The organism is Shewanella sp. BJSY2023SW007, assembly GCF_047314525.1.
Lineage (GTDB): Bacteria > Pseudomonadota > Gammaproteobacteria > Enterobacterales > Shewanellaceae > Shewanella > Shewanella chilikensis.
Window position 1 is genome coordinate 1 of the sequence record NZ_JBKORL010000008.1, and the last position, 57,671, is coordinate 57,671.

Sequence of the window (57,671 nt, forward strand, 5' to 3'; positions counted from 1 at the left end):
TGGATATCTTTCGACCTCAGCGTACTCAAATCCCCTACCGGTGCTTGAATACAGACAGAAAGAAGATTAAGTGATTGTTTTACAGTGGGTGGCTTGATATTTTCTTTGATGAGTATTTCAAAGCCTAGTCAAGGCTGTGCGAAACATCAAAAAGATTTGGCTGTCCTGTATCTTGTTTCAAAAGATTTGGCTGCCCTGTATCTTGTTAAAACCATAAAAGCCTGTCTTGGTTATTTTTTACAAAATAATTGGCTGAATTTTGATAGTTTTCCAACAAAAAGCGCCGCTCACCTGTAAGACTAAGGCAAGCGGCGCTTTTTGTTGGGCTATTTCCCCCCGAGCTATTTCATCCTAGCCATGTCACAGGGCTATTTCACCTGAGGCACCCGCACAGGATCGGCGGGTTGTGGCAGCTTCACCGGCGCGGCAGATTTCAGCTCATCCAAGGCAATAGCGATGGCCTTTTCCAACTGAGGATCTATGCCTTTGGCTGTGTCTTTGGTCCACTGCTCAACTTCCACATCCGGTGCCACACCTTCGTTCTCTACCCGCCACTGGCCGTCGATACTGAAGAAACCGCTACGCGGCGCCGTGATATGGCCGCCATCCATCAGGGAAGGAACGCCCCAGATGCCAACCAGGCCACCCCAGGTGCGTTTACCCACCAGCTTGCCCACTTGGTAATAGCGGAACATATAAGGGAGCATGTCGCCGCCCGAGCCGGAGACTTCGTTGATCAGCATCACCTTGGGCCCCCAGATACCACTGCCCGGGCTGGTCATGGGGTGATCGCCGGCCATCTGGTTATTGAAGTAGCCGTTACGCTCGCGGCGCAGCACATCTATGATGTACTCGGCAATGTAACCGCCGTGGTTGAAACGCTCATCTATGATCACCCCCTGGCGCTGATTCTGGGCGAAGAAGTAGCGATTGAAGTAACTGAAACCGTTCTCGCCCGTGTCCGGAACCCAAACATAGGCCAATTTGCCGCCGGAAGCTTCATCCACCCGTTTGCGGTTATCCTCGACCCAGGCGTTACGTCTCAGCGCCTGTTCGCTGGCCGTTGGCACCACTGTCACCTCAAAGGCTTTTTTGTCGCTGCCATCCGGACTGATGCTGAGACGGGTCTGTTTGCCGAGAGTCCCCTGGAAGGCCTGATAGAAGTTGGCCTTGTTATCCAGAGGTTTGCCGTTGACTGCCAGCAGATACTGGCCCGCCTTGACCTGGGGATAGAGAGCCAGCGGCGCGCTGCCTTGGTCCGCCGGATACCAGTTTTCGCCGCGATAGATGCGGCTGAAACGGTAACCCTTGTCGGTCGCCTCAACATCGGCGCCGAGCAGACCGGTGCGGTTGTCGGCAATTTCCGGCAGATCGCCATCATTGGTAAAGGAGTGGCCCACAGAGATTTCGGCGCCCATGTTATCGAGCAGATAGGTCATGTCAGCGCCGTGACGCACATGGGCGACCAGTGGCTGGAACTCCTTGTATACCGCATCCCAATCGGCACCGTGCAGATTACTGACATAGAAGTAATCGCGCTGGAAGCGCCAGGCTTCGCGGAAGATTTGCTGCCATTCGGCCTTGGGAACGATACGGGCCGTCAGCTTGACGTTGAGCGTCTTGGCATCATCCCCCATGGGCGCAGCGCCGGCAAATTGCTGCCAGTTATCGCCGATTTTTACCAGCAGGCTCTCGCCGTCGTGGCTCAGATGATACTCATCCACATCACCGGCCAGGGTATCGGCCTTACGTTCCACAGTGCTGTACTTGCGAAGCTCTGTGGTTTCATCCAAGTCCTGCATATAGAACAGCTCACCTGGCTTACCGGCGCTCAGGCTGTGAATTTTACCGCTCTCACCCAGAGGCAGCACCCGCTGCGCTATACCGTTGAGATCGATTCGCACCGCAGGTGGCGCATCTGAGCCTTTAGCTTCCTCTTCAGTACCGCTGCCCTCTTCCTCATCGCTCTTTGGCAGCATGGGCGCCTCGGTGCGGGTATTGAGCAGCATGGTATAGAGGCCGTAAGTCGGGGTGAAGGCAACCGAGGTCATATCCAACCAGGCGGCGTGAGGGCCATAGTCGGTACTGGCGGCAAAATAGAGCTTGTCGCCGGCGCTGTCCCACACTGGGTAACGCACATCGGCCATGCCCTGGGTAATTCTGTTACTCTGATTATTGCGGGTATCGAACAGGTAGAGGCTGCGGAAGAAGCTGTCATCCTGCTTGCTGTAGGCCAGATAACGGCTGTCAGGCGACCAGCTGGGGGCCATTTCCCAGTCGGGATTCACTACCGGCTGGCTGTCGATAACCTGCGCCTTGCCCTTGGACAAGTCTGCCAGCCAAAGTTGCTGGCGCTGATCGCTGAACACCAGCTGTTTATCATCGGGCGACCAGATAAGCCCGCTATAGAAGCCCTTTTCGGCCAGTTTGATCTCTTGCTGCGGCTTGCCGAGTTGATCGGCTATCACCAGTCGATATTCGCCGCTCTTGTCGGAGAACCAGGCCAGCTGTTTGCCGCCGTTGGACCAGGCGGCGCCCACTTCGCGGCTGTCTGAGCTTTCAGTAAGATTACGGGCATCGCCGTGCTCCACGGGCACGGTATATACATCGCCGCGGGCCACAAACAAGGCGCGCTTACCGGTAGGCGAAATGGCCGCCGACTCTATCTGCTTTTCGACCTCTTCAAAGCGTGGCCGCACCCAGGGGAAATCGGCATGCAGGCTGATGGCCAGTACCTCGCCCTTGTCGTTTGCATTAGCGTTGGCATTGGTGTTAGCCAGCGTTTTTTTCACCAGCTCACCGCGGTATTCGTATACCAGAGTGTCGTTATCCAGGGTAAAGCCTTTGACATCGGCATCCTGGTAATGAGTCACCTGTTCCGGCTCGCCGCCCTTGGCCGCTACCCGAAAGATATTGGTGACCTGTGAGCGGTTGGAGAGGAAATAGATATAGTCGCCGTGCCACTGGGGCTCGAGATCCTGGGTGTTGTCCCAGGGCAGATCTTTTTCCTCCAGGCTATCGAGCGAAATCAACCTGAGCGGCTGATTCTGGCCGCCGCGATAGTTACGCCAACCCGGGTCCCAAAGACCGGCGCGCCGGTAAACCAGCTGCTTGCCATCGGCAGAGAAACTGCCGTCAACGGCGCGGTTCATGGGTAAAGGCTTGGGATTTCCGCCCTCTATGGACAGGGTAAACAGCTGCTGCCAGCCTCTCGGGGCATTGGCCCTGCCGGAGCGCAGCAATACCGACTTGCTGTCCGGGCTCCAGCCCACCAGCTGATCCACATCCGGGTGGAAGGTCAGGCGTTTGGGCTCGCCACCGGCAATCGGCAGCAGGTAGATATCCTGATTGCCCTCATAGTCGCCGGTAAAGGCCACCCACTTGCCGTCCGGCGACAGCTTGGGTTGCATCTCCTGGCCCTGGAAACTGGTGAGGCGCACCGCCTCGCCGCCCTTGAGCGACACTTTCCAGATATCCTTGGCGTAGGCAAATACCAGAGTATCACCGCGAAGATCCGGCTCCCGCAGGAGTTTGGCCTCGGCAGCCAGCAAATTGGGGCTGCCGAGCGCAAGGGCCGTCAGCCAAAAGAGTTTATTGAGCTTCATTCCTGTTCCTTGTATTTGAATACCAGCAAACCTGTGGGGATCCCCCGCCAAAACCGCAACTTAACCAGCGCCATAGCAGAGCTACCCCTGTAACATAACCAGTGGTAAAAAAATACGCAAAAAAGGTTTTGTTTCAACTCATTGCAATACGCCATTCCGGGCGAATGAGACAAAAATCCCCGGCCTTAAGCAGACCTTAATCTGAGCCGGCCAGAATAATTCCTATCCACCAACCGGGCCATGAATTCAACGCCCGCTTTTTCAGGCTTTTTATTTCGCAGATCTCAGCTGCGACTCTGTCTCAACTCGCACTATGTCACAGGAAACACAATGCCCATTGCAAGCCACCCGCTGAGCTTTCAACACTGGTTCAAACATCATCTGCTGTTGCCGTTATCGGTAGGACTTGGCGTGCTTATCTTGCTGCACATCACTAATGCCGACCTGTTGCTGGCACAGTGGATGTTGGCATTTGAGGGCACCAACACGGCCTGGCCCTGGCGCCATGCCTTTGTCGCAGACAAACTGCTGCACACAGGAGGGCGGGATCTGGTGGTGCTGGCGGCAGCTGTGTTGCTGTCGACCCTGGTATTGAGCAATTTCAAAGCCTCAATGAAGCGCTGGCGCCGGCCCTTGCTGATGTTGTTTATAAGCGCCCTGGCAACCGTGCTTTGGGTGCGTATCGGCAAGAGCATGACCAATGTCGCCTGTCCCTGGGATCTCAGTCTATTTGGTGGCCAAAAGCCTTATCTGCCCTTCCCCATGAGCCTGAGCGTTGACACTGAATTGGGCCAGTGTTTTCCCGGCGGCCACTCCAGCGGCGCCTTTGCCTGGATGGGGCTTTATTATCTGGCGTTGGTCTTGAAGCCAAAATGGCGCTTTAAGTTACTCGGCGCGGTATTGCTGATAGGCGCTGTGTTCAGTCTGTGTCAGGAGTTTCGCGGCGCCCACTTTTTATCCCACGATATCGCCAGCGCCCTTATCGGTTGGACCATGGCGACCTTGAGTTATGGCCTGGCTTATCGCCCCTGGCGAGTGGAAGGATACGCCGGGGTTCCGGCGCAAGCACAGACACCGATACAGACACAGGCACAGGCAGAAATAACCCCATAAAATACCGGGCCTGATTTATCGGCTATTAATCAGGCCCCGTTTCCATAGGCTATTTCACTGAACTTGTGAATTACGCCTTCTTCACCAGGCTTGAGATCAAAGCTCTGAGCGCCGCCGGTTTAATCATCTTGGCCATATAGTGGTAACCGCGGCGCTCGACATCCTCCACCAGATCCTTGCGGGTGTTGGCGGTGATCAAAATGCCGGGCAGATGTTGCCCATACAGCGCCCTGAGCTCATCCATGGCATCGACGCCGTTTTGGCCCTTATCCAGATGATAATCCGCCAGCATGATATCCGGCGCCACCCCTTTGAGCCCCAGCTTGATCCTGGCATCACTCAGATCCCGGGCGCAGATCACCTCGCACTGCCAGCGACTCAACAGGCTTTCGAGCCCGGCAAGGATAGCCTCTTCGTTGTCGATACACAGCACCTTGACCCCGGCGAGCGGCTGCAACACAGAAGAAATGGCCTTGGGCTGCGGCACGCTGACAGTGGCCCCAAGCGGCACCCGAATGGCAAATACAGAGCCCTTGCCCTGCACCGAAGATACGCGGATATCATGCTCCAGCACCTTGCTTATTCTGTCGGCTATCGCCAGACCAAGCCCCAGGCCGTTGACACTGTTTGAATGGGGGTTATCCAGGCGCTTGAACTCGTGAAATATCTCCCTAAGCTGCCCGGCTTCGATGCCGCAGCCGGTATCCAGCACTTGCACCTCAAGCTCGCTGCCGCGGCGGCGACAGCCCATCAGCACCCGTCCGCCCTTGGCATAACGATAGGCGTTGGTGAGAAAGTTCTGCAGCACCCGCCGCAGCAGTGAAGGGTCTGAATTGACCGTCAGGCTACAGGGCATCATGGCAAAATGGATCTGGCAGTCTTTGGCCATGGCCTCAAACTCCACCGCCAGGGTGTTGAGTACTTCGGAGATGGCAAAGTCGCGCCGTTTTACCTCCACCATGCCGGAATCCAGCTTGGAGATATCCAAAAGATCGGTCAGCAGTTCACCGGCGGTTTTCAGTGAGCTGTTGACATGGGAGAGGGTCAGCCGCCCTTCCCTGTCAAGCCCAGGATACTGACTCAAAGAGGCGGTAAACAACCGGGCCGCATTGAGCGGCTGCATTAAGTCATGCCCCACCGCCGCCAGGAAACGGCTCTTGGAAGCGTTGGCCATCTCCTCCTGAGCCTTGGCTTCGAGCAGCTTGCTGTTGAGCAGCGCCAGCTCATAGGTGCGCTCCTTGACTCTGGCCTCCAGGGTTTCGTTGACCTGCTCCAGCGCCTGTTGCTGCTCGCGATATTGGGTAATGTCGGTAAAGGTCATCACAAAGCCGCCGTCCGGCATGGGATTGCCCTGAATTTTGATCACCTTGCCATCGCGCCTGCGCCGCTCTGAGCTGTGGGCTGTGCCGTTACGCATATGCTGTACCCGGCGCTCGACATGCTCATTCACATCCCCCGGGCCGCAGTAGCCACGTGAGGCATTGAAACGTATCACCTCACTGATGGGCATTCCCGGTTGCAGGAAATCCTCCGGATAGTTGTAAAGCTCTGCATAGCGGTAGTTCCAGGCCACCAGGTTGAGATCTTTGTCGACCACGCTCATACCCTCGTAGGCGTGTTCTATCGCGGCGCGCAGCATGTCCTGACTGAGAATAATCTTCGACGAGGCCTCATCCACCAGGCTGAAGACTTCATCGAGGGCCAGATCCCGCCCCTGCAACACTGAGTCCATCACCAAAGAGGCGCTGGAAGCCCCCAGCACCCCGGCCAGCATGTGCTCGGTATGGGCAATAAGCTCGGCCGGTGCCGTCTTGTGCCAGCTGTCGCTGCGCACCGCATCGGCAGAAAAACGCGAAAAACTCTCATAGGCCCGGGTCGGGCTGACAAAGCGGCTCGCCAGGATCAACAAGTCCTGCTGACTGATGGGGCCCGTCTTACGATTGCCTGTGTTTTTGAGTTCACCCGGGGTGACAAAGGCGCTGGCCTGAATACGCTCCACCAAGCCGGCGCGCAGCCAGATAGAGCCGCCGATATAGCCAATCAGGTTGGCGCCGAGTGCCAACAGGGTATCGTTGACATTGGGCTTCAGCGCCTTTAACAGTTCAAACTGACCTGCCAGCACGCCTTCCCAGACGCCCGAGCCCTTGAGCAGCAAAAAGCCCCACAGACCAAAGCCCGCCGCCATGCCGAGAAACACCCCGGCGCGATTGCCGTGTTTCCAGTAGAGCCCGCCCACCAAGGCCGGTGCCAACTGGGCAAAGGCGCCGAAAGACAGCATGCCCAGGTTGGACAGAGAATCGCTGCTGTCAAAGCTCAGGTAACTGAAGTACCCGAAAGCCAGGATCAGCGCGATGGAGAGACGTCTGGCATAGAGCAGTTGTTGGGAAAACTGGCTGAAGTTCTTGCGGCGGATCTGCCCGGTACGCAAGAGTACCGGCACCAGCCACTCGTTACTTATCATCACGCTGATGGTCACCACAGCCACTATCACCATGCCAGTGGCGGCCGAGAGGGTTCCCAGCAGCGCCACTATCGCCAGCCAAGGTGCGTCCAGCGCCAGCGGCAGATTGATCACATAGGTATCGGCAGAGACACTGTCGCCGAGCAGCACCTTGCCCGCCAGTGCCAGCGGCCCGACAAACAGGCCGAACAGGCCGATATAGAGAGGGAACAACCAGCGCGCCTTGGACAGAGTCTGCTCGCCTTCAGCCTCGACCACCATGACGTGAAACTGTCGCGGCATACAGAGAAAAGCCGCCATGCCGACTATCAGCTCGGGCATCAGCGCTTCAAGCCTTAGATTGGGATTGACTATTACCCCCTTGGCGCTGGCCTGGTTCCAGAGGTCGCCAAAGCCGCCGAACACCCCGAAGACCACTATGCCGCCCACCAACACAAAGGCGGCCAGTTTCACCAAGGATTCAAAGGCGATAGCCAGCATCATCCCCGGGTTATGCTCGGTGGCATCCAGTTTGCGGGTGCCGAAGAGGATGGCAAAGATGGCCAGCAGCACGGCAATGATAAGCGCGACTTTGGCGCCATCGAGCGGATCATCCGGGCTTTGGAACAGGCTTAGGCTGAATACCATGGCTTTCAGCTGCAACGCGATATAGGGCATGATGCCAAACAGGGCAATGAGTGTGATGATCACCGCCAGCGGCTGCGACTTGCCATAGCGGGCGGCGATAAAGTCGGCCACCGAGGTGATATTTTGCGCCTTGGACACCACCACCATTTTGCGCAACATGCCAAAGCCCAGGGTAAAGATGATGATGGGGCCGATAAAGATATGCAGATAGGACCAAAAGTCATTGGCCGACTGGCCAACCGTGCCGAGAAAGCTCCAGGAAGAGCAATATACCGCCAGGCTGAGGGCGTAGATCCATTTCTGTAACCTGCGGGTGACACCACTGAACCAACGCTCCGCGCCCCAGGCAAGCAGGAACAGCAAACAGACATAACAGACGGCGATCACCGCCACAAAAAGGGTCAAATTCATAGGGTTCTCTTTATTGTCGCCGTATCCGTCGGCAACTGTTGTTATCCCGGCTAGATTACACCAGCCAATGGCTTTGATGAACCGCTGCGGCGATTTGCATCTTATTCGGCGTCCATTGGGGGGCAAAAAACCTTTATTGGATGCCAATCTAAACCCGCGCAAACCTTAAAAAACCACGCTGGCTCAAGCACTTCAAGCTGTGCGTTTTAAACGCAATAACCGATTAATAAATAACATTTTTTCATCACTAGACCAATGTCTAATAGAGACAGCACAGCCAAGCAACCCATACTTTGGCTCACGTATGATAAAAACAAGGGGAAGCCCAATGAGTACTCAGTCTCTTTATAAAGTGCCCGCAGCGATTGCGGCCAATGCACTGGTAAATGATGAAAAATATAAGAAAATGTACCAGGAGTCCGTGGTTAACCCCGAAGGTTTCTGGCGTGAACATGGCAAGCGTATCGACTGGATCAAGCCCTATTCCAAGGTCAAGAAAACCTCATTTGACGATCACAACCTATCAATCAACTGGTTCTACGACGGCACGCTGAATGCCTCAGCCAACTGCCTCGACCGCCATCTGGAAAAACTGGGCGATCAGACCGCCATCATCTGGGAAGGCGATGATGCCAAAGATCAACGCACCCTGAGCTACAGCCAGCTGCACACAGAAGTGTGCAAATTTGCCAACGCCCTCAAGAGCCAGGGCGTGCGCCGCGGCGACGTGGTGACCATGTATATGCCCATGGTGCCGGAAGCCGCCATCGCCATGCTGGCCTGTGCCCGCATCGGCGCCGTACATTCCGTGGTATTCGGTGGTTTTTCCCCGGATTCCATCGCTTCACGCATCATAGATGGCCGCTCCAAGGTGATTTTGACTGCAGACGAAGGCCTGCGCGGCGGCCGGGCTATCCCGCTCAAGCGCAATATCGACGAGGCGCTCTCCCATGCGGATGTCAACACGGTTGAGAAGGTGATAGTGCTCAAACGCACCGGCAATGATATCAACTGGGTCAATGGCCGTGATGTCTGGTGGGAATCGCTGACCGAAACCGCTTCCGAGCATTGCGAAGTGGAAGAGATGGGCGCCGAAGATCCGCTATTCCTACTCTACACCTCAGGCTCCACCGGTAACCCCAAGGGAGTGCTGCACACCACAGGCGGCTACATGGTATATGCCTCCATGACCCACGAATATGTGTTCGATTACAAGCAGGGCGAAGTCTACTGGTGCACCGCCGATGTGGGCTGGATCACCGGCCACAGCTATATGATTTACGGCCCGCTGGCCAATGGTGCCACAGTGCTTATCCACGAAGGTGTGCCCAACTACCCAAGCCCTGCCCGCCTGGGCGAGATGATTGACCGCCATCAGGTAAACATACTCTACACGGCGCCTACGCTTATCCGAGCCCTGATGGCTGAAGGCAAGGAGCAGTTTGACCAGTTTGACGGCAGCTCGCTGCGGATCATGGGCTCTGTGGGCGAACCCATCAACCCTGAGGCCTGGCGTTGGTATCACGAGGTGATTGGTCATGAACATTGCCCGATTGTCGATACCTGGTGGCAAACCGAAACCGGCGGCATTCTAATCAGCCCGCTGCCCGGCGCCACGGATACCAAACCTGGCTCGGCCACCCGCCCCTTCTTCGGGGTGCAACCTGCGCTGGTCGACAACATGGGCAATATTCTGGAAGGCGCTACCGAGGGCAACCTGGTGATGCTGGATTCCTGGCCGGGGCAGATGCGCACAATTTACGGTGATCATGAGCGCTTTGCCCTAACCTACTTCAAAACCTTCCGCGGCATGTATTTTACCGGTGACGGTGCCCGCCGTGATGAAGATGGCTACTACTGGATCACCGGCCGGGTCGATGACGTGATTAACGTCTCCGGTCACCGTCTGGGTACCGCCGAGATTGAAAGTGCACTGGTGGCGCACGATCTGGTGGCCGAGGCCGCCGTTGTAGGTTATCCCCATGACATCAAGGGCCAGGGGATCTACGCCTATGTCACACTGACCAAGGGCATAGAAGCCACCGAAGAGCTAAGACAACAGCTGAGACAATGGGTGCGCAAAGAGATTGGCGCCCTGGCGACCCCGGATCTTATCCAGTTTGCCGGCGGCCTGCCCAAGACCCGCTCCGGCAAGATCATGCGCCGCTTCCTGCGCAAAATTGCGGCCAACGAGATTACCAACCTTGGAGATGCATCAACTCTGGCCGACCCAGCCGTGATTGATACTCTGATTGAGTCGCGGCTCAACCGTACAGAGTAAAAGCGTACTTCCTCCTCATTGCCCCTCCTGGAGGGGCATTTTTTTTACTTTCAGCTTAAATCCCCTGGAGCGGCTTAAACGGTTTACCTATGTAAGCTGCCCCTACATTTCAATTATCTCTCCTGTTGCCCCCGAAGCATTAACATGTGAAGAATGACTTTTCACATGTTATCAATGGCATGAATAGCGAATTAGTGTTTGGCAAGCTAGACGCAACAATCAGCAACTAAATCGGTCATAGCCCGTTTATGCCGTTGATGAACCTCTATGGCCGGAATTTATAATGAAGGAAAACCATGTCATTTATTACAGCCCCTAAACCTTTGAGGCAGATTTCGCCATTGCCTGGATATTTAGGGCCAGAGTAAAAAAGCAAGCCACCCTGAGGTGGCTTGGCTAAGAGTATAAATAGGAATCATAAATTGGGAGTCACAGCTCCCGGTCGCAACAAGGGTTAGAGCACGTATTTGGCCGAGAAGGTGACCCGGTTAAGCTCACCATCTGTGCCATTTTCCCGCTCGTTCTTGGCATACATATACTCTACCCCAAAGGTCAGTGCCTTCACCGGCGAGTAAAGCAGGTTGATATAACCTGAATAGGATTCCTTGTTAGCCGTGCCTCCGGTCAGAGACACGTCGTTATCGGCGCTGAAAGCGGACAAGGTAAGGCTTGAACGCCACTGCTCGTTCCACCAATGACGATAAGACACAAAGCCTGAGTAGGATTCTATCGCCTGCAGATCGTTATTGTTGTCCAGTACCGCGCCATTGGCAAAGTTCAGCGCCACATAGCGGCCCAGGCCTTCGCCATAGGTGGCGGTGAAACGGATATCATCTCGGCCCACAGGGATGATCCCGGCCACGCTGGCGCCATAGCCGAGCTCAGTGCTGTCTATATCCTGATTAGCGATACGAGTCTCCAGTTCGAGCTGCCTCAGCATCCCCATCACAGAAAAACTGGCGCCACCTGAAGTTTTGAAGTTATAACGGGCGATAAGATCCGGCATCACCCCGTTGCCGCTAGTGATCCGGCTGCCGCCGCCATAGGGGGTAATGGTGGTTTCCGGGTTTTCGATGGCGATTTGAAAGCCACCATTGCTGTATCTCAACTGCGCCTGACGGGCAAAGGGCGTACCTTCGGTGGCGCCAACAAAGTCGAGGTTTTCCGGCAGTGCTCCCGGGTTCATAAAGGTGGTCCAGGTCTGGCCTATGGTCCAGTTGTCATAGCTGATAAAGGCGTGACGAATGCGCGGTGAATAGCTGTTGGATACCCGCTCATCACCATCAGTATGCGTCATGAAGTCCAGCTCGATAAAACCGGTGAGAGTATGGCCGTCGAGATCTGTTACCGTCTTGAAGTTAAAACGGGTTTCCCGAGCCTGGAAGTCGGTCACCTGATTGCCGTTGCCATCTACTCCATAGATGGCGCCGGGCACGTAAAACTGACGTGAGACGTTGTTGGAGTCGGGTGCACCATTGCCGTAATCACTGAACATGATATCGGCCTTAAGATAGCCGCCAAACTCCACGTCAGTTTTGTCCAATACCGATGCCTGAGCCGTCCCCAAACCGCCCAGTGCCAGAAGGGTTGCAGCGCACACCCCTGTGAGTCTTGCTTGTTTCATCTTGGATTGTCTCCTTGTTGTTATGCCAATCCACCCGGCAAAACGCACAACAGCCGAGACAGATTGAGCTAGCAAGAAGCACTATCCGATGTTTAACAGAATTGAAACATTGGCAATAGGTCTATGAGACAAAAGTAGAAAAGCTATAGCTAAATTAGCTTGGTTATTTATGTTGCTTGGAGATATCAGACTTAATATTTTTGCAGAAGATATTCTGGATGGTGGGTCGTGAAGGATTCGAACCTTCGACCAATTGGTTAAAAGCCAACTGCTCTACCGACTGAGCTAACGACCCATACAGATGGAGCATTCAGTGGTGGGTCGTGAAGGATTCGAACCTTCGACCAATTGGTTAAAAGCCAACTGCTCTACCGACTGAGCTAACGACCCACTGAATGTTGTGGTCTATCTTTCCTGATGGTGGGTCGTGAAGGATTCGAACCTTCGACCAATTGGTTAAAAGCCAACTGCTCTACCGACTGAGCTAACGACCCGCAGGAAGATCTACCTTGTTGCAGCACGCTGAGAAATGGTGGGTCGTGAAGGATTCGAACCTTCGACCAATTGGTTAAAAGCCAACTGCTCTACCGACTGAGCTAACGACCCATTTGGGTGTCACCCTATTCTCAGGCAAGTGGTGGGTCGTGAAGGATTCGAACCTTCGACCAATTGGTTAAAAGCCAACTGCTCTACCGACTGAGCTAACGACCCACGGATATACTGCCAGATTGTTTGATTTGAATTGCGATGGTGGGTCGTGAAGGATTCGAACCTTCGACCAATTGGTTAAAAGCCAACTGCTCTACCGACTGAGCTAACGACCCGACATAACTGCCGAGGCAGACCGCAATAAATCAGTGGTGGGTCGTGAAGGATTCGAACCTTCGACCAATTGGTTAAAAGCCAACTGCTCTACCGACTGAGCTAACGACCCACTAAAAAGGTTTACGAAACATGAAGTTGGTGGGTCGTGAAGGATTCGAACCTTCGACCAATTGGTTAAAAGCCAACTGCTCTACCGACTGAGCTAACGACCCATTCAAGTTTCGCCCCAGCAGGCAGTGCCGTGCTGAGGGCGCCTATAATACCGCTTTGTGATTCTCATGCAAGTGTAAATTCCCGATTTTTTGTCGTTTGCATGAAAAACAAACTGGGCGGATGTTTTTTAGTTAAATCATGGTTTAATTGCCGCCAGTTGCTGCTGTGCAATCCTTGCTGCAGCGCTGTTTGCGTACTGTTTCACCACTTGCTGATAGTAGTTCTTCGCCGCCGTTTTATCGCCGGTTTTCTCGGCGATCAGCCCAAGTTTAACCAGACTGTCGGCCCGCTTACCCGATTCCTTGAAGTTATCGACCACATTGGCAAAAGCAGTTTTGGCGTCGGCAAATTCATTCTTATTATAGAGCAGTTGCCCGAGCCAATAGTTGGCGTTATCGGCAAAGCCCGAATTGGGATACTGCTTGATAAAGTCACGAAATGCCGGAATTGCAGCGTCGTACTGGCGCTCTTTCAGTACCAGATCGACCGCCCTTTGATAGCTGTCGGTCTCGGACAAAGAGGAGCTGGCCACCACATTGGATGAAGTTTGACTGATGGCGGGCGCCGCCGGTTTGCTCTGCAAGTTGGCGATTTCGTCATAGAGCTGGCGCTGACGCTGCAACATCTGGTTGATCTGATAGTTCTGTTGTTCGGTCAAGCCTCTGAGTTCCAGCACCTCTTGTTGCAGAGTATCCATTCTGCGCATGGTCTCAAATTCAGCTTGCTGACGAGCCTTAATGATCCGCTCAAGGCGGGCGATGCGATCCTCACTGGAACCGCCGCCAATGTCTTCAACGGGCGCTGGGGCCGCATAAGCGACCCCAGTTCCCAGAAGCATGGCCGTGATAATAACGGCTTTCTTCATTCTTCAATATCCCTCTAATGCCGGGATCAGTACACCAGCACAGCGCGACGGTTCTTGGCAAAACCTTCGTCTGTGTGGCTCATATCCAGCGGCTTCTCTTCACCATAGCTGACAATGCTCATCTGGCTTGGCAGTACGCCCATACCCTGCAGGTACTTGGCTACAGCCTTGGCGCGGCGCTCACCCAAAGCTATGTTGTACTCTGGAGTACCACGCTCGTCGGCGTGGCCTTCAATTAACACGCGTACGTTAGGATGTTCAACCAGATAAGTGCCGTGGGCTTCCAGAATTTCAGCAAATTCTGTTTGCACTTCACTGCGGTCAAAATCAAAGTAGATGATGTGTTCTTTACGCAGTTCCTGGAACTTGAGGCGCTGCTGCTCTTCCGGGCTCAAAACCGGATTGGCACCACCGATTTCCACACCGCCGGCACCACTGCCGTACTCGCTACCGGAAGTTGTCGAACCGCTGGCGTCCGTTTCTGATTCTGAAGTTGAGCTACAGGCACCCAGAGCCAGTAATGGCGCAGCGATTACGATTGCCTTAAACAACTTGTTGAGATCCATCATGTTATCCTTCTGAAATATAAGTTATAGAAACGGTGACCAAGCGGGTGATTTCACCTCGCCCTGCCCCACAGGCAACCGCGCCTTGAAACGGCCATCGACAGATACCGCTGCCAGCACCTGCTTGCCGTTATAGGTAGTGCCATAAATTACCATGGTGCCGTTAGGGGCCACACTAGGTGATTCATCGAGCCGGGTTGAAGTCAAAACCTGCATAAAACGCGTCTGCAGATCCATACGGGCAATATTGTATTTGCCGTTGGTTCTGTTGACGAAAATCATACTGCGGCCATCAGGGGTCACAGTTCCCCCCAGGTTCCACTCACCTTCGAATGTCAGGCGAGTCACCTTGCCTGAGGCCAACTCTACCTGATATAGCTGGGGCCTGCCACCCCGCTCGGAAGTGAACAGCAGCGACTTGCCATCGGGGAACCAAGTGGCTTCAGTATCAATGGCATAGTGGTTGGTGATCCGCTTGAGCGCACCTGTGGCAATCTCTACTACATAGACCTCAGGTTGACCGTCGCGGGACAGAGTCAGCGCCAACTTGCTGCCATCGGGCGAGAAGCTTGGCGAGCCGTTGATGCCGGGGAAGCTGGTAACCTTGGTGCGGCTCTGGCTATAGATATCCTGGACAAACACTTCGGCCTTTTTGTTTTCAAAACTGACATAGGCCAGCTTGCGCCCGTCCGGAGACCAGGCAGGAGACATCAAAGGCTCAGGCGAGCGCAGCAGCATCTGTTCGTTGTAGCCGTCGTAGTCGGCAATCATCAGGCGGTAGGGATTCTTCTCCTGGTGATTCACCACCACATAGGCGATGCGAGTCAAAAAGGCACCGCGGATCCCGGTCAGTTTCTCATAAACTATATCGCTGATCCTGTGACCATACTGGCGAAACTGCGCTTCGCTGATAACGGTTTCGCGGCTATCCAGCAAGAGCTCGCTGCGGGACTGAGGGCCACCGGACTGCATCTGCGCCTTGACCAAGTCCACCAAATCAAAGCTCACCAGATACTTACCGGCGCCATAGGGTTTCACATAGCCCATCACCACAGCTTCGGCAGAGACATTTTTCCAGGCTGCGGCATTGAACTCGTCCATCTTGCTGATGGCGCGCTGGCCCAATGACAATTCATCCAGAGGCTTGAAGGTACCGCTGCGGGTCAAATCAGACATCACTACATCCGAAATCGACTCGGGAGCAGGCCCGGCGCCCTGCCAAACAAATGGCACCACGGCGATGGGACGCGCGGCGTCCACCCCTTCGGTGATCACTATATCCAGTGCCGCCTTCGCCGGTAGCACCAGCACGGCCAGCAAACAGATAAGACTCTTGGCAATTCGTTTCATGGGGCTCCCTTAGTTGAATTCCGGTCTAACTTCTAAATTAATCTCTTTCATCAGCTGATACACATCGGGCTCCTGGGAAACCGGCAAACGCCCGGCTTTATTGATAGCGGCCTTGGCGGCGCGACATACCACAGGATCCCCTTCAATGATCTGGCTGTTGGTGACAAAGCCATCTTTGGCCAGACGCACCTTAACCTTACAGACTCTGCCGCGCATCGACTCGTCCACCACCAGATTGCGCTGAATAGTGGCGGTGATCATCGCCCGGTAACGGTCGACTTCACTCATGACCTGACGATTGCGGGTAGCAGACAAGGCGGCTTGCTCGGCGGCCAGCGCCTCGGCCAACTCCTGCTCCTGACGGCGACGGGCCTCTTCCTCGGCCTTGCGTTTACGCTCGGCTTCCTCTTTGGCCTTACGCTCAGCCTCTTTGCGTTTGCGCTCCTCTTCCGCCTTCTTGGCGGCGACTTCTTCAGCCTTGCGTTTCTGCTCGGCCTTCAAGGCAGCCTCTTCGGCTTCTTTACGCTGTTGCTCCTTGGCCTTACGCTCGGCTTCCGCCTTCTGGGCCTTTTCTTTCTCCTGCTGCTCTTTCAGCTTGGCAGCCTTGGCAGCCTCGGCGGCTTTCTGGGTCTCCAGTTCTTTTTGCTTGCGCTCGGCTTCCAGCTTGCGGATCCGTTCCTGCTCCTGCTCGCGGGCCTTTCTAGCCTCATTGGCCTGGCGGTCCAGCTCCTGCTGCCGCTCGCGCTCACGGCGCTCGGCGGCGGCCTTGTCCTGTTTCAGCTTCTGGACATAGTCGTCCACTTTCTGCTGATCGACCACCACGGCCTGCACAGGCGCAGATTGCGCCTGGGTGGGCTGCGGCTTTGGCTTGTCATGAAAGTCCACGCCCATGGCCAGAATCGCAATAACCCCAATATGCAGCACAGCTGAGATGATAAAGGGGACAGTAAAATCAGATTTCCCAGCCACTTACTTCTCCTCTGGCGAATCTGTCATCAAACCGACCGAAGGCACGCCGGCATGTTGCAGCGATACCATCAGTTGAATTACCCGCTCGTAGGGAATGGCACGATCGCCCTTAACCACCACGGGGCGATCCGGCTCCATTTGGATGATGGCGCTGACCCGGGTGCTGATCTCTTCCAGATCCAGCACCTCATTATTGGGTGAGCCACCCAAGTCGAGAAAATACTCACCCTCGGCATTGATGGAGGCCACCACAGGCGGCTTGCTGTCGGCGGGCAGCGGCTCGGCCTCACCCTGAGGCAAGTCTACTTTCACCCCTTGAGTCACAATCGGCGCCGTCACCATAAAGATGATCAGCAGCACCAACATCACGTCGATATAGGGCACCACATTGATTTCAGCGACGGGGCGACGCCGCTTGCGCTGATATCCCTGCATCATACGGCTTCCTTATCGCTGTATGCCTGACGGTGCAATATGCCGGAGAACTCTTCCATAAAGTTGGCGTAGGAAGACTCGACCTTTTCCACCTGAGTAGAGAATCTGTTGTAGGCGATAACCGCAGGAATGGCGGCGAACAGGCCCATGGCGGTAGCAATAAGCGCTTCGGCAATACCCGGTGCCACCATGGCCAGGGTGGCATTTTCCACCGCGCCCAAGGCGATAAAGGAGTTCATGATCCCCCAAACTGTCCCAAACAGGCCAATATAGGGGCTGGTGGAGCCTATGGTTGCCAAGAGTGGCAGATGGGTTTCCAGCTTATCCAGCTCTTTGGAGAGGGAGATCCGCATGGCGCGATAGCTGCCATCCATAATGGCTTCTGGCACCCGACCGTTCAGTTTTGAGAGGCGGGCGTATTCCTTAAAACCGGATACGAACATGGACTCAAGCCCTGAGTTACTTTCCTGGCGAGCCGACAGCTCCTGGTATAAACGATTGAGATCTACACCGGACCAAAATTTCTCTTCGAAGCGTTCGGCATTTTGCCTGGCCGCTTTCAGGAGTTTGCGCCTCTGGATAATCACAGCCCAGGACGCGATAGACAGAGACAATAAGGTGAGCATCACCAGTTTTACCAACAGACTGGCCTGCATGAATAATCCAATAAACGAAATCTCAGCTTCCACCTTTTTTAAACTCCTGCAAAATGTGTTGGGGAATGGCCAATGGCCGCATGCGCTCGAGCGAAATACAGGCAACCAGAATGCTGGCCGCGCAATAACACTCACCCTCGGCATCTACCAGGCGCTGTTCAAACACCAAAGATGCCCGCTTCACTTCTGAGACACGGGTTTCCACCCAAAGGTTCTGCTCAAATCGCGCCGCCTTGCAGAAATCCAGCTCGGCGTGGCGTACCACAAAGGCGATATCCTGCTGCAACAGGGCGGTTTGGCTCACCGACATAGACCTGAGCCACTCACTTCGGGCTCTTTCAAAAAATTTCAAATAGTTGGAATGGTAAACCACCCCACCCGCGTCTGTGTCTTCATAATAGACAGTGATAGGCCAACGAAACATGCTTCCACTTGCTTTTAATGCGCCAAAAGTGAGGCCTACTATACCTTATCCACAATCCGCTTGTGAATGGCGGAAAAAGCAAAGGGGCCCGCAGGCCCCAGTTTATTTTTTCAAGGCTTAACTTAAGCTTAACCGTCGATTTTGCTCGGCAGGGTCAAGCCAAAGTTGTGCCACAGGAAGGTGAAGATATCCGCCGCTTCATCTATCTTCATCGCCGTGGGTTTACCTGCACCGTGACCGGCATTGGACTCGATACGCATGATAACCGGCTGATCCCCCTGTTGCTTGGCCTGCATCATGGCGGCAAACTTGAAGCTGTGCAGCGGCACCACCCTGTCGTCATGATCGGCTGTCATCACCATGGTCGCAGGATAAGCCTGAGACTTGACGTTGTGATATGGCGAGTAAGCCAGCAACGCCGGGAACTGCTCTGCATTGTCGGCACTGCCGTATTCACTGGTCCAGGCCCAGCCTATGGTGAACTTGTGGAATCTGAGCATATCCAGTACCCCAACGGCGGGCAGCACGGCGGCAAACAGATCCGGTCTTTGGGTCACGGCGGCGCCCATCAACAAACCACCATTACTGCGGCCATAGGCGCCAAGCTTGCTCTTGTTGGTATAGCCCTGATCCAGCAGGTATTCGGCAGCGGCAAAATAGTCGTCAAACACATTTTGCTTCTTGTCGAACATACCTGCCTGGTGCCAGCTCTCACCATATTCAGCGCCGCCACGCAGGCTGGGCACAGCATAGATGCCGCCCATATCCAACCAAGCGATATTGGCCGGGCTGAATCTTGGGGTCATGGAGATGGCAAAACCACCATAGGCGTACAGGAGTGTCGGGTTAGTGCCGTCTTTCTTCAGCCCTTTCTTGTAGGACAGCATCATCGGCACCTTGGTACCGTCCTTGCTGGTGTAGAACACCTGCTCGGATACGTAATCATCCGGATTGAAGGCGATTTTAGGGCTCTGGTACAGCTCGGACTCACCTGTCTTGAAGTCAAACTTATAGGTGGTCTGCGGCTGCACATAGCTGTTGAAAGTGTAATAGAAGTAGTCTTTGCTGCGTTTGCCGTATGGGCCGGCAATCTTGCCTTTGCCAGGCAGAGTCACGTCCTGGCGCTTGACGCCGCCCATGGAGTAGATGGACAGCTGCCCCAGCACGTCATGCAGTGAGCTCACCACCAGGTGATCATTGATGATACCAACACTGGCGATAGGGTCCTTTGTCTCAGGGATCACTGTCTTCCAGTCTTTTTTGGCCGGGCGGCGTAAATCTATCGCAATCACTTTGCCGTTGGGGGCATCAAGATCTGTCTTGAAGTAGAACACTGACTTGTCGTTGCCGATAAAGCTGTACTCGGCTTCCAACTCGGAAATCAGCTCGACCACTTCCGCTTTGGGATCTTTGAGTGACTTATAGAAGAAGCGGTTGCGGCTGTCGGTCCCTTGAGAGATGGACAGCAGCAGATAGTCACCGTCTTCAGAAACACCGATACCAAAGCCCCAGTCCTTGTTTTGTGGCCTTTGATAAACCAGCTTGTCCTGGCTCTGATCTGTGCCCAGCTTATGGTAGTAAACCTTCTGGTTGAAGTTGACATCGGCCATCTTGTCTCCGCCGGCCGGGGCATCATAGCGGGCATAGAATACGCCTTCATTGGCGTGATCCCACACGGCAGAGGAAAACTTGATCCACTCCAGTTTGTCGCTGAGCAGCTTGCCGCTGGCAATATCCATAAACTGCCACTGTTGCCAGTCGGAGCCGGACTCAGAGACACCATAGGCCAGCACCTTGCCATCGTCACTCACTGACACGCCGGACAGGGCAACTGTGCCCTTGTCGGAGAAAGCGTTGGGGTCCAGCAACACCTTCTCATTACCTTGCTTGTCTTTGACATAGAGCACTGACTGGGCCTGCAGACCGTCGTTGCGGTAGTAGAAGGTGTTGTCACCCTTTTCGAAAGGAGCAGAGATTTTTTCGTAGTTCCACAGGGTGGTGATCCTGTCGACTACCGCCTGCTTGTTGGGGATAGCCGACAGATACTCCTGTCCAAAAACCTGCTGAGCCTTGACCCAGGCTTCGGTTTCCGGAGTGCTTTCTTCCAGGTGGCGATAAGGATCGGCAACCTGAACACCGTGAATGTTTTCAACCAGCACTTCGGCGCGGGTCGCCGGATACTGGGACTTAACGGTAGCCAGCGCATTCTGACCATTTGGAGTATCTGTGCTCTGGCAGGCGCCGAGCGCCAGGCTCAAGCCAACCGCCAAAAGCATAGGGCGAGCCAATTTTGTAGTTATTGTCATGGAAACTTCCTGTCCGACTAAATAAAGAGGCGTACAGCGGCGTTTTAGCAAAAAATGCAAACGCAGCGACTTGCAAAGTACTATACAAGCAAAAAAAACCGACACAATCGTCAAATGACAATCTGTGCAAGGATTGAACAATGACAAATGTTAATAAAACGGCAACAAGGATTAATTATATAAATTGCAAATTTATGCAGCGGCATTGATTAAAGAAGCGAAACGCGGGCTATAACTGCATTTACGTGATTTACATCACCTTTGTAGCATTAGTTTTATTTATCTCATGACGTAGTTTTTCTCGCTTGTTGCTGACACATTCTGTCACTAAAATATGCCTCGTTTTCAGGAAGTATTTACCCCGGTAAATATGAAAACCAAGAACTTCAAAACTGTTGTGTAGTTTTCATGGCAGTTTTCCCTGGTTCTTATGCTTGACTTCCTTCCTTCAATTTGTTGATTGCAATAATTTAATTTTTGCGGCCCACTTGTTTCAAGTGGGCTTTTTTTTATGTTTTAATCGCCACCTTTCCCAAAGACAACAAGGACCCGTATGTCACTGCTGCGTATATTGCTTGCTTACCTATTACTGCTGGTCGGCGCTTTTTCAACTTATGTCTGTATTTTTGGTGCCTTCCAGAGCCTGCCGGAGCAACAACCGGCAAAATACTTTATGGTTATCTTCGGCGCCTTGCTGGCGGCTGTCAGTCTCACCCTCGCCGGTTTTCTCAACCGCCGCCGTAACTGGTGCCGCTCCAACGGTATCGCCTTGTTGGCGGCAGCAGGTTTGGCGCTTCTAATCCTAGTGTCCGATGCAGCATACCAAGACAAGGCCCAGTTGCCGCCGATGATCGCCTTAAACGATTATACGGTCGGTGGGCCCGTGATTACTTTGGTGCTGATACTCGGTGGCCTACTGCTATGGCGAGGCATAAAGCAGAATCAAGGGGCTGATAACCTTCATTCAAATTAATTAAGGCTAGCTGAACAGGGAGCAGACCAAGTCTCCTCTAGCCATCACCGCCTCTATGTAAGATAGTGCAATGAAAAAGAAGCAAAAGCCTATTCCCTGGTGACTCTTACCTGCCCCCCCGGAACTATCTGTTTAACGCCTGTGGCCTTGGCTCGTAGGCGTCGGTTCCCCACAGCGGCACAGTGGACAGGGCGTGCTTGTGGCTACCGTTGGTTTCTTTGGTGGAATAGGACAGATACAGGAGTGTCTGGTGTTCACTGTCATAGATACGCCTCACCTTGAGGCTCTTGAACAAGATGCTCAAGGACTCGGTAAACACTATCTCGCCCTTCTTCCCCAGTTCAATACCGGCCAGTTGCGTCTTGGTTATCGGCCCTGTCTGGCGACAGCTGATACTCATATCCGATGGGTCGGCAAAATCCAGATTGGCCTCTATGCGACTGATATGACAGGTAACACCGGGCAGTTTGGGATCTGTCTTGGCATCTATGATCACATCTTTGGTGGTAAATACGCCCAGGCTGACCTTGCCTACATCATCGCCGCAGCCGGCGAGCAAGCTTGTCGCCACAGTAGCGACCAACGCGGCCAAGAGTGGCGTTTTTTTCAGTGCCATGAAGAGTCCTCTTTCAATCAAAGTGCAATAATTGCGACTAACGGTACAGGCGCTCGGCCCAGCGGGTCAAGCCGGCCACCACAGAGCCGAAGTGATCGCCACTGACCAAAGCCACATCAGGGAAACGCGCGCGGATCTGCTCGGTAATATACGGGCTCTTGGCGCTGCCACCTGTGAGATAAATGACATCCGGCTGACATCCCCCTTCCGTCAAAGCCTGGGTGATAAGTTTGTGCACCGTTTCGAGCGATTCATCGATGGCGGCCACAAAGGTGGCGGCATCGACATTCACAGTCAAGGGCCGCGGTTTGGGCGCTTCGACAAAACCTATATCCATAGCGGCTTGCTTACTGTCGCTCAGGGCGATTTTAAGCTGCTCGGCACTGCGCACCAAACGATAACCCAGCTGATCTTTTTGCACCTTCAATAAGCGCGCAAGTTTCGCCTGCTCTTTGGCATCCCGCTGCAGCTCTTCGATCAACTTGCGACTACTCAAGGCAGAGAATTCCCGCTGGGCACTGACATCGTTGACGGCGACCGCGTTCCAGAAGGGTTGCCTTGGCATAGGCTTGCCTGTGATCAGCGCGCTGCCAAGCCCCAAATGCGGCATAAAACCGGCCATCGCCAGAGCGATATCCAGATCGTTGCCCCCTACCCTTTGACCACTGTGGCCCAGGCAGTCGTCACTGCGATCTTTCTTGTCTTTAAGCTCAGGCCCCATGCGCACAAAGGAGCAGTCGCTGGTACCGCCGCCAATATCCACCACCAGCACCCGCTGCTCCCGGGTGAGTGTCGACTCAAACTCAAGGGCAGCCGCCATAGGCTCATACAAAAAAGCCACATCGGTGAACCCGGCGCGCCGGGCCCCCAGAGTCAAAATAGCCTCTGCTTGCTTGTTGCTCTGCTCGCCGCCAATGCCCTGAAAGTTAACCGGCCGCCCGATCACCACCTGGGAAATTGCCTGTTTCAGGCTCTGCTGCGCCCGGGTATGAATTTCCTGCATCATCAGGGTGACGATATCTTCAAACAGCGCCATCTGATTGCTGAGCAGGCCCGAAGCGCCAAGGAATGACTTGGGCGAGCGAACATAGAAGCCATCTTCCGGCATCTCCATATAGGTTTCAATCGCCTGATTGCCGATGAATACCGCTTGCTCGTTGGCAAGCAAGTCCAGCTCCAGGCGCGCCATTCGGGCGCGACTCAGCTCGGCAGTACGTTTGGGTTTGAAATCAGCCTGGGCCGCCAAAGGCAAGCGCTGCAGCACAGACTCGGAAATGAGTTCGCGCTCCATGGCATAAATGGTCGATGGCATATAGTTGCCATCCTCGGCCAGAGGCAAGAGCCGGGTCTGGCCCCCATCCATTACGCCAATGGCGCAGTTGGCACTGCCATAGTCAAAACCTGCAAACATTCCGTCCTCCTGCTTTCGCTGGCTCTAAGTGGCCCGGGCGCCGCGTTTTGCTTTGAAGACAAAGCCTCAGCGCCCGCTCCCGGCCAGGAAACCGGCCGAGAAAAAAGAGCGCAACATAGCATAAGCAGGGCAGAAAACCCAATCGTCAATATCGCTCTCTTTGACCAAAGTGGGGGATTGTCATTCTTTCGACATAAATTCGCTCTACCCTTAGGGAACGCTTCTTGCGTTCTTGCGTTCTGGCAAAGGACAAAGGACTAAAACCATTTGCTGGAACCACGCCTTGCATCCAGGTCTGTAAGCCGACGCGGAGCACACATGGGAATTGTTCGCACCTTCCTTAGCGCCGGCGCAACCCCGAATTCAAACCTGGGCCGGGCCCCAAAAGCGTAAAACCAAGAAACTGCGCCCCGCCTTTATTCTCTGATTACAAGCGGATATCAGAGTGTTATTGTATATTTGCCGGGCTTTCTCTATGCCCGGCGTCTGCTCACGAGGAGTCTTTACCGTGTCACCGTCCGTCGAAAAATTTTCTCTGGATAAGGAGCTTTCCTGGTTGTCTTTCAATGAAAGAGTCTTGCAGGAAGCGGCCGATCCTCTGGTTCCTCTGGTGGAACGGGTTCGCTTTCTGGGCATATTTTCCAACAACATGGATGAGTTCTTCCGGGTCAGGGTTGCTGCGGTGCGCCGCTCGATTCTGTTATCCAGCCTGCAGGAAGGTCGCAACTCCAGTCGCCATTTGATGGCCAAGATCCAGACCAAGGTCCTGATACTGCAAGAGCGTTTCGACGCCATTTACGGCGAGTTAATGCGGGAACTGGCAAGACACAGCATCTTTCTCATCAATGAGAAACAACTGAGCGATTTTCACAGCCAATGGTTGAAAAAGCACTTCAAGGATCAGCTCAAGCGCCACATCACTCCGCTTATCCTCAGCAACCGCTCCGAGCTGTTCAAACAACTCAACGATGACACCACCTATCTGGCGGTGTGCCTCTACAGCCGGGAAAAGCGTCAGTACGCCCTGGTGGAAGTGCCCACCAAAAATGTGCCGCGTTTCATCCAACTGCCGGCTGAAACCTCAAAGCGCCGCAAACACTTAATTTTGCTAGACAACATCATAAGGCACTGTGTCGATGAGCTATTCTCCCCTTTCTTCGAATATGAAGAGATTGAAGTCTTCTCCATGAAGCTGACCCGCGACGCCGACTTCGATCTCACCGATGAGCTGGAACAGAGCCAGTTGGAAAAGCTCACCAAGGGCCTGAAAAAGCGCCTCACCGCCGAGCCGGTACGTCTGGTGTATGACAAAGAGATGCCGGAGCATATGCTGAGCATGCTTACGGCGCAGCTGAATATCTCCAATACCGAGTGCCTGATCCCCGGCGGCCGTTACCACAGCTTCAAGGACTTTATCGGCTTTCCCAATCCAGGGCGCAAATACCTGGAAAACGACAAGCTTCCGGCACTGGACTCGGCCGGATTCAGTGTCTGTGCCAACAAGTTTGACGCCATTCGCCGCGGCGACATCATGCTTTATTACCCCTATCACAAGTTTTCCCACTTTACCGAGCTGGTGCGCCAGGCGGCCTATGATCCTGCCGTCAAGTTCATCAAAATCAGCCTCTATCGGGTGGCGAGAAAGTCCCATATCATCCAGTCGCTGATAGATGCGGTGAAAAACGGCAAACAGGTCACCACTGTGATTGAACTCAGGGCCCGTTTCGATGAGCAGGCCAATATCGAGTGGAGCCGGGTGCTGGCCGAGGCTGGCGTCAAGGTGCACCATGGGATCCCAAGCTTGAAGGTCCATGCCAAAATGTGCCTTATCGGCCGTGAGGAAGGCGGCGCAATGCGCCTCTATGGCCACATTGGCTCGGGCAACTTCAACGAGGGTACGGCCAGGGTGTATACCGACCTTTCGCTGTTTACCGCCAATCAGGAAATTGCCGCCGAGATAGAACAGGTATTTGAGTTGATTGAGCACCCTTACAGACGAGATAATTTCCAGCACCTGATAGTTTCACCCTATGATGCGCGCCAGAAGCTGACCGGCCTTATCGAGCAGGAGATCATCAATGCCCAGAGCGGCATCAAGGCCGCCATCACCCTCAAGCTCAACAATCTGGTGGATGAGGCGATGATCCAAAAGCTATATGAAGCGTCCAGCGCCGGCGTCAAAATCCGTCTGCTTATTCGCGGTATGTGCGCGCTTATTCCCAATATTCCCGGGATCAGCAACAATATTGAGGTCGTCAGCATAGTGGACCGATTCCTCGAGCACTCGCGGGTGATGCTGTTCCACTCAGGCGGCGAAAACAAACTCTTTCTCTGCTCTGCCGACTGGATGGGGCGTAATATCGATAACCGTATTGAAGTCAGCACCCCGGTATATGATCCCGGTTTGAAGCAGATGATCCTCGATACCCTGGCGCTGCAATTTGCCGACAACATCAAGGCGCGGGTGATCAACAAAGATCAATCCAACCCCTACCGTAAGCGGGGCAACAAGCGTAAGGTAAGATCCCAGATAGCCATACATCAATATCTGGGCAACTACGAAAAACAGCGGCAACTGGATCTGGCCAAGCCCCAGGAACCGACACAATAGCAAAATGAGGACCACCTTGACTGCAACACCCAAGCATTTTGTCGCTGTGGATATGGGCTCCAACAGCTTTCATCTGGTGATAGCCCGCGAGCAGGATGGCAGCATTCAGATCCTGCATAAAGAGAAACGTCTGGTACAGTTGGCCGAAGGGCTGGATCAGGACAACAGGCTGGATAATGACGCTATAGCGCGCGGTCTCGCCTGCCTCAAGGATTTCAACCTCAGGTTTTCCACTCTGGATCAGGCCAGAGTCAGACTGGTGGCCACCCACACTCTGAGAGTCGCCCGTAACCGTGAGGCCTTTATCGAGGCTGCCAGGGCCATTATGCCCTACCCGGTCGAAGTGGTATCCGGCCATGAAGAGGCGCGCCTTATCTACAAGGGCATAGCCCACAGCCAGGAGTTGGCAGAGCGCAACCTCATCATAGATATCGGCGGAGGCTCCACCGAAGTGGTGCTTGGCCACAAGACTCAGGCGCAGATACTCTCCAGCCTGCGCTGTGGCTGCGTCAGTTACAACCAGAAATACTTTGTCGACGGCAAGCTAACACTGGAGACCTTTCGCGCCGCCCAAGCAGCGGCCGATAAACAGTTTGCCTCACTGGCCAAGGAATATTTCAGTGGCCAGTGGGATCTCACTCTTGGCAGCTCAGGCAGTGTCAAGGCCATCTGCGAGGCGATGCAGCACTTCTTCAACGATGAAACCATCACTCTGCCCAGGCTCAAGCAGTTGAAGCAGCAGTTGCTCGACTGGGGGCATGTGGATCAGATTGAACTGCCGCAGGTGGACAGCAAACGTGCGCCTTTGCTACCGGCGGGGCTGGCTATCCTGATCAGCTTCTTCAAGAGGCTGCCGGTCACCGAGTTGCAGTTTGCGCAAGGGGCACTGCGCGAAGGCGTACTTTACGAACTTGCCGGGATCAGCCAATTCGGTGATGTCAGCGGTCGCACTGTCGAGAGCATGGCCAAACTCTATCATGTGGACTTGAACCATGCCGCCAAGGTGGCCACTTCCGCCAAACAGCTGTTTGATGCCGTGGCCGACTGTTGGCAACTCGAGCCCTGGCGCTCCCTGCTGGAACATGCGGTGAAACTGCATGAGATAGGGATCCATATCAACTCCCGCGCTCACCACAAACACGGTGCCTACATTATAGCCAATAGCGATCTGCCCGGTTTCAGCCAAGAGCAGCAACAGCTGCTGGCACTGCTGATTGGCAACCAGCGCAAAAAACCCAACCTGGAGGCGCTGGCACAACTGGAGCCCGCTCAGAAATTACGCCTAATCCGTTTAATGACGCTGCTGCGCCTCGCCGTGTTGCTGAATCTCGGCCGTATCGCCCGCAGCTTGAAAATCACCCGGGTAAAACCCACGGCAACAGGGATGCAGATAAGCCTGCCCGAGCCGCGTCAACGCATCAGCCTGTTTGCCAAAGACCTGCAGCGGGAGCAAAAGCAGCTCGCCCCGTTGGGTTTTGAGCTGCAGATAAGTTATGCCGATAACTGACGTCCTGTGACTAGGCCCTTGTTATATCGGTAACTGGGGGTTAATCAGTGGCTGTGATGCCCGCCTTCAAGCTGCTGCCCATCTGCCGAGTAGAAGCCTGAGCTGCCATGTTGAATAAAGCCCTGGGTGATCATCTTGGCAATAAAAGGGTCAGACTCACTGTCGCCCACATCGGCAAAGTCGAGGTCCTGGAAACCTGAGGTAAGCCGCTTGAAACTCTCCTGGCTCACAGGCGTCAGCTTGCTGAGCCGATAAACAATACGCTGCTCACCTTGAGTGATAGTCATCTCGGCCGGCAGCTCCAGCTCGCTTATCCAGCTCAATTGCAAAGACTGCGGCTCGGAGGCGCTTTTGTTCGCGTGACTATGGTTTTCTTCATGACCTGCGTCATGACTATGGCTTTGTTCATGACTCTTGCTCTTAAGGGAATAGCTCTGACGGGTGAAGCAGCTATCCTGCAGGCTTTGGCCCTTTTCAAATTGACTCAAGGCTGCAGGCGATATCAGATGAAACTGCCTATCGAGATCGGTGTGAATATTCAGCGCCAAGAGGTCACCACGGCGATAGCTGATAGAGCGTTTCTCCTGGGGGAAATAACGCACATACTCACCATTTTTATGCCAAGCCTCGTAGCTGACAGGGCTGCGTTGATAGATGATGGTATCGTCAAAGCGCGTCAGGGTCAGTTGCTGCTGCCTGGCCTGATCACCGCTGCCAACAGTGATCTGATAGCTGGCTTGAAAACGACCGGGGTTGGCGGCACAAACATTAGCATCATCGCCAATTGAGCCGCCCGCTTTGACATGGGCGTGCTCCTGGCTGCCAGGCTGGTTGCTGACAGACTGAGTATTGGCCATGGCAAACTGCCCCAGAGAAGTTGTGATCCCCAAAGTGAGTGACAGCGTGAGTGACAATGTGATTGACAATGTGAGTGGGCGACCAAGAACGCGAGGGGCTGTGCAATGAGCGGTGCGAGGAGCGATATGAAGCGCTACGCGGGGAAAAAAGGGAAACGCTGGCTTGAATGTTACACGGGACATAATAAACCTACTGATATGACTCTAAAACAAAAGACTAAAACCAAAGACCAAAACCAAAGAAGTAGCCTGATGCCCCTGCTTGAACCTAGGGATAAGCAGGGGCATCAGGCTGCGAAACGCTAAACTTTATTGCGCCGCGGCGGCCTCGGCCTTATTGACCAGGTCACCGGCAAAGTTCATCACATGGAAGATGTGGTTCTGCTCAACCGTACCCTGAACCAGGCTGGCACCCGGGCCGCGAGCGAAGATGGCCACATCTTCACCCGCATGGGTTTCACTTTCCAGCGGCACCAATGCCTCCTGATGGAACCCCACACTCTGGGTGTCTATGTAATTCAAATCCACCCGACCAGGCTCGGCGGCATAGTTGTAACGCTCATCGCCACCGGTCGCCAGCGAGCCAAAGCCCAGACCATTGGCATAACCAACCGTGGTATAAGGCATGCCGTTGGCATCGGTAGAGTTGGTGACCGACGGCTGACCGTTGGCATCGTTACTCTTCACCAGGCCCAGGATAGGATTACCTCGGGTCGGATAGCCGGCGATGGTGAACACATGGCTGTGGTCGGCGGTAACCATCAGCAAGGTGTCATTGGCCGAAGTCTTCTCCATGGCGACACGTACCGCCTCAGACAAGGCTATGGTGTCGTGCAGGGCGCGGGCCGCATTACCGGCATGGTGAGCATGGTCGATACGACCGGCTTCAACTATCAGGACAAAGCCTTTGTCGTTCTTTTTCAGAATATCGATACTCTTGGCCGTCATCTCTGCCAGAGAAGGCTCTCCGGTAACACCGGTCTCGACTCTGTCGTAGTCATATTCCATATGAGAGGAGTTAAACAGCCCCAGCGCATGCTCTGTGCTGCCGGTATCCATCGCCAGGAAGCTGTCACGGTCGGTAACGTAACTGGCGTTGGGGTACTGGGACAGCCACTCGGCGGTCAGATCGCGACCATCGTTACGCTTACCTGCTTTGCCTTCAGGATCGATAGTAGTGTTGGGAATAAACGCGCGGCGACCACCGCCCATAACCACATTGATCCCTTTGCCGTTATTGAAGTCCAGCATCTGGGCGGCAATATCTTTACAGCCGTTGGTGACGGCTTCGGCTGGCAAGTTGCTGTCCGTTTCCCAGTCGCGATCCGGCACATGGGCATAAGTGGCCGCCGGGGTCGCGTGAGTGATACGTGCCGTTGAAACCACACCGGTAGCCATACCGGCCATGGCGGCCAGCTCCAGCGAAGTCACCAGGTTTTGACCGCTAGCGGAGGAACAAACACCGCGCTCAACACCTTCAGCCTGTGAGATCACGCCAACGTCCGTCTTTACCCCGGTGACCATGGCCGTCATGGTGCCGGCCGAATCCGGGGTTTGACCATCGACATTATATGTCTTGGCCAGGCCAAGATAAGGCAGAGTCTCAAAGGAGAGTGAGTTTTCCTCTCCGGTCTGCCCCTTAAGCTGACCATCGAGGATCCGCGCCGCCGTCACAGTTGAAACGCCCATGCCATCGCCGACAAACAAGATGATGTTTTTCGCCGCACCCGCCTGGGTGTTATTGCTCATATTGGACGCCTTGGTGACGCGGTTTTGACCATCGACATACCATTGATTAACGGCGGTCCAGTCTTTTCCGTCACTGCCGTTGCTTCCATCCGTGCCCGGAGTGCCTGCGTTGCCGTCCTTGCCGTTGTCACCGTCACTTCCACAGGCCGCCAAGCCGAGAATCGCGGCCAAAGACAGTACCAGTAATTTCTTATTCATTTCCTTGCTCCCAATTAATACTTAGTACCGCCAAGCTCTTGGGCTTGATTGATAATGTGGAAAATCACGTTCTGCTCCATCACACCCTGCACCAGGTTGGCGCCGGGGCCTGTGGCATGCAGACTGATGTCTTCACCAGCGTGGGTTTCACTTCCCATAGGAATAAGAGCTTGTTGCATAAAGTCTTTGTCTTGAGTGTCCACTGAGGTTAGGTCGTCACGGTTCCCCACAACGGCGCCCGGGCCATTGGTGTAACCCAAGGTAGTGTATGGCTTACCATCGAGGGCAGTAGAAAGGTTTCCATCCACGCCGTGCACCAGACCCAGAATAGGGTTACCCCGCTTCGGATAACCTGCGATGGTGAACACGTGGCTGTGGTCGGCGGTGACCAGAATGAGCGTCTCTTCCGGGTTGGTGTTTTCGACCGCCGCCTTAACGGCGTTGGAGAGTTCCACCGCATCGGCCAGGGCGCGCTTGGCGTTACCGGCGTGGTGACCATGGTCGATACGACCCGACTCGACGATCAGCAGATAGCCCTTGTCATTCTTCTGCAAAATCTCGAGAGATTTCGCTGTCATCTCGGTCAATGAAGGTTCGCCGCCCACATCATCGGCGCGGTCCGCTTCATATTCCATGTGGGAGGAGTTGAACAAGCCCAGCAGGTGATCTGTAGTGCCGGCATCTATGGCGTCAAACTCTGTGCTGTTCCACACATAGGCGGCGTTGTCCAGGTTGTCGACCCAAGCCTTGGTCAAGTCCAGGCCATCCTTACGTTGCCCTTTCTTGTTCTCGCCATCTGTCACGGTTTCAGGGATAAAGGCGCGGCGACCGCCGCCCAGGGCAACTGACAGGGCATTGTCTTTATCGCGCATCACCATCTGGTAGGCGATATCTTTACACTCGTTGGCTACCGCCTCGGCAGGCAAGTTGGCGTCAGATTCCCAGTCACGCTCCGGGCTATGGGCATAGGTTGCTGCCGGAGTGGCGTGGGTGATACGTGCAGTACTCACCACACCGGTAGATAAGCCTTTGGCATTGGCCAGATCCACCAGAGTCACCAGCTCATTGCCTTTGGATGACAGGCAGTTGCCACGAAGGCTCTGTTCGGATACCGAAATCACCCCCGCTTTGGACTTTACCCCGGTTGCAATGGCCGTCATGGTGCCTGCACTGTCCGGTGTTTGCTGGTTGGTGTTATAGGTCTTGATCAATGCGGTATGGTCAAACTTCTCAAAACTCAGGAAATTCTCTTCACCACCCTGGTTACCGGCCAGCTGCTGCCCTTGGTAGATACGCGCAGCAGTCAAGGTGGAGATCCCCATACCGTCACCGACAAACAAAATGACGTTTTTGGCTTTTGCTTTTGATTCTAATCTAGCCTTGTCTGACACCCGCTGGGCGCTTTCCTTATACCAATGGCTGTCAGTTTGAACACTGGGCAACACGGCGCTGTTGGCCGCCATGGTTACCAGGCTGCAAGAGATCAACGCAGCTAATCTATTTTTCATCACTTTCATCATCCGTATTGGGTTGAAGTAAATTGGTCACAAGTAAAGGTAGTGCGGCCTGATTGTCGAAGATCCAGATGACAAATTTGGTTAATCAAGATTGCAGTTATGTGAAGGGCTTTGGCTGGGCAGCACAAATAAAAGGAAAAACCGGCTTGGGGCTCAAGACCCCTGAATGGGGATTGAGTGGGGGGAAGGCTGCTGTTTGTTCCGGCTCGAAAAACCATAGTGACTGGAGGAACCTAAATCATCTGCATATCAAAAAAGGAGCCAATGGGCTCCTTCGATGATTAGATTTCTTAGCGCTATCAGGACGTTTGCTTGGCCTGCTCTTTCTGACGCTGTTTCTGCTCACGGCGCTTATGGATCACTTCTTTGACATCGGCGCCTATGTGAGCCTCACCGCGGCGCTTGGCCAGTTGCATCTGCCGCTCACGCTCGATAAATCGCCGGCGCTGCTTTTCATCCAGCTTATCTATGCAATGGGGACAGCTGACACCCTGCTCATAGGCCGGGCTCTGCATATCGGCCTCGGTTATCGGCATCCGGCAGGCATTACACTGATCGTACTGACCTTTTTGCAACTGATGATCCACTGAAACCCGGTTGTCGAAGACAAAGCATTCTCCCTGCCACAGACTCTGCTCTTCGGGCACTTCTTCCAGATATTTGAGGATCCCACCTTCAAGGTGATACACCTCATCAAAGCCTTGTTGCTTAAGGTAGGCGGTGGACTTTTCACAGCGGATCCCGCCGGTGCAAAACATGGCTACCTTCTTGTGCTTGGCCGGATCCAGCTGCTGCTTCACATATTCTGGGAACTCGCGGAAAGTCTCGGTCTCGGGATTGACGGCATTCTTGAAGGTACCAATTTGCACTTCATAGTCGTTGCGGGTATCAACCAGCAGCACATCGGGATCGGAGATCAGCGCATTCCAGTCTTTGGGTTTGACATAGGTGCCGACCACTTCTCTGGGATCTATGCCTTCCACCCCCATGGTGACTATCTCTTTCTTGAGTTTGACCTTGGTGCGGTAAAACGGCATCTCATCATCAAATGAGCGCTTGGAGACGATATTATCCAGGCCATTCTGGGCATCCAACCAGGCCATCAGGGTATTGATGCCGCTTTCCGAGCCGGCCACTGTGCCATTAATGCCTTCGGCAGCCAGCAGCAAGGTGCCGCGAATGCCATTGTCTTCCATGGTCTCGAGCAACGGCTGACGCAAAGCCTCATAATCCGGCAGGGAAACAAACTTATATAAAGCGCATACAACTATTTTGGACATCATTACCTCAACTTCTGCTGGCTGGAACCTAATTTCCAGTGCATAACAGCCTCACCTTCTGGAACCTTCCTTAGGTGATCGGCCTCCCAAAATGGGGGCGCCATTCTATCCCAATCACAGTAGCGCAAATAGACAGCAAAAGTAGGGTTATTAGGCGATTTCTGAATCAAGTAGCCGTATCGTAACGACTTAATCCTCTATATGCCGTTATGGACAGCAACCTTGCCTGTCACCCGAGTCATTCCTACAATGGCTGTTTTATTGAAATGCCAAGGGACTCTTGTGACTCAAGTAAGCAGTCAAACTATGCTGTACAGCTTTCGCCGCTGCCCCTATGCCATGCGCGCCAGACTGGGCTTGATTGCCGCCGACCAGTCTGTTGTGGTGCGGGAAATTCTGCTGAAAAATAAGCCGCAGGAGATGCTGGCCCTATCGCCGAAGGGCACAGTGCCTGTGATGCAACTCGCCGGTGGAAGGGTGCTTGACGAGAGTCTGGATATCCTCTTCTGGGCATTGGCGCAAGCCGATCCCCACTCATTGCTGCCGCAAAATCCTGAGGAAGAAAACCTTATCTCAGCCCTGATTGCAACCAATGACAGGGCATTCAAGCCTTTGCTGGACAGATACAAATACTTTGACCGTTACCCTGAGTTCAGCCAGCAAAGCTATTTTGAACAAGCGCTCCTATACTTGCTGCCACTGGAGCAGAGACTGGCTGAGGCTCAAGGGCAGCAAGAGCAAGCCATGTTGCTCGGGCGTATGAGCGCGGCGGACCTCGCCATCTTCCCTTTTGTGCGCCAATTTGCCCATGTGGATAGAGCCAGGTTCAATGCAGCCCCCCTGCCCTGTCTTAATCAATGGCTGCAGGCCTGGCTCGAGCACCCCTGGTTTATCCGCGCCATGAAACCCAAGCCACTGTGGCTGGAAAGCGGCGAGCAACAGCCACTTTAGCGCCTGCCGAGCAATCTTGGCAGGCGTTTGCGTGCTATCGGGAGCCCGCCAGGTTTTACAGGTGTGACGGTCTGGGGGCGCTGGTATCATCGCCGGCCAAACGCCGCACTTCGGGGGCCTGGCCCTCAGCGACCGCTTGTTTGTAGTTTTGATGCATACGCACCGCCAAGGCTAAATCAGGCCTGATGATCAAACCATCCTCCGCCACATCTATACCGCTGGCTTCACACCAGCTGAGCAGTTGACGTTTACGGCCCGCCAGTACCAGGCTGACACCGCGGCGCTTCAACAGGTGCGCCAAATCGGCAATCATGGCCATCACACTGATATCCAGATGACTGAAACAGGCCACCGCATCGACTATCACGCAATCCACCGGCTCGGGCTGCTCTTTTAACCTGGCCAGCAACTGGCGTTTGAAATAACCTGCGTTGAAATAGGTCAAGGGTGAGTTGAAACGGTAGATCATGATCCCCGGGATCGCCGTAGCCTTGTCACTGCGGTCGATACTGCGCAGCACCCCTTTGCGATCGACACCGAGCAGCTGCTCCGAGGGTTTCATCACTACCCGGATAAATTGGAACAAGCCCAGCAGCACTGCCAGGGTGATCCCCGGGATCACCCCGATAAAGAGCACGGCCAACAGGGTGATCAACGCCAGGGTAAAGGCGCCGTTGTCACGCTTTCTCAGCTTCCAGATCCCCTTGATATCAATCAAAGAGAGCGATGCGATAACCAGCACCACCCCGAGCGCCGCCGAAGGGATATATTGCAGCGGCGCAGTCAGGAACAGGGCCACCAGGGCTATCAGCAGCGCCGCTATCACAGACACCAACTGCGACTTGCCGCCATTGGCATCATTAACCGCGGTGCGCGAATCGGCGCCGCTGATGGCAAACCCCTGAGACAGCGCCGAGGCGATATTGGCAAATCCAAGCGCGCGAAACTCCTTATCAGGATCTATATCGTAGCCGTTTTTGGCGGCAAAGCTGCGCGCCGTCAGCATCATGGAGACAAAGCTCACCATGGCAAGGTTAAGCGCCGGCATCACCAGTTCACGGCTGAGCCCCAAATCAAATACCGGTGCCTGAAACTCCGGCAGCCCCCCTTCAATAGTGCCGACCACCGCCAGTTGATACTGCTGCAAATCAAACAGCCATACCAATAATCCGGCCACCGCAATCGCTACCATGGAGGCAGGCAGTTGCGGCCGCAGACGCTTGACCAGCAGGAACACCAGCAAGGTGGCCAGACTCATGCCCAATGTTGGCCAGTGGGTGCGCGACAGATACTCGGCGCCGCCTGCCAGGCGCTCCAGCAAATAGCGGGAGTCGAAGCTAAAGCCAAAAATCTTCGAGAACTGGCCGACGATAATGGTTATCGCCACCCCGTTAAGCAGCCCCATCAAAATCGGCCGCGAGAGAAACTCGGCAAGCACCCCGAGCCGAAAGCGACTGGCCAGCAGGCACCAAATGCCCGTCATCAGGGTCATGGTCATCACCAACTGCCAGTGCACCTTGGCATCTCCGGCGGCCAGTGGCGTCACCACAGCAGCTATCACGGCGCAGGTCGCGGCATCCGGACCCACTATCAGTTGCCTCGATGTACCAAACAAGGCATAAATCAACATAGGTAAAATACAGGAGTATAGCCCGGCAACGGCGCTTACCCCGGTAAGCTGGGCATAAGCGATGGCCACAGGCAAGGCCACTGCGGTTACCGACAAGGCGGCACGCAGATCATCCCGCAACCATTCTTTTTGGTAATGCAGCAATCCTGCCAGCCCGGGAAGTGATTGAGTCAGCAACTCCCTAGTGTTCCATTGTGGAAAATTAACTCTCATATTCAGCACTCAACTCCATCAATTTAAGCGCATACTGTCCTGAGTGGATAATGTAGTGAGCTTATGCCAGGAAGTCATCCAGGGCGAAATAAAATATTCTCACTATTCACTTTTCCATCTTCCTTTGTCAGTAATGTAAAGAAACGACTCTGGGGGATTGGCTAAGGAAGGCGCAAACAAGTCCCATGTGTGCTCTGCGTCGGCTTACGGGCCTGGATGCAAGGCGTGGTTCGCAGCAAATGGCCTAGTCCTTTGCAAGAAGCACAACACAGCAGGCAGACCTGTAAGCCACGCCCTTCGGGGCTTTCACAGCAACCGGCTTTCTGCGTTATCCGACTTCGACAGGCCCCGGCATGCCTTCAGTCAGATGCCTTGAACGCCAATTGCTGTGCAAGCCAGAGTGCCACGAAGACTTATTTGCACCTTCCCTTATTGGCCGCCGCGACTTAACATAAACCCCAAGCCCCTTTTCGTGGCACGAATCACACTCCTGACCAAGCATCCAATGCTTTTTGGCCAATATAATGAGGTTAAATTGGATACCCAACCCCAGATAACCAGGCGCACGCCCCAAGGGCTGCATCTGGCCTTGCTTATTCCCATGCTGTCGGCCATCGTGGCGATAACGCCTTTGGCCATCGACATGTATCTGCCGGCCATGGCTACCATAGCCGAGAGTTTCCATTCCGATATCACGACAGTACAGCAGTCTCTGAGCCTGTATCTGGCCGGGTATTCTCTGGGTATGCTTACCTTTGGGCCTTTGGCCGATCGCTTCGGCCGTCGTCCTTTGGTGATCATTGGCCTATCGGGATTTATGTTGGTCAGCCTGGGATTGGCGCTGTCGCAAACGATAGAAATGTTTTTAAGCCTCAGATTTTTCCAGGCCTTTATCGGCGCCGCCGCTACCGTGGTAATCCCCGGCTATATCAAGGAGGTCTATGGTGACAATACGGCCAAGGGCATGTCCTATGTCAGCCTAATAATGATGTTGGCGCCGCTGCTGGCTCCATCCATAGGCAGCTTAATTTTGGAGCTGGGTGAATGGCATTTGATTTTCTTTATCCTAGCCTGCTATGCCCTGCTGCTGCTCATGCTGGTATTGCTGAAACTGCGTTTGCCATCGGATATGCAAGGCGCCGAGCGCAGCCGCAAGTCATTCTTTGGCGCCTATGCCACCGTCTTTACCCGGCCCGGGGTCAAGCTGCATATTGGCAGCGGCGTGCTGACTTCATTCGCCTTTTTCTGCTACCTGACAGCCTCGCCGTTTGTCTATATGTCGGTATTTAACTTGGATAAGTCTCTGTTTGCCATACTATTCAGTACCAACGTAGGCGCCTTGATGCTGGCCAATATTATCAACTCACGCATTGTTGGTCGCTATGGTTCAAGACGCATGCTGGTTGCCGCCACTATGCTCGGCAGTATTGCCGCTGCCGGGCTGTTACTGGTGAACCTGCTCGACTTGAGTTACCACTTTACCGTGACCATGCTGATCCCCCTGATGGGATGCCTGGGAGTAATGTCGGTTAACGCCGATGCCATAGTACTGATGAAGTTTCAGCAGGAAACCGGCACCGCCACCGCGGTTATCGGCACCCTGAGGTTTGGCTTTGGTGCTCTGGCAGGACCGCTGCTGGCGCTGTTTTACACAGGTACTGCCGTGCCCTTTGCCGCGCTGATGCTGGCCTCTGTGCTACTGGTGGGTCTGTGCCAGTTCGCTGTCAGTCGCCACCCAATGCCAGAATGCCGCAGTACCGGTTCCTAAAATAAAGCTGGCGATAAAGCATGCTCAAGCGTTTGAAACCGCTTGAGCGAAAAGCGCCGTTTGTAGACTTTCCGCAACCCAAAGAACCACAATTTTCAAAGACTGGGTTCATACACCAGGAATTAGCGGCGCTTTAGACCAAAGTCTAAAAAGATCCTTAATTTAGAATAAAACACAATAAATTCAATATTTAATCAATAACACGTTAGCAAAAACCTACCGCAATCAAGGCCGCTTTTCGGCGGCAAAAATGAAATTTATTCATGCTCATAAAAAAGCCGCTTCCAGGGGCTTGAAAACTTCTCTCTTTCCAATATGATGAAATTCTGTCCATTGGTGACAGAGACCCCTTCCCTACAGGGAAGTGAGCCCCCAGGGCCGGGTCGACAGCTGGCCGGAACTACCCTTCCGGCCCGAATTAGAGCGATAACCGTCGCTGTAAAAGTTACTGTTTACCGTAACGGTATCTTATCAAGGAGTACCAAATGGAGATGCTTTCAGGCGCCAGCATGATAGTGCGTTCGTTAATTGACGAAGGCGTAAAACATATATTCGGCTACCCGGGTGGCTCAGTTCTCGACATCTACGATGCCCTGCATCAAAAATCCGATATCGAACATATTCTTGTCCGTCATGAACAGGCGGCCGTGCACATGGCCGATGGTTACGCCAGAGCCACGGGCAAGGTCGGTGTGGTGTTGGTGACATCCGGCCCGGGAGCGACCAATGCCATTACCGGCATCGCCACCGCCTACATGGATTCAGTCCCTCTGGTGGTGCTTTCGGGCCAGGTGCCCAGTAACCTGATCGGCAATGATGCCTTTCAGGAATGCGATATGATAGGGATCTCCCGCCCTGTGGTGAAACACAGCTTTTTGGTGACAGATCCCACCGAAATTCCCACCATTATTAAGAAAGCCTTCTATATCGCGGCCAGCGGCCGCCCAGGCCCTGTGGTAGTGGATCTGCCCAAAGACAGCCTCAACCCGGCGATACTGCACGAATATCAATACCCGGAAGAGATTAAGATGCGCTCCTACAACCCGACGCTTTCGGGTCACAAGGGCCAGATCCGCAGGGGTTTACAGGCCTTGATGGCCGCCAAAAAACCTGTGCTGTATGTGGGTGGCGGCGCCATTATCTCCGGCTGCCACCAGCAGCTGTTGACACTGGCCGAACGACTGAAACTGCCTGTGGTCAATACGCTTATGGGGCTGGGCGCCTTTCCCGGCTCTCATCACAACAACCTGGGTATGCTGGGGATGCACGGTCTGTACGAAGCCAATATGGCCATGCACCATTCAGACTTAATCTTCGGCATTGGGGTGAGGTTCGATGACAGAACCACCAATAATGTCGCCAAATATTGCCCGGATGCCACCATACTGCACATAGATATCGACCCTTCATCCATCTCCAAGACCATCAAGGTGGATATTCCGATTGTGGGCTCGGCCGATAAGGTGCTGAACGAGATGCTGCAATTACTGGATGAAGACAAGGTAACGCCTCAGGATGACGAGGCGCTGCAACACTGGTGGCAGCAAATTGCCTCCTGGCGCAGCCGCAACTGCCTCGAGTATCAGCGCAATGCCGAACGGATCAAGCCCCAACAAGTGATAGAAACCCTCTATCGCCTGACAAACGGTGATGCCTATGTGGCCTCGGATGTTGGCCAGCACCAGATGTTTGCCGCCCTCTATTATCCTTTCGACAAACCGCGGCGCTGGATCAACTCAGGAGGCCTGGGCACCATGGGATTCGGCTTGCCGGCCGCCATGGGGGTCAAGATGGCGATGCCGGATGAAACCGTCGTGTGCGTCACCGGTGACGGCTCGATTCAGATGAATATTCAAGAGCTTTCCACCGCACTGCAATATGATGTGCCGGTGAAAATCATCAATCTCAACAACCGTTTCCTCGGGATGGTGAAACAGTGGCAGGACATGATCTACTCCGGCCGCCACTCCCACTCCTATATGGACTCAGTGCCTGATTTTGCCAAAATCGCCGAAGCCTACGGCCACGTTGGGATCAATATCGACCATGTGGATGAGCTGGAGAGCAAACTGGCACAAGCCCTGGCCATGAAAGACAGGCTGGTGTTTGTGGATATCAGTGTCGATGAAACCGAACACGTCTACCCGATGCAAATTCGTGGTGGCGCTATGAATGAAATGTGGCTGAGCAAGACGGAGAAAAGCTGATGAGACGTCGAATCATATCTGTATTGATGGAAAACCAGCCCGGCGCCCTGTCAAGAGTTGTCGGTCTCTTCTCCCAACGCGGCTACAACATTGAAACTCTTACGGTTGCGCCCACCGATGACCCTACCCTGTCCCGGCTGACAGTCGCAGTCGAGGCCGATGAAAGCATTCTGGAACAGATAGAGAAGCAACTGCACAAGCTTATCGATGTGCTCAAGGTGTCCAACATCACAGAGTCCACCCATGTGGAGCGGGAACTTGCCTTGGTTAAGGTCAAGGCCAGTGGCGCATTGCGGGCAGAGGTGAAACGCACCGCCGATATCTTCCGCGGCCAAATTGTCGATGTGACCGCCAATCTCTACACAGTACAGATGGCGGGAACCAGCGATAAACTGGACGCCTTTATTGCCGCGCTGACCGAGGTCACCAAGGTAGTAGAAGTGTCCCGCTCCGGCGTGGTAGGCCTTGCCAGGGGTGAAAAAGCGATGCGAGCTTGAATCCAGGACTGAAGACCCTGCTGATACCGTTCACTTTACCGTGAGCGGTATTTTCAAACCGAACCAATACGGAATCTGAGTAGCATTAAGGTGAAACCGGCCATACAGGTACCATCTTACTGCCGTGCTCGGCGACTATCGCCATGATCCCCAGCTGCAACTCCTCGGCGACTTCCTGATAAACCGGTAAACTGGTGGTGCCGACATAGGCCAGTACATTCAACTCGAGTCCGGCGTTGCCAAAACCCTTGAAGGTGACCCGCATCGGTGACTCATCCACCTTCTCATGCTGCTTTAGCAAGGCTTTGATATCATTGATTATCGCCTGCAACTGTTTGGCATCAGTGCTGTAATCGAGACGGATATCTGTCTTAAAACGGATTTTCTCCCGCTCTGAAATATTCTCTATCTCCATTTCGGCCAACTTGGCGTTGGGCATATGAATGACAGAACGATCCAGAGTTCTGATGCGGGTACAGCGTAGGCCTATCTCCTCCACTGTGCCGCGAACGCCGCCGAAATTGCCAATATTACCAACCTTGATAGGCGCCGCCGAATAGAGAGTGATGGTGCCAATCAGGTTTTCTATCGACTGTTTCGAGGCCAGGGCGATTGCCAGCCCGCCAATGCCCATCCCGGCCAGTATGGTACCGGCATTAAAACCCAGGTGCTCAAGCCATAATAAGGTCGCCAGGCTGAGCAGTGCCACCCGCAGAAAATTTCCAAGAGGTCGCAACAAGGAGGCAGCCTGTTTGTTGCCCTTGGCTATCCAGCGCTCCCTGAGGCTGCTCTGTGCCAGTCCCACCAGCGCCCATATCAACCAAACTGTGGCCAGAATAAAGAAAAACCCTGTGTTGACTATCTCCTGCATAGCACCACTCAAGGTACTGTTGGCAAGCATGGCCCTATCGAGTGCCACAGCGGCAAAGAACCTGAGTGGGCCACGAATAAAAGCGCCCAATTCGGCCTTGAGCGGGTGTGATGAACGTGAAAGCGGCCATTGCAACAACCAGGTCACAGGTACCACGAATAAGAACGCCAGCGCCAGATAGGCCAGCATCATGGCCCATTCCCACAAATTCAGGGTAAACAGGCGTCCTTCAGGAATGTGCTCGATAAACCACTCCACCACAGGGCCATAGCCCAGGGCCTGGTAAAGTTTTGGGAGCTTGGCAACCGTGGCATTGGAAACCTTCCACAGACTGCCATATTCAGAGCTAGGCACCCGCTGCAACAGGAGCTGATAGGCCTTTTTTTCGGCTTCCAAACGGGCAAACCCCTCCCGGTAAGCGGGCAGCTTGTCGTCAGTTTTGCCCTCGGGGGTATCATCCAGCTCTTGCGGGTTGAGCCAGAGATTACGCTCGATAATCGCCAGCAACTGCCTGGCATAGAGCGGCCCCTGCTCCACTGTCATACCGGCGGGAAGAAAGCGCAGATCCAGATACTCGGCCGCGGTTTGATAATCCCCTTCTCTGGCATACTGCATAAAGCCCTGCAAGGCACCTCTGGGGGTATCCCTGAGCAAGGGGTCACGGTACTCATAAGCCGCTGCAGCACTTTGCTCACTTGGCGTTTCCGGTGCAGGTTCGGCCGCCGGGCACAACCCTGGCCAGAGCAACAGAATAAATAACCCTATGCCAATCAACACTCTATTCATTAACGCGCTCCTTGCCACTATAAGATAAGGTACCAATCCATCCGCTGTAAGCACTTCAAGCTGTGTTCAAGCCAGAATGCGCCAGGGAGTTATTGGCACCTTCAACAAAAAAGACTAGCAGAAACATGTAGTTCCGGATATATCGGCTCAGTATTTATACTGCTTGACTTATAGCCAACTGTCGATATAATTGCCGGCGATATTAAGGTACCCTCAGCTCGCCCCATCTCGCTCCAGGCCGCTTAAGTAAATCCGTTCAGTTAACAATTCCTGAGTTTAATTGAAATGTCACACAGCTGTGGTGAACTCTGTGCTGCGGCGATGGTCTGATGTTCTACTGACACCCGGAGTGTCTTTTTGCACTTCAGTCTGTCGGGGGCTTGATAAAGGCTGACAAACTGGGTACATTCAATAGTCAACCAACGCATCTTTCGCAATAAATGCTAAGGATTTTCTATAGTTAAGATTGTATACGCCAATATCGGCGCTAACAGAAAATAAGGAGTGTGGCCTATGTCATACAAAGTAAACGGACATGAAATCGCAGTAAGTTTTCCTGTAGATTCAATTTCCATCAACAAAAACTCAATCGCCTTTACCGACAGCAAAGGCAAGAAGAAGCAAACCTTCTCAAAGCGTACAGAAACCCTCAAGTTTATGAAGTGGTTGCTGAGCGCCAATAAGTAAGACTGTCGAAATACCCACTCGATACCCCTATCCTCTCACTGTATCGAGCGCTCAGGCAGATTGGACTGTTATCCAGCAGCAATCGGGTAGAACATCACATTTGGTCAAGGCCTTTTCCCGTGATCCCGGGAAGCAGCCTGACCAAATGGCGATAAACAGGTAAATCAAGCGCCAGATCATTATCCAAGCCTTCCACTTGAATTAAGCTGATGCTTAACAAACTTATCTGTCGGTGTTGTCTTGAATCAATCCATCACAGCCACTAAAAGCAGAGCGACTAAACCCGGCTCCATTAAACCAAATACCACGGAAGCGATGCGCTCATTGCTGAACGAGATCCGGCGCTGTATTCCGCTAAATTTGCCGGAAGCCAGCCTATGCGGCGGGAAATGCCTGGGTTGCTCCAAGAAAATGCTGGAGATGTTGGACACCGAGGTATGCTTTTGGGAATCCCGTCTCGATGACGAGGTGCCTGGGCTTGCCGATCTCAAATCCTTGCAACGCTTGGCTGAGCGCACTCATAAGATCCTCAAGCGTAACCAGCTGGTCTGAATCAGCCGTATTTACGCCTGTATCTGGGAAGCATGGACTCATTGCCAAGGAGCCCCCCCTGATGCAGATACAATACCTGGCTGCGGCCCTCACGTCGCAAGAAGTCGAGCAACACTTGCCAGCCGAGCGGATCGTACAAAAGCTCAAAGCGGATACCGCTTTGCTCCAGCTCTTGCCAAAGTTGGTAAAACTCGGGGTAACACTTGCCAAAATGATACTTACGCTCGGGTGTAACAATAGTTGGATGCAATGCCTCATCGGGCGATAACTCAAGCAACTGGGTCTTGAGGTAACTGTCTCCGCCGACCACGGCGCAGGTCAGCACTTCAATATCAGCCTGTTGCTCACAAAAATACTTCTGTAGAAACAGTGCCGTTGTACCAGTCCCCGATGGCAGAAACAGTTTGAGATTAGCGATAGCCTGTTGCTGCTGCCACTGTAAAATCTCGGCGCCCAACTGAGCCACGCCGTATTCGGCATAACTACAGCGGCCCCCTTCGGGAACAAACAGGCTGTGCTCACACTCAGGCACAATATGCTGCCTGACAAAGTCCTCCAGGGTCATGCCGGTCATCAACTCGGCCTTGGGCGTATTCTTTACGGCAATCACCCGTGCGCCCAATTCCAACGCGGCGCGATAGTTACCCAGGGGTTGCTGCTGCAACCATTCCGGCAGGTGATCCACATAAAAGTCCAGCTGCCAACCTTTGAGTTCGGCAAGCGCCGCCATAGAGTAGAGTGAGTTGGCCTGGGCCGAGCCATAACCTATCAGGCGCTTGATACCGGGAAAGTCGTGGTCGAGGAAATAACGGAACTTGCGCGCCTTATTACCACTGAAACTGGGATGAAGCAGATCATCGCGCTTGATAAACAGCTGATGGCCTCGAAACTCAAAGGCTTGAACCGGGGTTTTATCCAGTTTGAAATCGGCTAAAGACATGGCAGTGGCGATATATTTCAAGGCTAAGGTGTGTAAAGGATGGCTATTGTATGTGTTTGCCGCCAAGGAGGACAGGATTCAGGCCACAAATCCTCACAGGCACCAGTTGGCTTTATGCCAACCAAGTGATGGCTTGGAGGCTAATCCATTGCGGCTCCCCTCCGTGATGATTATCGCTACTTATTGGTATAAATCACCAATCGCCGCCATCCGCCTAGGCTCATAAATAGCAATATCCAATATTATTCAACAGGTTATAATTATGGCACGCTTCTGGCTATTACTCGAAATATCCCCAAGCTTTACAGCAAAACTGTGCGGCTGATCCGCCATTTAAAGGAGCACTCAATGGCTATTTTGCGTCTTATTTTTAATATTGCCTGGTTTATTCTTGGCGGCTTTGTCATGGGACTAGCCTGGTGGTTTGTCGGCTTGCTCTGTTTTATCAGTATCATAGGTATCCCATTCGGCCGCGCCTGCTTTGTCATAGGTGAACTGGCATTCTGGCCCTTCGGTCAAGAACATATCAGCCGCGAAAGGCTCTCTGGCCGCGAAGACTTAGGCACCGGCGCCCTGGGTATGGTCGGCAACATCATCTGGTTCCTGCTGTTCGGAATTTGGCTGGCGATAGGCCATCTGACCCACGCCCTGGCCTGCTTTGTCACCATCATAGGCATACCTTTTGGCATTCAGCACCTGAAACTGGCCTTGCTCTCTTTAACGCCCATAGGCAAGACAGTGGTCGCCTCTCATTAATCACAAAGCCCAGGTCGGATATCTGCTTCGATTTCGACCTGGGCTCCGGCTTTACCCAAGCAAGTCTAAGACGTTTGTCGACTCAAGCGCTGCACCAACTCCAACAATAACTCAGGCCTATCCAGCGCCACATCATGGCCGCAGCGGCAAAAAGGAACCGGCTTTTGCCGATATTTACCTGCCAGGCGAACGCTGCACTTGGGCGAAACCAGGCGGTCATCACAGCCATAAACAATGGTCGCCGGCACCCACAGCTTAGCTGGAGAGCGAAAGCGGGCCGAGGCAACAATTTGTCGCAGGCCATTGGCGAGTGTGGTTTTGGCCTCAAGCGCCAGTTGGCTCCAGTGACGGCACAGAGGCTTGTCTTTGGCATGGGCAAGGCTGGTAAGCGCAAGAATCGTCGCCTCGCGCCATTGAATGCCCTCGCCTTTGACTCTGGAGCACAGGGCGTGTAGCAGGGCTTGCAGCCGAAATCTCTGATACCAAGGCGAAAGATCGGCGGCGCTGCTGTTGAGCAATAACAGCCCCTCAATCTGAAATTCCTTTTGGCAGCCGACTTCAGCGTCATTTTTCCCGGCAAGTGCCATGGCCACCATAGCGCCCATGGAGATAGCCAATATTCGGCATTTACCCACCTTGCGTCGCAGCAGTTCATCTGCAACAAAGTCGGCATAATCCTGAATAGCCCAGGGGCTGGTATCCGACACCCTATCGCCATTTCCAGGCAGATCGATGAGCTCCACCCTAAACCCCGCCGCCAGGAGATTATCGGCAAAGGCTTGCCAATGACGTTTATCCCGCATCAAGCCGCGGATCAACACCCAGGTTTGCTGCTCAGTCATGACTTGGTTTCTCCGCCGCTTGTGGATACCAAAAGTTTCGTGCCTGATAATCCAGGTGATGCCGATGAAGTTCAGGCAGTTGCTCCAGTACCTGAGCATACCCCACATCGAGCAAAAACTGCATCAGGGTAAAGTGGCGCCGTAAAATACGCTGCAGCCTGTGCTGCTTTTGAGGATTGAAATAACCGGAGAAACGCAGCAATTGTCTGGGGTTCTTTTTGACCCAGGCCCAGGAGCCCATTTCCAGCGTTAGGGGCAGGAAAGGCACTTTGGGGTTACTACTGACCAAATAATCCCAAATATCACCGTGGGTGCGATAGAAGCGGCTTTGGGGCGCAATATGATAGTGACAATGATGGGGGTAGCTCATTTCGAACAACTGCTTTAAATGATACACCTCCCCCAAGCGGGCAAAAAGCGTATCCTTACAGGCAAAGGGAAACCAGATATGGTCCACCAGGCCAAAACCTGAGTGGGCATCAAGCACAATCAAGCTGCTGCCGCGCGCCATAAGTTCATTACTGTAGTCAATTATCGCCCGGGTCTCGACTTCCAATTGATTGCTACGGCCCCGATACCAGGGAAGATGGCGGGAAAGCCGTTGACCGCCGACCATAAAAGTCACTGAGCCGCGGGCATCTATGGGAGCATTGCGCATCAAATCGACCCCATTGCCATTGGCGCGGGTTCCCCGGATAAGGCCGATGGGATTCAACACAGGTACAAACGCCAGCCGTATCTGGGTTAGCATCAGCTGCAGATGTTTATCCCAACTGCAGCGGGTCAACAGGCTGCCAAGAAGCGCCAATATCACCTGGCTGCCGATACGCTCTACCCCATGAACGCCGCCGACGAACAGCACAGTGGGCACCCTGGCGTTTGGGTTTCCCAGCTCCAGCGCCCGCACATCGTGCGTCTTATCGGCAAAGCCGACTTGGGCCAAAGACCGAGCATTCAAGTGTTGTTGGTATTTATGCTCCAGCTCGGCAAGCAGCTCAAGCTCATAGGCACTTTCTGTCACAGACCCGTCCATCTGGGGTAAAGTGCTCAATTTAACCGCTTTGGATGACAACTCAATGATACTTTAAGTGTTGCTCCAATATGCTCTTGGCATCAATTCGGGCCAATCCCTGGTCGAAAATATCCCGCCAACGTTGCCCCTCTTCGGAATTTCGAAAAGCCACCAGCAAGCCTTTGCTGGCCAGCAATTGCCGATTCAGTTTAAGCTTGCCCTCCAACTCTTCCATCCCCTGTTGCCGCAGCAGATAACGATAAACATTGGCATCGATCACCACGGCATCAATTCTGGCGGCCGCCAATTTGCGAAGGTTTTGTTCATCGGAATTGGCCAGCTCGAAGGGTTGCCGGCCTGAGTCCATGGCCCGATCCAGGCTCTCGGTATTAACATAATCCTTGACCACCCCGAGATTGTAACGCTGCAAATCCTGCAACTGTTGCCAGCTCACGGGCCGCTGGACTTGCTCCACCAAGGCCAATTGACTAAAGCCCAATGGCTTGGAAAAGATAAACTTATCGCTTTGGTGATAATACTCGGGAAAATAACCAAGATAGGGAGAGCCGGGCATGCCTGCCAACTTTATCGCCCGACTCCAGGGGTAGAAATTGACTTTAAGTTCATGGCCCATGGCGGCAAGCGCTGCCTTGACCACGGCAACACAGGCTCCCTGCTGTTGCAGCATTTGGCCACTGTAGGGAGGCCAATTAAGCGAGCTCAACTGCAGGGTATCAGCGCGAGCCACAGGGCTGCCACTATAAAGTAACAACAACAAGAGTATGAACAGCGCGGAACGGCCGAAAAAGGTGATAGCTGTTTTTGCCATAATGTCACTCCATTCTTGCCAAGGCCAACCCCATAAGCATTCCGGAAGTTAACAGAGTATAGCTTGTCGATGTCTGGCAGCGACCAGTCTCAATCAGCGCCGGACACACAAAAATACAGCTTACCGCACACTTTAAACCAAAGTGTGACGAGAGATGAAAATGTGAAAAAGTTCGATTTAGGTAAGATAGCTAAAACTAGAGGCTAAAACCGCGGCAATCATCACAAAAAATCTATCTAAATCAACGATAGAGCCAATCGATATTAACATCTGTCAAAGCTCTTCTTCTATCACTATGATGGGTAAATAACCACACACAAAGTAAGTCTATTAGAGGTGATAGCAATGAGATATCAAGCACTGGTCATGGCTGTAACTGCAGCCCTCGGGATGACTGCGGCTCAGGCGGCTGAGCCTATCGAAATTATCAAGCCGGTGAAAATCACCGAGCCGGAAAAAGTCGAACTCGGAAAAATGCTTTACTTCGAACCCAGATTATCAAAGTCCGGGTTTATCTCCTGTAATTCATGTCACAATCTTTCCATCGGAGGGGTAGATGCCCTGCCAACCTCTATCGGTCATGCCTGGCAAGAAGGCCCTATCAACTCACCTACCGTATTGAACGCCGATTATATGCTGGCACAGTTCTGGGATGGCCGCGCCAAAGATCTCAAGGAACAGGCTGCAGGTCCTATAGCCAACCCCAAGGAGATGGGCTTTACTCATGAACTGGCGTCCGAAACCGTTGCCTCCATGCCGGCTTACCGCGCCCGCTTCAAGCAGGTTTACGGCTCTGAAGAGGTCAACATTGACAGGATCACAGATGCAATTGCCGCCTTTGAAAAGACGCTGGTGACCCCCAACAGCGCCTTTGACAAGTATTTGGAAGGCGACAAAAATGCCATCAGCGCCGAAGCCAAAGCGGGTTATCAGCTGTTCAAGGACAAGGGCTGTGTCGCTTGCCACAATGGTCCGGCGGTCGGTGGCACCATGTATATGAAAATGGGACTTATCAAGCCTTTCCACACGGATAACCCTGCTGAAGGCCGCAAGGCAGTAACGGGTAAAGAAGCCGACAAGATGGTGTTCAAGGTGCCGACACTGCGTAACATTGAACTCACCTACCCCTACTTCCATGACGGCAGTGTTTGGGAGCTGGAAGAGGCGGTCAACACCATGTCGGATATCCAGTTGGGTCAGAAGCTGACCGAGAAAGAAACCCTAGAGATGGTGGCCTTCCTCAAGTCGCTGACCGGCGAACAGCCCAAGGTAGAAATGCCCATTCTGCCTCCATCCAACAAGGACACTCCAAGGCCGATTCCTTTCGGCAAGTAATTCATACCATAAAGAAGCGCCGCAATGCGGCGTTTCTCTTTTACTGTTGCGGTTTAAATAACTCAACCATTGATATCCCGGTGCAGCTCTTCATACATCAGCTCACGCATGCGGAACTTCTGGATTTTGCCTGTGACCGTCATAGGGTATTGTTCAACAAACTTGATGTAACGCGGCACCTTGAAATAAGCCACCTTCTCGGTCAGGAAATGACGGATTTCATCTTCAGTGACAGTACTGCCGGGACGTATCTTAATCCAGGCGCACACCTCTTCACCGTATTTTTCACTCTGTACCCCGAATACTGCAGCGTCTTGAATTTCACTATGGGTGTAGAGTTTCTCTTCAATTTCCCGCGGATAGATGTTCTCTCCACCTCGGATAATCATGTCCTTGATGCGACCGACTATCTGCACATATCCTTCGCTGTCCATCACTCCGAGATCGCCCGAATGCAGCCAGCCTTCTTTATCTATGGTGGCTTGGGTTTTGGCCGGATCGTTCCAGTAACCCTGCATCACACAATAACCTCGGCTACACACTTCACCCGGCTGACCTACAGGCACAATCTCACCGAATTCATCAATGATCTTCACCTCGGTATGGGGTAGTGCCCGGCCAACGGTAGTGACTTGTTTCTCGAATGAAGATTCCACCTCTGTCATGTTATTGATCGGGCTGCATTCCGTTTGGCCGTAGGCGATAACGACTTCCGTCATATGCATTAGCTTATGCACCCGTTTCATCAACTCCTCAGGACAGGTGGCCCCGGCCATCACCCCGGTGCGCAAGCTGCTGAGGTCATAATCCTGGAAATTGGCCAGCTCCAATTCGGCGATAAACATGGTCGGCACCCCATGCAATCCGGTGCAGCGCTCCTGCTCAACCACCTTGAGGGTAGTAGTAGGGTCAAAGGCATCGGATGGGAATACCGCCGTGGCGCCTTTGGCCAGACAGACCAGATTCCCCAGCACCATACCGAAACAGTGATACAGGGGCACGGGAATACAAAGCTTATCATCCGGGCCAAAGCCCATGGCGTCGGCCACCAGCATACCGTTGTTGAGAATATTATGGTGGGTCAGAGTGGCGCCTTTGGGGTTACCCGTGGTGCCTGAGGTGAACTGGATGTTGATGGCCTCATGGGGCGATAAACGTTCACCTATGCCTTTGAGATCGGCATATTCCGCCTCAGAGCCCATGGCACATACCTCGGGGAAATTCAGCATGCCCGGCGTCTTGTCACTACCGGTGCGAATAACGCAGCGCAGTTCCGGCAGACGACTGGACACCAGCTTACCAGGCTCGGCATCGCTGAGTTCCGGCGCCAACTCATTCAGCATCGCCAGGTAATCGCTGGACTTAAACTTATCGTGAGTGATCAGAGCCTTACAGCCCACATTGGTAAGTGCATATTCCAGCTCTTCCGGGCGATAAGCCGGGTTGATGCACACCATGATGGCGCCAATTCTGGCGGTGGCAAACTGAGTCAGACACCACTCGATATTATTAGGCGACCAGATCCCGACCCTGTCCCCGGGGCCGATACCCAACGCCAGCAGGCCTGTGGCCAACTTATCTATCTCTTCAAGATAGCGCGCATAACTCCAGCGCAATTGCTGATGATGCATCACCACAGCTGTATTGTCCGGATAGCGGTTGCAGATATCCTGCAAATACTGACCTATGGTCTTGTCTATCAAGGGAGTATTACTGTGCCCCAGATAACGGCTCTGTGACAGAGGTAAATCATTGAGTTGCTTGCTTGTCTTGTTGGCAGACATCTAAGCCTCCGTGCGTTGTTTTATCGTTATAGGAAGAGTCTGTCACCCTGAGCCGGCGGCCCTCCCCTCACAGTGTGAAGCCATATTGGCGGCATCTGAAAAGTATCAAAAGCAGCGGCAATGATCGGCTTTCACTGCGGCCTGGGCGCAGGGTTCATAACGACTCTAACGAATGGCGCATTGGAATAACAAGCAAGGAAACCGGCTTTTAGACTAAAGAATAATGGCTCAAAAACCATCAGGGCCACCAAAGGAGCCCTTAATAAAAAGCCTGCCGATGACGGGATCATGGCAGCAAAATGGACGATATAAGATCAGCCGCGGGATATTCTCAGGCTGCCTTTTGCAGTTGCTGCATTCTTTCCAGTAAGGCCAACATGACCCCCTGGCGGCGCATATTCTGCAGGACACCCGGGCTGAAACGCTCTAAGCGCGCCATGGCACTGAGCAGCAAGCGGCATTCATACAAGGAAGCATCGGCGATATATTCAGGCCTGTCGACCATATGGCTGTTTTGATACCAATCATCCCAACTGAACTCGTTGAGCAGCATGCCTTGGCGCTTCATTTCAGCAACAAATTTATGGACTGTCGCGGGGTCGTAATCCAGTTCCCCGCGGGCAAAATCATGACGATAGGTTTGATAATCAGCAGTTAAAGCTGTCAGGCTAAGTGAGGCCATAGGCGACTCCTAATCTTTTACATCGATTATCACAATAATGCATAATCTACCAATCTAATGAAGTCAGTCTGCCCTTGCCTTACTGAATAAGTGCTTAACAGGCTGGTAAGCTTTTCTGGTAAAAACTCTCAAGGAGTGCCAGCATGAAGTACTGGTTGATGAAATCCGAACCCGATGAATTCAGTATCGACGATCTACAGCGGGTCAAGGTGGAACCCTGGTGCGGGATCCGCAATTATCAGGCCCGCAACTTTATTCGCGATGAACTGCAAATCGGCGACGCCATTTTGTTCTATCATTCCAGTTGCAAAACGCCGGGCGTGGTGGGCACTGCCAGAGTCGTCGGAGAGGCCAAAGCCGATACCACGGCCTGGGATCCTGAGTCACCCTACTTTGATCCCAAGTCGAGCCCAGAGTCACCGCGCTGGTTCCAGCTGGATATCGGCTTTGAACGTCAGTTTGCCAGAACAGTTAGCTTGAAAGAGATCAAGGCAGACTCGCAGCTCGGACATATGTATCTGGTACAAAAAGGGGCCAGGCTGAGCGTGCAACCGGTCACAGAGCAGGAATGGCAACGTATTCTTCTACTCGCAGGAGAGAAACTATGACAAACAAATTATCCAAAACCTTGGTAGCAATCAGCCTGGGAGTCCTGCTGGCCAGTCCGGCCGTTTTGGCCAAGCAGGATAAAGACCATAAAGATTTACCCCCTGGACTGCAAAAGAAAGCCGCTCGGGGTGAACCTTTGCCTCCAGGTTGGCAAAAGCGTTATCACAGGGGCGATATTCTTGATAATGATATTTATGCTCGCGGCCGAGTAGTTGTGCCCCTGGGCAATGATGGCCTGATAACGGTCGACATTGAAGGCACACTATTCAAGCTGCACGACAAGACCCGCAGGATCATTGAGATCCTGGAACACTGATACCCTTATCAAGAGCCCTAAGTTCAAAAGCAAAAAGCCATGGTGGAAACCATGGCTTTTTTGTTTGCAAAATGAGTTAAGCGCTTGACTGCTTTTCTTCGCTGCTATCTTTACCTTAATCTTTACTGCTACCTCTGCCGGTAGTTTCGCCAATAGCGCTTTAGCGTCCATCCAGCATACGGCCAATTCCGCCAAGCACTGAGCCCTCGCCCCTGTCACTGCCACCGGCGGAAGGCGCATGGGCAATGATCCTGTCGGCCATACGGGAAAACGGTAAGCTCTGCAGCCACACTGTGCCATGGCCTGAAAGTGTCGCCAAAAATAAACCTTCACCACCAAACACCATGGATTTGAGAGAGCCGGCCCTCTCGATGTCGTAATCGATGCCGTTGGTAAAGCCCACCAGACAGCCGGTATCCACTCTCAGGGTTTCGCCCTTGAGCTCTTTACGGATCAAAGTGCCACCTGCGTGAATAAAGGCCATGCCATCACCCTTGAGGCTCTGCAAAATAAAGCCTTCACCGCCGAAGAAACCGGTTCCCAGGCGCTTATTGAACCTCATGGTCACCTGGGTACCCATAGCCGCGGCCAAGAAACTGTCTTTCTGTAAAATGAGTTCACCACCGACCTCATCGAGATCGATTGCCAGAATAGTGCCGGGATAAGGTGCGGCGAACGACACCCGACGTTTGCCCTGGCCCTGATTGCTGAAATGGGTCATAAACAGGCTTTCACCTGTCAGCATACGTTTACCGGCCCCCATCAACTTGCCGAAAAAGCCCGAATCCGGCTCTGAGCCATCGCCCATCCGCGCTTCAAAACTGATCCCTTCCTCCATGTAAGTCATGGCACCGGCCTCGGCTATCACGGTTTCACCGGGATCCAGCTCCACCTCAACCAGCTGCATGCTCTCGCCCTTGATCTCATAATCCACTTCATGGCTGTTCTTGCTCATTGAAACTCCCCCTCAATGGTTTAGGGTCTGAATGACCTGGTACTCAGTCTATGACATAAAATGTCAAAACAGCAAGTGAGAAGGCAGATGTGATTTGAGTAAAAAGTAACAGAATGCTTCAACCCAGACCGCTGGCGTTGTCCCCCTGAAAGCGCTCAAACTCCTCCAGAATCAGCTCGGTAAACAGCCTTCCTGCGCGGCCAAGAGGTCGCTCCAACGTCGACACCAACTGAGGAATAAAACGAAAACGGCTGCCGCCGATAAAGTCCAGCTCACATAAATCACCACCAGCCAGCTCTTCGGTTATCAGGAAATCCGGCATCCAGCCAAAACCCAGGCCCTTGAGCAAGGCGTTCTTTTTCATGATAAAACCGGAGAGATAAAAGACCTTGTCGCCGCCAAACTGCAGCTCATCGCGCTGACTCTTGACCGGTGATGAGTCTTCGATGGTAAGCTCCACATGTTGCTGCAATTCGGACAGGGTAATGCCGCGGCGCGAAGTCAAGGGGTGGTCTTTACCTGCCACCAACACGCTGGTGATAGCAGGCAGGGGCTTGGGGTGGTAACTGGGGCCACTGCGATAGTCTTTCACCAACATAAGATCGGCGCTGTCGCGCTCAAACCTGTGTTGTACCCCACCGAGAAACTCCATATTGAGCTGGATTTTGGTCGGTATCTTATGCTCTGTCATGCGCTTGAGGGCGGTCATGATAGGCTCCATCGGCAAGGCGCCGTCTATCACCAGCTCCAATCTGGGCTCCCAGCCCTCACTGAAACGGCTGGCCAGATGCTCTATATTGCCAAGATGCGCCAGCAAACGTTGTCCCTCGGCCAGAATAACCCGCCCTTCGTGAGTCAGCTCGGCCCGGTATTGATTACGGTCAAGCAGATTAACGCCAAGATATTGTTCCAGTTTCTTTATCTGATAACTCACCGCCGACTGCGCCTTGTGCAGACGCTCTGCCGCCTTGGCAAAACTGCCCTCTTCCACCACCACCTTAAGCACATTGAAGGCGTCGATATCGATACGCAAGGTTTACACTCCTGTAAATCCAACAAGACAATCAAATTTTTAGATTGAGTATGCCGAATAATTATTCTTTTTTTTGTACAAGCGCGCAACTAAATTGAAAGATAGATCACAAAAACGGCTCATTTGCGCTGCCAGCGACCGGCAATTCCGGCAGAAAAGAGTGCAAAGAGAACAAGAATAACAACAGTGGCCGCCGAAGGTTCCCAAAGAAGGTTAACAGCAAGCGCCACCAAGGAAGAGTCAGATGCCATTTTATGTAAAACAGGGGCAGGTTCCCAACAAGCGCCATATCGCATTTGAGAAGCCATCCGGTGAACTCTACCGTGAAGAGCTGTTTTCAACCCATGGCTTTTCCAATATCTATTCCAACAAGTACCACCACAATATGCCTACCAAGGCGTTAACCGTTGAGCCTTTTGAGCTTAGCCATGGTGAAGTGTGGCAGGACTCCCTGGTACAGAACTATAAGCTGGACAGCAAACAGGCCGACAGGCAGGGGCATTTCTTCTGTGCCCGCAACAAGATTTTCTTCAATCAGGATCTGGCGATTTATACTGCCAGAGTCACCGAGGATACCGAGTTGTTTTACCGTAATGCCTACGCCGACGAGGTGGTATTTATCCACGAGGGTGAAGGCGAGCTCTTAAGTGAATACGGTAAGCTCAAAGTACAAAAGTGGGACTATCTGGTGATCCCCCGCGGCACCACCTATCAATTGAAATTCAAGGACTACAGTAATGTGCGCCTGTTGGTGATCGAATCCTTCTCCATGGTGGAGATCCCCAAACACTTTCGCAATGACTATGGCCAGTTGCTGGAGTCGGCGCCCTATTGCGAGCGGGATATCCGGGTACCCGAACTGACAGAGGCCAGGGTCGAGCAAGGGGAGTTCCCACTGGTCAGCAAGTTTGGCGACAAATATCAACTGACTCAGCTGGAATGGCATCCTTTTGATCTGGTGGGTTGGGACGGTTTTGTCTACCCCTGGGCCTTCAACATCACAGAGTACGCGCCCAAGGTAGGCAAGATTCACCTGCCCCCCTCAGATCATCTGGTGTTTACCGCCCACAATTTTGTTATCTGCAACTTTGTTCCCAGACCTTACGACTTCCATCCCAAGGCGATCCCGGCACCTTACTACCACAACAATATCGACAGTGACGAGGTGCTCTACTATGTGGATGGCGACTTTATGAGCCGCACCGGCATAGAAGCCGGTTACCTGACGCTGCATCAAAAAGGCGTGCCTCATGGGCCACAGCCCGGGCGCACCGAAGCCTCCATCGGCAAGAAAGACACCTATGAATACGCCGTTATGGTGGACACCTTTGCCCCGCTGCAGTTAACCACCCATGTGCAGAGCTGCATGAGTACTGATTACAACCGCTCCTGGCTCGAACGCTGAGCCCGGAAACGAATTTCCAGCAAGGCCATCAGAGAATGGCCGCAAGCAACATCATTGAAGAGGACATAGAAATGGCAAGCGAAAAGAATCCACTGGGACTGCTCGGTATCGAATTTACCGAGTTTGCAACCCCGGACAGTGATTTCATGCACCAGGTCTTTATCGACTTTGGTTTCTCCATGCTGAAAAAAGCCAAGGACAGGGAGATTTTCTATTACAAGCAGAACGACATTAACTTTCTGCTCAACAAGGAGCGTCAAGGCTTCAGCGCCGAATTTGCCAAGCACCATGGCCCGGCCATCTGCTCCATGGGTTGGCGGGTAGAAGATGCCAACTATGCCTTGCAACTGGCGGTATCCCGCGGCGCCCGCCCGGCAGATCAGGCCCACACTGATCTGCCCTACCCGGCAATCTATGGTATAGGCGACAGCCTGATTTACTTCATCGACCGTTTCGGCGAGCAGAATAATATCTACAAGACAGACTTTATCGACCTGCCTGCCCCTGTGATAGTCCCTGAAAAAGGCTTTATGGAAGTGGATCACCTGACCAACAATGTCCACAAGGGTACTATGGAACAATGGTCTGATTTCTATAAGGATATCTTCGGATTCACCGAAGTGCGTTATTTCGATATCAGCGGCGTACAAACCGCCTTGGTCTCCTACGCCCTGCGCTCTCCCGATGGTAGCTTCTGTATTCCCATCAATGAGGGCAAAGGTGACGACAAAAACCAGATTGATGAGTACCTGCGCGAATATAACGGCCCGGGCGTGCAACATCTGGCGTTCCGCACCCGGGATATCGTCGCCTCGCTCGATGCCATGGAAGGAACCTCAATCGAGACCCTGGACATCATCCCTGAATACTACGACACCATCTTCGACAAGGTGCCGCAGGTGACGGAAAACCGTGACAAGATAAAGCATCATCAAATTCTGGTGGACGGCGATGACAGTGGCTACCTGCTGCAGATCTTCACCAAAAACCTATTCGGCCCCATCTTTATCGAGATTATTCAGCGCAAGAACAACCTCGGCTTTGGCGAGGGTAACTTCAAGGCGTTGTTCGAATCCATCGAGCGCGATCAAATGAAGCGTGGCGTGCTGTAACCGTTAGCGAAATCACCCTTTTGAGACCGATCTGATGATCGGTCTCTTGTTTTCCGCCTTAGTATATTGAGCGCTGCAATTTTTTACTTTGTCACCCGGTAGGATTTCATTAGACTGATCTCCCTTTTTGAGAGACAGCTGTACCCAAAATGCAAGACTACGCCCTGCTCGCCGCTTTTATTCCAACCTTTTTCTTTGTTTCCGTTACCCCGGGAATGTGCATGACCCTGGCCATGACACTGGGGATGAGCATTGGGGTGCGCCGCACTCTGTGGATGATGCTGGGTGAACTCGTGGGAGTCGCCCTGGTGGCTTTGGCGGCCGTGCTGGGTGTGGCCACGGTTATGTTGAAACATCCAATGATCTTCCAGGGGCTCAAATATCTTGGCGGTGCCTATCTTATCTGGCTCGGCATCAATATGTGGCGGGCCAAGGGCAAGATGGCCAAT

General features: G+C 53.4%; 46 protein-coding genes and 8 tRNA genes (1 of these 54 running past the window's edge). 19 read left to right on the forward strand and 35 right to left on the reverse strand.

From position 1 onward, the window contains the following. Positions 1 to 108 precede the first annotated feature (108 nt). Positions 109 to 297: a hypothetical protein gene (locus ACMHXE_RS02175; RefSeq protein ID WP_413731246.1), complete on the forward strand. Its 189-nt coding sequence runs from the start codon at positions 109 to 111 to the stop codon at positions 295 to 297. A 71-nt stretch (positions 298 to 368) separates the two neighbouring features. Here the strand turns inward: ACMHXE_RS02175 and ACMHXE_RS02180 are convergent, their stop codons facing one another. Next, positions 369 to 3,605 carry a S41 family peptidase gene (locus tag ACMHXE_RS02180; protein ID WP_413731248.1) on the reverse strand — a complete coding sequence of 1,079 codons (3,237 nt, stop codon included), beginning with the start codon at positions 3,603 to 3,605 and terminating at the stop codon, positions 369 to 371. Positions 3,606 to 3,935: 330 nt separating this feature from the next. Between ACMHXE_RS02180 and ACMHXE_RS02185 the strand changes: the two genes are divergently transcribed. Then, positions 3,936 to 4,718, forward strand: a complete 783-nt coding sequence (locus ACMHXE_RS02185; protein WP_413731249.1) for a phosphatase PAP2 family protein — start codon at positions 3,936 to 3,938, stop codon at positions 4,716 to 4,718. A gap of 70 nt (positions 4,719 to 4,788) precedes the next feature. On the opposite strand, the gene ACMHXE_RS02190 is transcribed toward ACMHXE_RS02185, so the two are convergent. After that, positions 4,789 to 8,217, reverse strand: a complete 3,429-nt coding sequence (locus tag ACMHXE_RS02190) for a PAS domain-containing hybrid sensor histidine kinase/response regulator (RefSeq protein ID WP_101057585.1) — start codon at positions 8,215 to 8,217, stop codon at positions 4,789 to 4,791. A gap of 328 nt (positions 8,218 to 8,545) precedes the next feature. On the opposite strand from ACMHXE_RS02190, the gene acs reads away from it, so the two are divergent. Beyond that, positions 8,546 to 10,498 carry an acetate--CoA ligase gene (gene acs / locus ACMHXE_RS02195; protein WP_413731251.1) on the forward strand — a complete coding sequence of 651 codons (1,953 nt, stop codon included), beginning with the start codon at positions 8,546 to 8,548 and terminating at the stop codon, positions 10,496 to 10,498. A gap of 454 nt (positions 10,499 to 10,952) precedes the next feature. Here acs and ACMHXE_RS02200 read toward each other — a convergent pair whose 3' ends face one another. The 17 genes from ACMHXE_RS02200 to ACMHXE_RS02280 all read right to left on the reverse strand — a co-directional run bounded on the left by ACMHXE_RS02200 (position 10,953) and on the right by ACMHXE_RS02280 (position 20,731). Next, positions 10,953 to 12,122, reverse strand: coding sequence for a DcaP family trimeric outer membrane transporter (locus ACMHXE_RS02200; protein ID WP_101057588.1), 1,170 nt, complete (start codon positions 12,120 to 12,122; stop codon positions 10,953 to 10,955). 219 nt (positions 12,123 to 12,341) lie between these two features. After that, positions 12,342 to 12,417, reverse strand: a tRNA-Lys gene (locus ACMHXE_RS02205). Between the two features lie 19 nt (positions 12,418 to 12,436). Further along, positions 12,437 to 12,512, reverse strand: a tRNA-Lys gene (locus ACMHXE_RS02210). A gap of 28 nt (positions 12,513 to 12,540) precedes the next feature. Continuing rightward, positions 12,541 to 12,616 (reverse strand) — tRNA-Lys (locus ACMHXE_RS02215). A 36-nt stretch (positions 12,617 to 12,652) separates the two neighbouring features. After that, positions 12,653 to 12,728, reverse strand: a tRNA-Lys gene (locus ACMHXE_RS02220). Between the two features lie 29 nt (positions 12,729 to 12,757). Beyond that, positions 12,758 to 12,833, reverse strand: a tRNA-Lys gene (locus ACMHXE_RS02225). Positions 12,834 to 12,870: 37 nt separating this feature from the next. Then, positions 12,871 to 12,946, reverse strand: a tRNA-Lys gene (locus ACMHXE_RS02230). Positions 12,947 to 12,980: 34 nt separating this feature from the next. Continuing rightward, positions 12,981 to 13,056: transfer RNA gene (locus ACMHXE_RS02235), tRNA-Lys, on the reverse strand. Between the two features lie 27 nt (positions 13,057 to 13,083). Then, positions 13,084 to 13,159, reverse strand: a tRNA-Lys gene (locus ACMHXE_RS02240). 137 nt (positions 13,160 to 13,296) lie between these two features. Next, positions 13,297 to 14,025 carry a tol-pal system protein YbgF gene (gene ybgF, locus ACMHXE_RS02245; RefSeq protein ID WP_071237979.1) on the reverse strand — a complete coding sequence of 243 codons (729 nt, stop codon included), beginning with the start codon at positions 14,023 to 14,025 and terminating at the stop codon, positions 13,297 to 13,299. Between the two features lie 26 nt (positions 14,026 to 14,051). Continuing rightward, positions 14,052 to 14,591 carry a peptidoglycan-associated lipoprotein Pal gene (gene pal, locus ACMHXE_RS02250; RefSeq protein WP_071237978.1) on the reverse strand — a complete coding sequence of 180 codons (540 nt, stop codon included), beginning with the start codon at positions 14,589 to 14,591 and terminating at the stop codon, positions 14,052 to 14,054. A 24-nt stretch (positions 14,592 to 14,615) separates the two neighbouring features. Beyond that, positions 14,616 to 15,941, reverse strand: a complete 1,326-nt coding sequence (gene tolB / locus ACMHXE_RS02255) for a Tol-Pal system beta propeller repeat protein TolB (RefSeq protein ID WP_071237977.1) — start codon at positions 15,939 to 15,941, stop codon at positions 14,616 to 14,618. Between the two features lie 9 nt (positions 15,942 to 15,950). Next, a complete protein-coding gene (gene tolA, locus ACMHXE_RS02260; protein WP_165564981.1) occupies positions 15,951 to 16,910 on the reverse strand; it encodes a cell envelope integrity protein TolA in 960 nt (319 codons plus the stop codon). Continuing rightward, the gene (gene tolR, locus ACMHXE_RS02265; RefSeq protein WP_071237975.1) at positions 16,911 to 17,348 is read right to left on the reverse strand and encodes a protein TolR; all 438 of its coding nucleotides are present in this window, start codon (positions 17,346 to 17,348) and stop codon (positions 16,911 to 16,913) included. Continuing rightward, positions 17,345 to 18,034 carry a protein TolQ gene (gene tolQ, locus ACMHXE_RS02270; protein ID WP_025011953.1) on the reverse strand — a complete coding sequence of 230 codons (690 nt, stop codon included), beginning with the start codon at positions 18,032 to 18,034 and terminating at the stop codon, positions 17,345 to 17,347. Before tolQ ends, tolR begins: the two co-directional genes overlap by 4 nt. Continuing rightward, positions 18,024 to 18,425, reverse strand: coding sequence for a tol-pal system-associated acyl-CoA thioesterase (ybgC, locus tag ACMHXE_RS02275; protein ID WP_025011952.1), 402 nt, complete (start codon positions 18,423 to 18,425; stop codon positions 18,024 to 18,026). The genes tolQ and ybgC overlap by 11 nt, the downstream gene beginning before the upstream one ends. Positions 18,426 to 18,553: 128 nt before the next feature. After that, a complete protein-coding gene (locus ACMHXE_RS02280; protein WP_101057272.1) occupies positions 18,554 to 20,731 on the reverse strand; it encodes a prolyl oligopeptidase family serine peptidase in 2,178 nt (725 codons plus the stop codon). Between the two features lie 553 nt (positions 20,732 to 21,284). On the opposite strand from ACMHXE_RS02280, the gene ACMHXE_RS02285 reads away from it, so the two are divergent. Beyond that, the gene (locus ACMHXE_RS02285; protein ID WP_412495921.1) at positions 21,285 to 21,704 is read left to right on the forward strand and encodes a hypothetical protein; all 420 of its coding nucleotides are present in this window, start codon (positions 21,285 to 21,287) and stop codon (positions 21,702 to 21,704) included. A 124-nt stretch (positions 21,705 to 21,828) separates the two neighbouring features. Here the strand turns inward: ACMHXE_RS02285 and ACMHXE_RS02290 are convergent, their stop codons facing one another. Further along, on the reverse strand, positions 21,829 to 22,320 hold the full coding sequence (locus tag ACMHXE_RS02290) for a CreA family protein (protein WP_101057268.1): 492 nt from the start codon (positions 22,318 to 22,320) through the stop codon (positions 21,829 to 21,831). Between the two features lie 37 nt (positions 22,321 to 22,357). Then, positions 22,358 to 23,731: a molecular chaperone gene (yegD, locus tag ACMHXE_RS02295; RefSeq protein WP_413731255.1), complete on the reverse strand. Its 1,374-nt coding sequence runs from the start codon at positions 23,729 to 23,731 to the stop codon at positions 22,358 to 22,360. A gap of 475 nt (positions 23,732 to 24,206) precedes the next feature. Here yegD and ppk1 point away from each other — a divergent pair, with 475 nt between their 5' ends. Both ppk1 and ppx read left to right on the forward strand, forming a co-directional pair. Then, a complete protein-coding gene (ppk1, locus tag ACMHXE_RS02300) occupies positions 24,207 to 26,342 on the forward strand; it encodes a polyphosphate kinase 1 (protein WP_373296840.1) in 2,136 nt (711 codons plus the stop codon). A gap of 16 nt (positions 26,343 to 26,358) precedes the next feature. Beyond that, complete coding sequence (gene ppx / locus ACMHXE_RS02305; RefSeq protein WP_413731256.1) at positions 26,359 to 27,849, forward strand: exopolyphosphatase; 1,491 nt, start codon at positions 26,359 to 26,361, stop codon at positions 27,847 to 27,849. Positions 27,850 to 27,893: 44 nt separating this feature from the next. Here the strand turns inward: ppx and ACMHXE_RS02310 are convergent, their stop codons facing one another. The 4 genes from ACMHXE_RS02310 to ACMHXE_RS02325 all read right to left on the reverse strand — a co-directional run bounded on the left by ACMHXE_RS02310 (position 27,894) and on the right by ACMHXE_RS02325 (position 33,450). Beyond that, entirely contained in the window at positions 27,894 to 28,775 is an 882-nt protein-coding gene (locus ACMHXE_RS02310) for a hypothetical protein (protein WP_208191726.1), read from the reverse strand. Positions 28,776 to 29,015: 240 nt separating this feature from the next. After that, positions 29,016 to 30,653: an alkaline phosphatase gene (locus tag ACMHXE_RS02315; protein ID WP_413731258.1), complete on the reverse strand. Its 1,638-nt coding sequence runs from the start codon at positions 30,651 to 30,653 to the stop codon at positions 29,016 to 29,018. A 14-nt stretch (positions 30,654 to 30,667) separates the two neighbouring features. Then, positions 30,668 to 32,170 carry an alkaline phosphatase gene (locus ACMHXE_RS02320; protein WP_146508158.1) on the reverse strand — a complete coding sequence of 501 codons (1,503 nt, stop codon included), beginning with the start codon at positions 32,168 to 32,170 and terminating at the stop codon, positions 30,668 to 30,670. A 299-nt stretch (positions 32,171 to 32,469) separates the two neighbouring features. Then, positions 32,470 to 33,450 (reverse strand): rhodanese-related sulfurtransferase, encoded by a 981-nt coding sequence (locus tag ACMHXE_RS02325; RefSeq protein ID WP_045283770.1) that lies wholly within the window; start codon positions 33,448 to 33,450, stop codon positions 32,470 to 32,472. Positions 33,451 to 33,756: 306 nt separating this feature from the next. Here ACMHXE_RS02325 and ACMHXE_RS02330 point away from each other — a divergent pair, with 306 nt between their 5' ends. Continuing rightward, positions 33,757 to 34,401 carry a glutathione S-transferase gene (locus tag ACMHXE_RS02330; RefSeq protein ID WP_335921236.1) on the forward strand — a complete coding sequence of 215 codons (645 nt, stop codon included), beginning with the start codon at positions 33,757 to 33,759 and terminating at the stop codon, positions 34,399 to 34,401. Positions 34,402 to 34,456: 55 nt separating this feature from the next. Here ACMHXE_RS02330 and ACMHXE_RS02335 read toward each other — a convergent pair whose 3' ends face one another. Continuing rightward, positions 34,457 to 36,244, reverse strand: coding sequence for a SulP family inorganic anion transporter (locus ACMHXE_RS02335; protein ID WP_107352205.1), 1,788 nt, complete (start codon positions 36,242 to 36,244; stop codon positions 34,457 to 34,459). A 601-nt stretch (positions 36,245 to 36,845) separates the two neighbouring features. Here ACMHXE_RS02335 and ACMHXE_RS02340 point away from each other — a divergent pair. The 3 genes from ACMHXE_RS02340 (at position 36,846) to ilvN (ending at position 40,716) form a co-directional block, all read left to right on the forward strand. Continuing rightward, positions 36,846 to 38,012 (forward strand): multidrug effflux MFS transporter, encoded by a 1,167-nt coding sequence (locus ACMHXE_RS02340; protein ID WP_413731273.1) that lies wholly within the window; start codon positions 36,846 to 36,848, stop codon positions 38,010 to 38,012. 485 nt (positions 38,013 to 38,497) lie between these two features. After that, a complete protein-coding gene (locus ACMHXE_RS02345) occupies positions 38,498 to 40,219 on the forward strand; it encodes an acetolactate synthase 3 large subunit (protein ID WP_028779342.1) in 1,722 nt (573 codons plus the stop codon). Then, positions 40,219 to 40,716, forward strand: coding sequence for an acetolactate synthase small subunit (ilvN, locus tag ACMHXE_RS02350; RefSeq protein WP_039033365.1), 498 nt, complete (start codon positions 40,219 to 40,221; stop codon positions 40,714 to 40,716). Before ACMHXE_RS02345 ends, ilvN begins: the two co-directional genes overlap by 1 nt. 85 nt (positions 40,717 to 40,801) lie before the next feature. Here the strand turns inward: ilvN and ACMHXE_RS02355 are convergent, their stop codons facing one another. Then, complete coding sequence (locus tag ACMHXE_RS02355; protein WP_189577799.1) at positions 40,802 to 42,373, reverse strand: mechanosensitive ion channel family protein; 1,572 nt, start codon at positions 42,371 to 42,373, stop codon at positions 40,802 to 40,804. Between the two features lie 513 nt (positions 42,374 to 42,886). Between ACMHXE_RS02355 and ACMHXE_RS02360 the strand changes: the two genes are divergently transcribed. Beyond that, complete coding sequence (locus ACMHXE_RS02360) at positions 42,887 to 43,060, forward strand: hypothetical protein (RefSeq protein ID WP_100145745.1); 174 nt, start codon at positions 42,887 to 42,889, stop codon at positions 43,058 to 43,060. Between the two features lie 315 nt (positions 43,061 to 43,375). Then, positions 43,376 to 43,612 (forward strand): hypothetical protein, encoded by a 237-nt coding sequence (locus ACMHXE_RS02365; RefSeq protein WP_101057036.1) that lies wholly within the window; start codon positions 43,376 to 43,378, stop codon positions 43,610 to 43,612. Between the two features lies 1 nt (position 43,613). Here ACMHXE_RS02365 and ACMHXE_RS02370 read toward each other — a convergent pair whose 3' ends face one another. Then, positions 43,614 to 44,552 carry a 1-aminocyclopropane-1-carboxylate deaminase/D-cysteine desulfhydrase gene (locus ACMHXE_RS02370; protein ID WP_165564974.1) on the reverse strand — a complete coding sequence of 313 codons (939 nt, stop codon included), beginning with the start codon at positions 44,550 to 44,552 and terminating at the stop codon, positions 43,614 to 43,616. A 348-nt stretch (positions 44,553 to 44,900) separates the two neighbouring features. Between ACMHXE_RS02370 and ACMHXE_RS02375 the strand changes: the two genes are divergently transcribed. Continuing rightward, a complete protein-coding gene (locus ACMHXE_RS02375) occupies positions 44,901 to 45,308 on the forward strand; it encodes a YccF domain-containing protein (RefSeq protein ID WP_101057038.1) in 408 nt (135 codons plus the stop codon). Between the two features lie 65 nt (positions 45,309 to 45,373). On the opposite strand, the gene ACMHXE_RS02380 is transcribed toward ACMHXE_RS02375, so the two are convergent. The 3 genes from ACMHXE_RS02380 to ACMHXE_RS02390 are packed head-to-tail and all read right to left on the reverse strand — an operon-like array spanning position 45,374 to position 47,991. Beyond that, positions 45,374 to 46,150, reverse strand: coding sequence for an alpha/beta fold hydrolase (locus ACMHXE_RS02380; protein WP_413731261.1), 777 nt, complete (start codon positions 46,148 to 46,150; stop codon positions 45,374 to 45,376). Next, complete coding sequence (locus tag ACMHXE_RS02385) at positions 46,143 to 47,171, reverse strand: M14 family zinc carboxypeptidase (protein ID WP_413731263.1); 1,029 nt, start codon at positions 47,169 to 47,171, stop codon at positions 46,143 to 46,145. Before ACMHXE_RS02385 ends, ACMHXE_RS02380 begins: the two co-directional genes overlap by 8 nt. Before the next feature lie 52 nt (positions 47,172 to 47,223). Continuing rightward, the gene (locus ACMHXE_RS02390; RefSeq protein ID WP_101057044.1) at positions 47,224 to 47,991 is read right to left on the reverse strand and encodes a substrate-binding periplasmic protein; all 768 of its coding nucleotides are present in this window, start codon (positions 47,989 to 47,991) and stop codon (positions 47,224 to 47,226) included. Positions 47,992 to 48,336: 345 nt separating this feature from the next. Here ACMHXE_RS02390 and ACMHXE_RS02395 point away from each other — a divergent pair, with 345 nt between their 5' ends. Then, entirely contained in the window at positions 48,337 to 49,326 is a 990-nt protein-coding gene (locus tag ACMHXE_RS02395; RefSeq protein ID WP_101057046.1) for a cytochrome-c peroxidase, read from the forward strand. A gap of 62 nt (positions 49,327 to 49,388) precedes the next feature. Here the strand turns inward: ACMHXE_RS02395 and ACMHXE_RS02400 are convergent, their stop codons facing one another. Together ACMHXE_RS02400 and ACMHXE_RS02405 are read right to left on the reverse strand one after the other, a co-directional pair. After that, entirely contained in the window at positions 49,389 to 51,110 is a 1,722-nt protein-coding gene (locus tag ACMHXE_RS02400) for an AMP-binding protein (RefSeq protein WP_101057048.1), read from the reverse strand. Positions 51,111 to 51,441: 331 nt separating this feature from the next. Next, entirely contained in the window at positions 51,442 to 51,792 is a 351-nt protein-coding gene (locus ACMHXE_RS02405) for a DUF6508 domain-containing protein (protein ID WP_101057050.1), read from the reverse strand. Between the two features lie 143 nt (positions 51,793 to 51,935). Here ACMHXE_RS02405 and ACMHXE_RS02410 point away from each other — a divergent pair, with 143 nt between their 5' ends. After that, a complete protein-coding gene (locus tag ACMHXE_RS02410) occupies positions 51,936 to 52,400 on the forward strand; it encodes an EVE domain-containing protein (protein ID WP_101057052.1) in 465 nt (154 codons plus the stop codon). Then, positions 52,397 to 52,717: a hypothetical protein gene (locus tag ACMHXE_RS02415; RefSeq protein ID WP_101057054.1), complete on the forward strand. Its 321-nt coding sequence runs from the start codon at positions 52,397 to 52,399 to the stop codon at positions 52,715 to 52,717. The genes ACMHXE_RS02410 and ACMHXE_RS02415 overlap by 4 nt, the downstream gene beginning before the upstream one ends. Before the next feature lie 160 nt (positions 52,718 to 52,877). Here ACMHXE_RS02415 and ACMHXE_RS02420 read toward each other — a convergent pair whose 3' ends face one another. Both ACMHXE_RS02420 and ACMHXE_RS02425 read right to left on the reverse strand, forming a co-directional pair. Then, on the reverse strand, positions 52,878 to 53,672 hold the full coding sequence (locus tag ACMHXE_RS02420) for a TIGR00266 family protein (protein ID WP_039033374.1): 795 nt from the start codon (positions 53,670 to 53,672) through the stop codon (positions 52,878 to 52,880). Positions 53,673 to 53,790: 118 nt separating this feature from the next. Further along, positions 53,791 to 54,705, reverse strand: a complete 915-nt coding sequence (locus ACMHXE_RS02425; protein WP_159353073.1) for a LysR family transcriptional regulator — start codon at positions 54,703 to 54,705, stop codon at positions 53,791 to 53,793. Between the two features lie 244 nt (positions 54,706 to 54,949). On the opposite strand from ACMHXE_RS02425, the gene ACMHXE_RS02430 reads away from it, so the two are divergent. From ACMHXE_RS02430 to ACMHXE_RS02440, 3 genes are all read left to right on the forward strand, one after another. Then, positions 54,950 to 56,110, forward strand: coding sequence for a homogentisate 1,2-dioxygenase (locus tag ACMHXE_RS02430; RefSeq protein ID WP_101057058.1), 1,161 nt, complete (start codon positions 54,950 to 54,952; stop codon positions 56,108 to 56,110). Positions 56,111 to 56,181: 71 nt separating this feature from the next. Next, positions 56,182 to 57,222, forward strand: coding sequence for a 4-hydroxyphenylpyruvate dioxygenase (gene hppD, locus ACMHXE_RS02435; protein ID WP_159353072.1), 1,041 nt, complete (start codon positions 56,182 to 56,184; stop codon positions 57,220 to 57,222). A gap of 149 nt (positions 57,223 to 57,371) precedes the next feature. After that, positions 57,372 to 57,671, forward strand: partial view of a LysE family translocator gene (locus ACMHXE_RS02440; protein WP_413731267.1) — the 5' portion only. Its footprint extends 315 nt past the window's final position; only the first 300 of its 615 coding nucleotides appear in the window; the start codon lies at positions 57,372 to 57,374; the stop codon falls past the right edge of the window.

What these genes read in the sequence shown, in the direction of transcription:
- ACMHXE_RS02175 (WP_413731246.1), top strand. Translation starts at nt 109, where the DNA reads ATGAGTATTTCAAAGCCTAGTCAAGGCTGTGCGAAACATCAAAAAGAT.
- ACMHXE_RS02180 (WP_413731248.1), bottom strand. Translation starts at nt 3,605, where the DNA reads ATGAAGCTCAATAAACTCTTTTGGCTGACGGCCCTTGCGCTCGGCAGC.
- ACMHXE_RS02185 (WP_413731249.1), top strand. Translation starts at nt 3,936, where the DNA reads ATGCCCATTGCAAGCCACCCGCTGAGCTTTCAACACTGGTTCAAACAT.
- ACMHXE_RS02190 (WP_101057585.1), bottom strand. Translation starts at nt 8,217, where the DNA reads ATGAATTTGACCCTTTTTGTGGCGGTGATCGCCGTCTGTTATGTCTGT.
- acs (WP_413731251.1), top strand. Translation starts at nt 8,546, where the DNA reads ATGAGTACTCAGTCTCTTTATAAAGTGCCCGCAGCGATTGCGGCCAAT.
- ACMHXE_RS02200 (WP_101057588.1), bottom strand. Translation starts at nt 12,122, where the DNA reads ATGAAACAAGCAAGACTCACAGGGGTGTGCGCTGCAACCCTTCTGGCA.
- ybgF (WP_071237979.1), bottom strand. Translation starts at nt 14,025, where the DNA reads ATGAAGAAAGCCGTTATTATCACGGCCATGCTTCTGGGAACTGGGGTC.
- pal (WP_071237978.1), bottom strand. Translation starts at nt 14,591, where the DNA reads ATGGATCTCAACAAGTTGTTTAAGGCAATCGTAATCGCTGCGCCATTA.
- tolB (WP_071237977.1), bottom strand. Translation starts at nt 15,941, where the DNA reads ATGAAACGAATTGCCAAGAGTCTTATCTGTTTGCTGGCCGTGCTGGTG.
- tolR (WP_071237975.1), bottom strand. Translation starts at nt 17,348, where the DNA reads ATGATGCAGGGATATCAGCGCAAGCGGCGTCGCCCCGTCGCTGAAATC.
- ybgC (WP_025011952.1), bottom strand. Translation starts at nt 18,425, where the DNA reads ATGTTTCGTTGGCCTATCACTGTCTATTATGAAGACACAGACGCGGGT.
- ACMHXE_RS02280 (WP_101057272.1), bottom strand. Translation starts at nt 20,731, where the DNA reads ATGACAATAACTACAAAATTGGCTCGCCCTATGCTTTTGGCGGTTGGC.
- ACMHXE_RS02285 (WP_412495921.1), top strand. Translation starts at nt 21,285, where the DNA reads ATGTCACTGCTGCGTATATTGCTTGCTTACCTATTACTGCTGGTCGGC.
- ACMHXE_RS02290 (WP_101057268.1), bottom strand. Translation starts at nt 22,320, where the DNA reads ATGGCACTGAAAAAAACGCCACTCTTGGCCGCGTTGGTCGCTACTGTG.
- yegD (WP_413731255.1), bottom strand. Translation starts at nt 23,731, where the DNA reads ATGTTTGCAGGTTTTGACTATGGCAGTGCCAACTGCGCCATTGGCGTA.
- ppk1 (WP_373296840.1), top strand. Translation starts at nt 24,207, where the DNA reads ATGCCCGGCGTCTGCTCACGAGGAGTCTTTACCGTGTCACCGTCCGTC.
- ACMHXE_RS02315 (WP_413731258.1), bottom strand. Translation starts at nt 30,653, where the DNA reads ATGAATAAGAAATTACTGGTACTGTCTTTGGCCGCGATTCTCGGCTTG.
- ACMHXE_RS02320 (WP_146508158.1), bottom strand. Translation starts at nt 32,170, where the DNA reads ATGAAAGTGATGAAAAATAGATTAGCTGCGTTGATCTCTTGCAGCCTG.
- ACMHXE_RS02325 (WP_045283770.1), bottom strand. Translation starts at nt 33,450, where the DNA reads ATGTCCAAAATAGTTGTATGCGCTTTATATAAGTTTGTTTCCCTGCCG.
- ACMHXE_RS02330 (WP_335921236.1), top strand. Translation starts at nt 33,757, where the DNA reads ATGCTGTACAGCTTTCGCCGCTGCCCCTATGCCATGCGCGCCAGACTG.
- ACMHXE_RS02335 (WP_107352205.1), bottom strand. Translation starts at nt 36,244, where the DNA reads ATGAGAGTTAATTTTCCACAATGGAACACTAGGGAGTTGCTGACTCAA.
- ACMHXE_RS02340 (WP_413731273.1), top strand. Translation starts at nt 36,846, where the DNA reads ATGCTGTCGGCCATCGTGGCGATAACGCCTTTGGCCATCGACATGTAT.
- ACMHXE_RS02345 (WP_028779342.1), top strand. Translation starts at nt 38,498, where the DNA reads ATGGAGATGCTTTCAGGCGCCAGCATGATAGTGCGTTCGTTAATTGAC.
- ilvN (WP_039033365.1), top strand. Translation starts at nt 40,219, where the DNA reads ATGAGACGTCGAATCATATCTGTATTGATGGAAAACCAGCCCGGCGCC.
- ACMHXE_RS02355 (WP_189577799.1), bottom strand. Translation starts at nt 42,373, where the DNA reads ATGAATAGAGTGTTGATTGGCATAGGGTTATTTATTCTGTTGCTCTGG.
- ACMHXE_RS02360 (WP_100145745.1), top strand. Translation starts at nt 42,887, where the DNA reads ATGTCATACAAAGTAAACGGACATGAAATCGCAGTAAGTTTTCCTGTA.
- ACMHXE_RS02365 (WP_101057036.1), top strand. Translation starts at nt 43,376, where the DNA reads ATGCGCTCATTGCTGAACGAGATCCGGCGCTGTATTCCGCTAAATTTG.
- ACMHXE_RS02370 (WP_165564974.1), bottom strand. Translation starts at nt 44,552, where the DNA reads ATGTCTTTAGCCGATTTCAAACTGGATAAAACCCCGGTTCAAGCCTTT.
- ACMHXE_RS02375 (WP_101057038.1), top strand. Translation starts at nt 44,901, where the DNA reads ATGGCTATTTTGCGTCTTATTTTTAATATTGCCTGGTTTATTCTTGGC.
- ACMHXE_RS02380 (WP_413731261.1), bottom strand. Translation starts at nt 46,150, where the DNA reads ATGACTGAGCAGCAAACCTGGGTGTTGATCCGCGGCTTGATGCGGGAT.
- ACMHXE_RS02390 (WP_101057044.1), bottom strand. Translation starts at nt 47,991, where the DNA reads ATGGCAAAAACAGCTATCACCTTTTTCGGCCGTTCCGCGCTGTTCATA.
- ACMHXE_RS02395 (WP_101057046.1), top strand. Translation starts at nt 48,337, where the DNA reads ATGAGATATCAAGCACTGGTCATGGCTGTAACTGCAGCCCTCGGGATG.
- ACMHXE_RS02400 (WP_101057048.1), bottom strand. Translation starts at nt 51,110, where the DNA reads ATGTCTGCCAACAAGACAAGCAAGCAACTCAATGATTTACCTCTGTCA.
- ACMHXE_RS02405 (WP_101057050.1), bottom strand. Translation starts at nt 51,792, where the DNA reads ATGGCCTCACTTAGCCTGACAGCTTTAACTGCTGATTATCAAACCTAT.
- ACMHXE_RS02410 (WP_101057052.1), top strand. Translation starts at nt 51,936, where the DNA reads ATGAAGTACTGGTTGATGAAATCCGAACCCGATGAATTCAGTATCGAC.
- ACMHXE_RS02415 (WP_101057054.1), top strand. Translation starts at nt 52,397, where the DNA reads ATGACAAACAAATTATCCAAAACCTTGGTAGCAATCAGCCTGGGAGTC.
- ACMHXE_RS02420 (WP_039033374.1), bottom strand. Translation starts at nt 53,672, where the DNA reads ATGAGCAAGAACAGCCATGAAGTGGATTATGAGATCAAGGGCGAGAGC.
- ACMHXE_RS02430 (WP_101057058.1), top strand. Translation starts at nt 54,950, where the DNA reads ATGCCATTTTATGTAAAACAGGGGCAGGTTCCCAACAAGCGCCATATC.
- hppD (WP_159353072.1), top strand. Translation starts at nt 56,182, where the DNA reads ATGGCAAGCGAAAAGAATCCACTGGGACTGCTCGGTATCGAATTTACC.